The 48098-nt window shown below is 63.1% G+C and carries 39 protein-coding genes; 21 read left to right on the top strand and 18 right to left on the bottom strand.

Annotation, left to right across the window (positions count from 1 at the left end):
- Window positions 1-1182: MATE family efflux transporter (locus JHD73_RS07265; RefSeq protein ID WP_199029249.1), on the top strand; the 1182-nt coding region annotated here is incomplete at its 5' end.
- 13 nt (window positions 1183-1195) lie between these two features.
- Here JHD73_RS07265 and JHD73_RS07260 read toward each other — a convergent pair.
- Window positions 1196-1810, bottom strand: a complete 615-nt coding sequence (locus JHD73_RS07260) for a helix-turn-helix domain-containing protein (RefSeq protein ID WP_199029247.1) — start codon at window positions 1808-1810, stop codon at window positions 1196-1198.
- 87 nt (window positions 1811-1897) lie between these two features.
- Here JHD73_RS07260 and kbl point away from each other — a divergent pair, with 87 nt between their 5' ends.
- The 8 genes from kbl to JHD73_RS07220 all read left to right on the top strand — a co-directional run bounded on the left by kbl (window position 1898) and on the right by JHD73_RS07220 (window position 12988).
- Entirely contained in the window at window positions 1898-3127 is a 1230-nt protein-coding gene (kbl, locus tag JHD73_RS07255) for a glycine C-acetyltransferase (RefSeq protein ID WP_199029245.1), read from the top strand.
- Window positions 3127-4086 carry an NAD-dependent epimerase/dehydratase family protein gene (locus tag JHD73_RS07250; RefSeq protein ID WP_199029242.1) on the top strand — a complete coding sequence of 320 codons (960 nt, stop codon included), beginning with the start codon at window positions 3127-3129 and terminating at the stop codon, window positions 4084-4086. The genes kbl and JHD73_RS07250 overlap by 1 nt, the downstream gene beginning before the upstream one ends.
- 87 nt (window positions 4087-4173) lie before the next feature.
- A complete protein-coding gene (locus JHD73_RS07245; RefSeq protein ID WP_199029251.1) occupies window positions 4174-4434 on the top strand; it encodes a hypothetical protein in 261 nt (86 codons plus the stop codon).
- Between the two features lie 592 nt (window positions 4435-5026).
- The gene (locus JHD73_RS07240; protein WP_199029240.1) at window positions 5027-5953 is read left to right on the top strand and encodes a response regulator transcription factor; all 927 of its coding nucleotides are present in this window, start codon (window positions 5027-5029) and stop codon (window positions 5951-5953) included.
- An 88-nt stretch (window positions 5954-6041) separates the two neighbouring features.
- Window positions 6042-8456, top strand: a complete 2415-nt coding sequence (pgaA, locus tag JHD73_RS07235) for a poly-beta-1,6 N-acetyl-D-glucosamine export porin PgaA (RefSeq protein ID WP_199029238.1) — start codon at window positions 6042-6044, stop codon at window positions 8454-8456.
- 5 nt (window positions 8457-8461) lie between these two features.
- Window positions 8462-10684 (top strand): poly-beta-1,6-N-acetyl-D-glucosamine N-deacetylase PgaB, encoded by a 2223-nt coding sequence (gene pgaB / locus JHD73_RS07230; protein ID WP_199029236.1) that lies wholly within the window; start codon window positions 8462-8464, stop codon window positions 10682-10684.
- Window position 10685: 1 nt separating this feature from the next.
- A complete protein-coding gene (pgaC, locus tag JHD73_RS07225) occupies window positions 10686-11966 on the top strand; it encodes a poly-beta-1,6-N-acetyl-D-glucosamine synthase (RefSeq protein WP_199029234.1) in 1281 nt (426 codons plus the stop codon).
- Complete coding sequence (locus JHD73_RS07220) at window positions 11963-12988, top strand: poly-beta-1,6-N-acetyl-D-glucosamine biosynthesis protein PgaD (protein WP_199029232.1); 1026 nt, start codon at window positions 11963-11965, stop codon at window positions 12986-12988. The genes pgaC and JHD73_RS07220 overlap by 4 nt, the downstream gene beginning before the upstream one ends.
- 77 nt (window positions 12989-13065) lie before the next feature.
- Here the strand turns inward: JHD73_RS07220 and JHD73_RS07215 are convergent, their stop codons facing one another.
- The gene (locus JHD73_RS07215) at window positions 13066-13542 is read right to left on the bottom strand and encodes an SRPBCC family protein (protein WP_199029230.1); all 477 of its coding nucleotides are present in this window, start codon (window positions 13540-13542) and stop codon (window positions 13066-13068) included.
- Between the two features lie 150 nt (window positions 13543-13692).
- Between JHD73_RS07215 and JHD73_RS07210 the strand changes: the two genes are divergently transcribed.
- Entirely contained in the window at window positions 13693-14241 is a 549-nt protein-coding gene (locus JHD73_RS07210) for a GNAT family N-acetyltransferase (RefSeq protein WP_199029228.1), read from the top strand.
- A gap of 349 nt (window positions 14242-14590) precedes the next feature.
- Window positions 14591-14824 (top strand): hypothetical protein, encoded by a 234-nt coding sequence (locus JHD73_RS07205; RefSeq protein WP_199029226.1) that lies wholly within the window; start codon window positions 14591-14593, stop codon window positions 14822-14824.
- 349 nt (window positions 14825-15173) lie between these two features.
- On the opposite strand, the gene JHD73_RS07200 is transcribed toward JHD73_RS07205, so the two are convergent.
- Together JHD73_RS07200 and JHD73_RS07195 are read right to left on the bottom strand one after the other, a co-directional pair.
- Window positions 15174-20126, bottom strand: coding sequence for an NAD-glutamate dehydrogenase (locus JHD73_RS07200; protein WP_199029224.1), 4953 nt, complete (start codon window positions 20124-20126; stop codon window positions 15174-15176).
- Between the two features lie 105 nt (window positions 20127-20231).
- Window positions 20232-20690, bottom strand: a complete 459-nt coding sequence (locus JHD73_RS07195) for a MerR family transcriptional regulator (RefSeq protein ID WP_199029222.1) — start codon at window positions 20688-20690, stop codon at window positions 20232-20234.
- Window positions 20691-20766: 76 nt separating this feature from the next.
- On the opposite strand from JHD73_RS07195, the gene JHD73_RS07190 reads away from it, so the two are divergent.
- The gene (locus JHD73_RS07190; RefSeq protein ID WP_199029220.1) at window positions 20767-22002 is read left to right on the top strand and encodes an NADH:flavin oxidoreductase/NADH oxidase family protein; all 1236 of its coding nucleotides are present in this window, start codon (window positions 20767-20769) and stop codon (window positions 22000-22002) included.
- A 15-nt stretch (window positions 22003-22017) separates the two neighbouring features.
- Here JHD73_RS07190 and chrA read toward each other — a convergent pair whose 3' ends face one another.
- The 9 genes from chrA to JHD73_RS07145 form a co-directional block, all read right to left on the bottom strand.
- Window positions 22018-23256, bottom strand: coding sequence for a chromate efflux transporter (chrA, locus tag JHD73_RS07185; protein ID WP_199029218.1), 1239 nt, complete (start codon window positions 23254-23256; stop codon window positions 22018-22020).
- 17 nt (window positions 23257-23273) lie between these two features.
- Window positions 23274-23855, bottom strand: coding sequence for a hypothetical protein (locus JHD73_RS07180; protein WP_199029216.1), 582 nt, complete (start codon window positions 23853-23855; stop codon window positions 23274-23276).
- Between the two features lie 75 nt (window positions 23856-23930).
- Complete coding sequence (locus JHD73_RS07175; protein ID WP_199029214.1) at window positions 23931-24947, bottom strand: fimbrial protein; 1017 nt, start codon at window positions 24945-24947, stop codon at window positions 23931-23933.
- Window positions 24944-25684: a molecular chaperone gene (locus tag JHD73_RS07170; protein ID WP_199029212.1), complete on the bottom strand. Its 741-nt coding sequence runs from the start codon at window positions 25682-25684 to the stop codon at window positions 24944-24946. Before JHD73_RS07170 ends, JHD73_RS07175 begins: the two co-directional genes overlap by 4 nt.
- On the bottom strand, window positions 25681-28170 hold the full coding sequence (locus JHD73_RS07165) for a fimbria/pilus outer membrane usher protein (protein ID WP_199029210.1): 2490 nt from the start codon (window positions 28168-28170) through the stop codon (window positions 25681-25683). Before JHD73_RS07165 ends, JHD73_RS07170 begins: the two co-directional genes overlap by 4 nt.
- 115 nt (window positions 28171-28285) lie before the next feature.
- Window positions 28286-28804 carry a fimbrial protein gene (locus tag JHD73_RS07160; protein WP_199029208.1) on the bottom strand — a complete coding sequence of 173 codons (519 nt, stop codon included), beginning with the start codon at window positions 28802-28804 and terminating at the stop codon, window positions 28286-28288.
- A 149-nt stretch (window positions 28805-28953) separates the two neighbouring features.
- Window positions 28954-29634 (bottom strand): response regulator transcription factor, encoded by a 681-nt coding sequence (locus JHD73_RS07155; protein WP_199029206.1) that lies wholly within the window; start codon window positions 29632-29634, stop codon window positions 28954-28956.
- A gap of 98 nt (window positions 29635-29732) precedes the next feature.
- Window positions 29733-33992 carry a YadA-like family protein gene (locus JHD73_RS07150; RefSeq protein WP_199029204.1) on the bottom strand — a complete coding sequence of 1420 codons (4260 nt, stop codon included), beginning with the start codon at window positions 33990-33992 and terminating at the stop codon, window positions 29733-29735.
- Window positions 33993-34531: 539 nt separating this feature from the next.
- Complete coding sequence (locus tag JHD73_RS07145; RefSeq protein ID WP_199029202.1) at window positions 34532-35209, bottom strand: response regulator transcription factor; 678 nt, start codon at window positions 35207-35209, stop codon at window positions 34532-34534.
- A 443-nt stretch (window positions 35210-35652) separates the two neighbouring features.
- Here JHD73_RS07145 and JHD73_RS07140 point away from each other — a divergent pair, with 443 nt between their 5' ends.
- Together JHD73_RS07140 and JHD73_RS07135 are read left to right on the top strand one after the other, a co-directional pair.
- Complete coding sequence (locus JHD73_RS07140) at window positions 35653-39036, top strand: hybrid sensor histidine kinase/response regulator (RefSeq protein ID WP_199029200.1); 3384 nt, start codon at window positions 35653-35655, stop codon at window positions 39034-39036.
- 118 nt (window positions 39037-39154) lie between these two features.
- Entirely contained in the window at window positions 39155-39895 is a 741-nt protein-coding gene (locus tag JHD73_RS07135; RefSeq protein ID WP_199029198.1) for a response regulator transcription factor, read from the top strand.
- A gap of 22 nt (window positions 39896-39917) precedes the next feature.
- Here JHD73_RS07135 and JHD73_RS07130 read toward each other — a convergent pair whose 3' ends face one another.
- From JHD73_RS07130 to JHD73_RS07120, 3 genes are all read right to left on the bottom strand, one after another.
- The gene (locus JHD73_RS07130; protein ID WP_199029196.1) at window positions 39918-40250 is read right to left on the bottom strand and encodes a DUF2322 family protein; all 333 of its coding nucleotides are present in this window, start codon (window positions 40248-40250) and stop codon (window positions 39918-39920) included.
- 87 nt (window positions 40251-40337) lie between these two features.
- On the bottom strand, window positions 40338-40733 hold the full coding sequence (locus JHD73_RS07125; RefSeq protein ID WP_199029194.1) for a DUF1801 domain-containing protein: 396 nt from the start codon (window positions 40731-40733) through the stop codon (window positions 40338-40340).
- 29 nt (window positions 40734-40762) lie between these two features.
- Window positions 40763-40921 (bottom strand): hypothetical protein, encoded by a 159-nt coding sequence (locus JHD73_RS07120; RefSeq protein WP_199029192.1) that lies wholly within the window; start codon window positions 40919-40921, stop codon window positions 40763-40765.
- A 273-nt stretch (window positions 40922-41194) separates the two neighbouring features.
- On the opposite strand from JHD73_RS07120, the gene JHD73_RS07115 reads away from it, so the two are divergent.
- The 5 genes from JHD73_RS07115 (at window position 41195) to JHD73_RS07095 (ending at window position 45696) form a co-directional block, all read left to right on the top strand.
- Window positions 41195-43579 carry a HAMP domain-containing protein gene (locus tag JHD73_RS07115; protein ID WP_199029190.1) on the top strand — a complete coding sequence of 795 codons (2385 nt, stop codon included), beginning with the start codon at window positions 41195-41197 and terminating at the stop codon, window positions 43577-43579.
- Entirely contained in the window at window positions 43579-44295 is a 717-nt protein-coding gene (locus tag JHD73_RS07110; protein WP_199029188.1) for a methyl-accepting chemotaxis protein, read from the top strand. The genes JHD73_RS07115 and JHD73_RS07110 overlap by 1 nt, the downstream gene beginning before the upstream one ends.
- A gap of 11 nt (window positions 44296-44306) precedes the next feature.
- On the top strand, window positions 44307-44840 hold the full coding sequence (locus JHD73_RS07105; RefSeq protein WP_199029186.1) for a hypothetical protein: 534 nt from the start codon (window positions 44307-44309) through the stop codon (window positions 44838-44840).
- A gap of 26 nt (window positions 44841-44866) precedes the next feature.
- Window positions 44867-45232, top strand: coding sequence for a response regulator (locus JHD73_RS07100; RefSeq protein ID WP_199029184.1), 366 nt, complete (start codon window positions 44867-44869; stop codon window positions 45230-45232).
- A 74-nt stretch (window positions 45233-45306) separates the two neighbouring features.
- Window positions 45307-45696, top strand: coding sequence for a DUF2784 domain-containing protein (locus tag JHD73_RS07095; protein ID WP_199029182.1), 390 nt, complete (start codon window positions 45307-45309; stop codon window positions 45694-45696).
- Window positions 45697-45701: 5 nt separating this feature from the next.
- Here JHD73_RS07095 and JHD73_RS07090 read toward each other — a convergent pair whose 3' ends face one another.
- Both JHD73_RS07090 and JHD73_RS07085 read right to left on the bottom strand, forming a co-directional pair.
- Window positions 45702-46268 carry a thioredoxin family protein gene (locus JHD73_RS07090; RefSeq protein WP_199029180.1) on the bottom strand — a complete coding sequence of 189 codons (567 nt, stop codon included), beginning with the start codon at window positions 46266-46268 and terminating at the stop codon, window positions 45702-45704.
- A gap of 68 nt (window positions 46269-46336) precedes the next feature.
- Complete coding sequence (locus JHD73_RS07085; protein WP_199029179.1) at window positions 46337-46753, bottom strand: organic hydroperoxide resistance protein; 417 nt, start codon at window positions 46751-46753, stop codon at window positions 46337-46339.
- A gap of 341 nt (window positions 46754-47094) precedes the next feature.
- Between JHD73_RS07085 and JHD73_RS07080 the strand changes: the two genes are divergently transcribed.
- Complete coding sequence (locus tag JHD73_RS07080) at window positions 47095-47751, top strand: GDSL-type esterase/lipase family protein (protein WP_199029177.1); 657 nt, start codon at window positions 47095-47097, stop codon at window positions 47749-47751.
- 95 nt (window positions 47752-47846) lie between these two features.
- The coding region (locus tag JHD73_RS07075) for a hypothetical protein (protein ID WP_199029175.1) at window positions 47847-48098 on the top strand (252 nt) is incomplete at its 3' end.

Genomic DNA, 48098 nt, shown 5'->3' with positions numbered 1-48098 from the left:
GCGCTGGGCGGGGTGTTCTTCAACTTTGTGTTCTGGGGCTTCGGCTTTTTGCGCATGGGCACCACGGGGCTGGTGTCGCAGGCGCATGGCGCGGGGGATGCACAGGCGTTGCGGGCGAGCGTGGTGCGTGCGTTGCTGCTGGCGTTGGCCATCGGGGCGGCGTTGCTGATGCTGCAAGGGCCGGCCATCCGCATCACGCTGGCGCTGCTGGGGGCAAGTGACACCGTCACCCGCATGGCCGAGGTGTATTGCCATGCGCGCATCTGGTCGGCGCCGTTTGCGCTGGCCAACTATGTGGTGCTCGGCACCTTGCTCGGGCGCCAGCAAGTGCGGCGCGCGTTGCTGCTGCAGGTGTTCATCAACGCGGTCAACATGGTGGCGGTGCTGGGCCTAGTGCTGGGGGCGGGCATGGGCGTCGGTGGCATTGGTGCGGCGACAGCGCTGGCGGACATTGCCGGGTTTGCGCTGGGCATGCTGCTGCTGTGGCTGCAGCGGCCGCTGGGTTTGCCGCCGCTCACGCGTGCTGAACTGCTCGCGCGCGATGCCTGGCGCCGGCTGATGGGTTTGAACACCGACATCTTCCTGCGCACGCTGTGTCTGTTGGCCGCTTTCGGCTGGTTTGCCCACGCGGGCGCCAAGCAGGGCGATGTGGTGCTGGCCGCCAACGCGCTGCTGCTCAACTTCCTGACCTTCATGGCCTACGGGCTGGACGGCTTTGCACATGCAGCCGAAGCACTGGTGGGTGCTGCACTGGGCGGGCGTGATCGCCACGCACTGCGTATGGCGATTCGCGTGTCGACACTCTGGTCAGTGCTGGGGGCGGGGTTGTTTGCGGCCGTCTATGCGCTGACGGGCTCAGCCATCATCGGCGTGCTGACCGATCAGCCGGCCGTGCGCGAAGCTGCGCGCCACTATCTGGTGTGGGCGGCGCTGCTGCCCATCGTGTCGGTGTGGGGCTTTCAGTTTGACGGCGTGTTCATCGGCGCCACGCGCACGCGTGAACTGCTGGTGACGATGGCCGTGGCGGCGGCGGCGTTCTGGGGGCTGTCGGTCACGCTGCAGCCGCTGTGGGGCAACCACGGGCTATGGGTGTCAATGCTGGGCTTTATGGCGCTGCGCGGGTTGATGCTGGGTGCGTTGCTGCCGCGCGTGTGGCGGGCGCCGCAGGTGCCGGCGGCCTAGGCAACCTGGCGCGCTACAGTGACTGCGCGCACTCCACCACCAGTAACGCTGTCGCCACGGTCTTCCCCGCATTGGAAATCGCGTGCTGCACGTCCGCCGGGTAGCGCGCGGATTCTCCGTGCCGTACCTTTTTCTCGCTTGAACCGGACTGCACCGTCAGCGTGCCGCTGAGCACCGATAGGTGCTCCTTCGTCCCCACCTCATGCGGTTCTGACGCCAGCACACCGCCCGGCTGGATCGCCAGTTCATACCACTCGAAGCGCGCCGCCAAGTCCACCGGCCCAAGAATCTTCAATTCGCACTTGCCATCCGGGCTTTTGATGACTGGGATGGAGTGAGCCGGAATGACGGTCACGGCTGGCGCCGCATCCGCAGCACCTTCGGGTGAGAGGAAATCCGCCAGCCCCACGCCCAGTGCGGTGGCCAGGCGCCACAGCACGGCCACGGTCGGGTTGGCGAGGTTGCGCTCGACCTGCGAGAGCATCGATTTGGACACGCCGGCACGGCGCGAGAGTTCGTCCAGCGACAGCTTGCGTGCCTGACGCAGCACTTGCAGCTTGGCGCCAACGGCCGGCGGGCCTTCGGCGAGCCCTTCATCAAACGGACGGGTGGCAGGGGCTTGTGCCATCGGATGGTATCTTGTAAATTGAACAAATTATTCGATATATCGAACTTGTTCGATTTATCGATCAACGCAGTCTACAGGAGGAGCACCATGGGGACAACGGCAGGCAATGCTTCGACGGGGGCTTCGATCGATGCCTTCTACGCCAATATCCGCCACGAGCTGGAAGCCATTGAAGCGGCCGGTCTGTACAAGACCGAGCGCATCATCACCTCGCCGCAGGGCAGCGTGATCCACACGGCGGATGGCAAGGAGGTCATCAACCTCTGCGCCAACAACTACCTGGGTTTGTCGTCGCACCCCGAGGTGCTGAAGGCCGCGCACGAGGCACTGGATTCGCACGGCTTTGGCCTCAGCTCCGTGCGCTTCATCTGCGGCACGCAGGATCTGCACAAGACGCTGGAAGCGCGGCTGGCGAAGTTTCTCGGCACGGAAGACACCATCCTCTACGGCTCGGCATTCGATGCCAACGGCGGCTTGTTCGAAACGCTGCTTGGGCCGGAGGATGCCGTGATCAGCGACGAGCTGAACCACGCGTCCATCATCGACGGCATCCGCCTGTGCAAGGCCCGTCGCTATCGCTACAAGCACAACGATCTGGATGACCTGCGCGAACAACTGAAAGCCGCGGATGCAGCCGGCGCGCGCTTCAAGCTGGTCTTTACCGATGGCGTGTTCTCGATGGACGGCACCATTGCGCGGCTCGATGAGATTCGCGCCATCTGCGATGCGTTTGGTGCGCTGCTGGGCATTGATGAATGCCATGCCACGGGTTTCCTGGGCAAGCGCGGGCGCGGCTCGCACGAGCATCGCGGCGTGTTCGGCAAGGTCGACATCATTACCGGCACGCTGGGCAAGGGCCTGGGCGGTGCATCGGGTGGTTTCACCAGCGCGCGCAAGGAAGTGGTGGCGCTGCTGCGCCAGCGCTCGCGGCCGTATCTGTTCTCGAACACCGTGGCACCGGCCATTGTCGGGGCCAGCATCAAGGTGCTCGACTTGCTGGAAGCCGACACCGCGCTGCGCGACAAGCTGGAAGACAGCGCGCTGTATTTCCGCCGCAAAATCGTCGAGCTGGGTTTTGACATCAAACCGGGCGACCACCCCATCGTGCCGATCATGGTGTACGACGCGCCCAAGGCACAGGCGTTGTCCAAGCGCTTGCTGGAGCTGGGCGTGTATGTGATCGGCTTCTTCTACCCGGTGGTGCCCAAGGGGCAGGCGCGCATTCGCGTGCAGATCAGCGCGGTGCATGAGCGCGCACAGCTGGATGCGGCACTCAAGGCGTTCGAGACCGCCGGCAAGGAACTGGGGATCATCTGATGAGCAACACCAGTACTGTGCCGCGCATTCTCATCATCGGCGCCAATGGGCAATTGGGTACGGAGCTGGCGGCGGCGCTGGCCGAGCGTTACGGCACCGGCAACGTGGTGACCAGCGATATGGTGCCCAAGGGCCGCCATCCGCAGATCCGCCACGAAATGCTCGACGTGACCGATCGCGGCCAGTTGCGCGAGATCATCGAGCGCCACGGCATCACACAGATCTATCACCTGGCGGCGGCGCTTTCGGCTGCCGCCGAGCAATCGCCCACGTGGGGCTGGCAGCTCAACATGAACGGCCTGCTGAACGTACTGGAGGCCGCGCGCCAGCACAACATCGAGCGCATCTTTTGGCCGAGTTCGATTGCGGCATTCGGGCCCACCACGCCGCCCGACAACACGCCGCAGAGCACGATCATGGAGCCCAAGACCGTCTACGGCATCTCCAAGCTTGCCGGGGAGGGCTGGTGCCGTTGGTATTTCGAGCACCACGGTATCGACGTGCGCAGCCTGCGCTACCCGGGGCTGATCTCGTACAAGACCGCGCCGGGCGGCGGTACGACCGATTACGCCATCGACATCTTCCACTCCGCCGTGAAGGGCGAGCGCTACACGTGCTTTCTGGAGCGCGACGAGGCGCTGCCCATGATGTACATGCCCGATGCCGTGCGCGCCACCATCGAGCTGATGGAGGCACCGGCCGAGCACATTACCGAGCGCGGCAGCTACAACCTGGCGGGTGTGAGCTTTACGCCGGCAGAACTGGCGGCGGAAATTCGCCGGCATCACCCCTCGTTTGACGTGGCGTACGCGCCGGATTTTCGTCAGGCGATTGCCGCAAGCTGGCCCAATTCGATTGACGATTCTGTGGCCCGGCGCGACTGGGGCTGGAAACCCGAGTTTGGCGTGGCGGAGATGACGGCCGACATGCTGAAGAATCTCGCGCACCTGGCGCATTGAGCACATGCCTGGCAGTCGGCGGAAATAGGGCCGATGTGCAAGGCTGCTCCCGGTATCGGTCGGACAAGTTGTGTCCAACAATGCAGCATGCCCGCCACTTCCTGCCCCCGCCGCATGCCCTGTCCGACGCCGCGCCATCATGACGACCCGCCGCGCGAGCAGCGCACATGGTGGGTGCCGGTGGCGCGCATGTCCGTGGCGGCGGCAGTGGTGGGTGCGATTCCACACACGTCGATTTCATTGCCGTTTGCAGATGGCGCCTGGATGCTGCACGCGGCTGCAGGCCTCATCTTCATGGTGGGCGCCATCGATAGCCTCTTCCTCTTTGCCATGCGCCGCAAACCCTAAGCGGTTACGCATCGGTCATCTCCGCGCTGCCGGCAACGCATGCCCCATGACCCTGTGGCAAGCGGCGCGCACCTCTCACGCTTGGTAAGTTTTAAAACAGGTTGTAAAAACGTTCAGGTGCCGGCCAACGGCACGCGCGTGCATTTGCCACGTGTCCTGCAGTCGTAACCAGTTGGTTACAGAAACAGTGTGCGTACGCGGCGGTGCAGCAAACCATGCTGTGGGCTCACGAGCCTTTGCCACAGCGGGTCTCGATCGTTCTCCAACCGGTCGGTCCTGTGCCAAGAGTGTAAGCAGATGTTGCGTTGCACTGCTCTGGCCCGATGCTTGCTCAATGTCGTGCGGTCACTCTGCGTGAGCAGGCGCTTGGCGCTTGACGCACACAACGCTCTTCCCATAAGCGAATCCGGATCAGTAGCAACGGCATTCGCACTTCGCTTCTCCACTGCAGGCTCTCTTGCATTTGCTGGTGGCAGGGCGCTTCTCGGACGATCCCGGGGTTTCAACGGTCGATGACGCGCGCGTGCATACCTGCCGCGGCAGGCTCGGTACGCGCTCGACCGGAATCGCTTCATCAGAAAACGAGGAAACCATGAAAGCAGTCCTGCTGGAGAACCATCCGTTGCTGCGAGCCGGACTTGCGCAATTGCTCGCGCATCCCCCCCTGGGCCTGGAAGTCGTTGCTCCCGCCCTGCCTGTTGGCGAGCCGCGTGTCGTGCATGCCGTTGATATGAATGCCGACCTGCTTGTCGTTGGCCTGGATGAAGCTGAAGCACCTGTCGACGCCGCTCAACTGCGCGAGGCCATCGCCCGCAGTGAGGCCAGCCGCGTCGTGCTGCTCGCCGCGTGCCTGTCGGCTGAAGAAGCACACGTTGCCATGACATGTGGGGTCGATGCCTATGTTGCCAAATCACAGCCGCCCGAAGTGCTGCTGGCCACGTTGCAGTTGGTGCTGGCGGGTGGGCAGTCGTATCCGGCACTGATGCCGCGCCCGGCTGCCACGGCCGTGACCATGCTTGCGCTCGACGCGTCGGAAGCCGCGCAGCGGTTGAACGTATCGCTGCGCCAGTACGAAGTGCTGGTGCTCCTGTCGCGCGGGCACTCGGTCAAGGGGGTTGGCCGGCTGCTCGGCATTTCGGAAGCCACGGTCAAAACGCACGCATGCACGCTGTATCGCCGCCTGAACGTGCGCAACAAGAGCGAGGCCGTGTACGCCGCGATGCGCCTGGGCATTCCGCTGGAACTGCAAGGTGGTGCCGTAGCGCTGGGTGAAGCCACTGCCGCCGTGCAGGACGCCGCCGCCGTGTTTGTCCAGACTGCCGCCAGCCCGTCGCGCGCGTCTGCGTCCACCTCGATCTCTGCCACGGATGCCGTGATGACGTCGCCCCGCGTTGCGGCGGCCGACCACGGTGCGGAATCGCGGTGGGCTGCCATGACACGCGCCTTTGGTGGCGTGACGCCCGCCAACCCACCACGCACGCCCATGCGTACCGCCAACGGCACAGCCCGCCTGGGTTGAGGCGCTCTGGTCTGCCGGGTCCGATCCCCACATCACGCGGCCGACGCATGCACGCACGTGCGCGGCGCTTAACGGACACCAAAACAACATGAACACCTTCGAGCCAACGCTCTCCGGCCAGCCGTGCGCCAGTACGGCCCCGGCCTGGCACCCGCGCCGGTGTGCGATTGCCGCAGCCACGGTCGTGCTGGTCGGCAGTGCGCCGATGGTTGCGCAGGCTGCAGCCACAACAAGCGAGGCATCGAGCATCGCGACGCGCAATCTGATCAATGCGGAACTCGCTGAGTTGAATGGCAGCACCACGGCAGCTACGGCGCCGACCGGATCGAGCGGCCTGCCGGCTTCGCCCGCCAACGCAAGGCTGGTGGCGCAGGCGCAGCAGCCTGCTCCGGCTGATGCCACCTCCGCGATGCCGGCGGTGCCTGCGCAGGCACCGTCGTTTGCGCCACCGCCGTCGCCCACGGTCATCCTGCCGCCGGGTACACCGTCGCCCGACGCTGCACCGCCCACGCCGGCCATGCCTGCAGGCCCCAGCGCCCAGGGCCCGGGTGCGCTGGAGCCGCTGCAGGTGTCTCCTGAAGCGGCCAACGCTGCGGCCACCCACGCCACCGCCAACCAGCCTGAGAATGCTCCCGCAGGCCCGATGCCGACCGACCGCGAGGCATTCCGCAACGAAGTCCAGCGCGAGTCGCGCGAAGGTGCGGCCACGCTGGCGCAGGAACACTTGCGTGAGCACCCGGACTGGTTCACGGAAGCCGAGTCCTGGCATGTCGATCATGCGGCCGCCGCGCAGCGCATCCGGTGGGGCCGGCAGCAGTTGAAGTCCATCCAGGGGCCTGAGCGCTTCGTCATCATCGACCAGGCGGTGGCCGAGATCGAGGCGCTGATCAAGAAGGTGCCCGATACGAAGGAGAACGCCGAGTTCCGCCAGGAGATCGTCGCTGACGAAGTGGTTGCGCTGGCTTCGCGCGGGCGCATGAAGGATGCCGTCAAGCGCTACGAAGCGATGTCGCCGGCTGGCAAGGTGCCCGCCTACACGCGCGTGGCCGCGGGCGATGCCTACGCCTATCTCGATACGCCGGACAAGGCTGCTGCTGCCTACGCGCAGGCGTTGAGAGACGCCGGCCCGGGTGAGATCGAGACCGGTGACGTGCAGGAAGGCCTGTTCTACGCGCTGCTGGATACGGGGCGCTTTGAAGAGGCTCGTGCACTGCTCGACAAGATGAAGGCCGACAACCCCGAGTACGTGCGCCTGGCACCGGAAGCCGGCACGCCCAACCCGGACTACTCGCGCGTCAAGCGCCTGGAAGCGCAATACCTGGTGCTGACTGGCCGCACGCACCAGGGCATTGCCGAGATGGACAAGTGGCGGCACGAGGCGCCGTTCTCCGCTTCGCTGGTGAGTGCACGTGCCGATGGTGCGATGGTGCAGGCCGAGCCCTACCGCTCGCGCGAGATGTACAAGACTGCGCTGGCGGAGCACCCGGACGATCTGAGCGTGGTCTCGGGTTATGGGCGCGCATCGCTTGCGGTGGATGACCTCAAGACCGCCAAGGATGTCGCCAACGGGCTGGGCGAGCGCTTTCCGGAGAACGGCTCGATCAATGCGCTGAACAAGGACCTGGATGTCTACCAGAGCCCGCAACTCATCATCCAGTCCACGGCCGACAAGGGTAATTCCGTCTTTGCCAACAACGAGTACGGGGTCGATACCAAGATTTACAGTAGCCCGTTTGCCGACCACTACCGCCTGTTCTTCGACAGCTTTGTGGGCAAGGCGCAGTTTGATGGTGCATCGCAAAGCCGCGTGCGCAATGGCGCGGGCGTGCAGTGGTTCGACACCGGCGTCGAGGTGAACGGCGAGGTGCACCAATCGGTGGGTGCGGCCGGCAAGACGGGCGGCACTCTCGACGCCACCTGGATGCCGAGCGACCACTGGAAGGTATCGGGCCTGGTCACCACCGATGACCTGGAGGTGCCGTACAAGGCGTACCAGGTGGGCGTGACCGGCAAGACCGTGAGCGGCAATGTGCGCTACACCTGGGATGAAACGCGCTACGCATCGTTGACGTACGGCGTGTCGCGCTATTCCGACGACAACCTGCGCCAGCGCTGGGCTGCCAACCTCTATCAGCAGGTGTTCACCTCGCCGCGCCATACCGTGGGCGTGCTGTTTGGTGCCGACACGAGCAGCAGCACGATGACAAACCTGAACTACTTCAGCCCATCGCGCGACTACAGCGGCACGGCTACCGCCATCTGGTCATGGACGCCATGGCGTTATGCCGACAAGTCCTTTACGCAGCGTGTGTACCTGACCGGCGGCATGTACAACGAGCAGTCGTTCGGCACCAGCCCCATGTATGAAGCGCGGCTGGAGCACGTCTGGCAGATCAACCGCAAGACGCAGATCTCGTACGGCATCGGTTACGGGCGCCATCGCTATGACGGCCAGCCCGAGAACCGCAAGTTCCTGTACCTGAACCTCAACATTCCTCTTTGATGCCCATGCAAGCTCTCCGACAAACGTCATTGCGACGATTCTTCGGCTGGATGGTCTTGGTTGCGGCGATGACGCTGGTCGCTGCCGCCCGTCCGGCCGCCGCCCTGCAGGTGGACTTCCTGCCCAAGCCCGACCCGGACGACGGCAAGACGTTCCGCGTGCTGTGCTTCCACGACATTCGCGACAACCTGCGCGCCAGCTTCGAGACGCTGCCCGATGCGTTTGCCATCGACACCAAGGCGCTCACCAACATGTTCAGCTGGCTGCAGGCCAACGGCTATCACCCGGTGACGCTGGCGCAGATTGACGAGGCACGCAAGGGCGGCAAGCCGTTGCCCAAGCGGCCGGTGCTGCTGACCTTTGATGATGGCTACGAAAGCCACTACGCGAAGGTCTTCCCGCTGCTCAAGCAGTTCCGCTTTCCAGCCGTGTTCGGGCTGGTGACGGAGTGGACCAACGCGCCCCCGGGCGCCAAGATCAAGCTGTCGGACAAGCAGATCGTCGACCGCGATTTCTTCATGAACTGGAACCAGATCCGAGAGATGCAGGCCTCGGGCCTGGCGGAATTCGCTACCCACACGCACGACATGCACCACGGCATTCTGGGCAACCCGCAGGGCAACGAATTGCCGGCCGCCAGTACGCACGAATATCTGCCGAAGATGGGCCGGTATGAGACTGACGACGAGTATCGCAAGCGCGTGCGCGATGATCTGCAGCGCAGCATCGACATCATCCAGAAAAACGTCGGCGCCAAGGTGCAGACCGTGGTGTGGCCGTACGGCGCGCACAACGTGATCCTTGACCAGGAGGCAGCCAACGCGGGCCTGAAGTACATGCTCACGCTGGAGCCCGGCCCCAACACGCCGGACGTGCCGCTCACCGCTATCCGCCGCAGCCTGATGGGCTACGACACCGAGACCGGCAGCCTGGAGCGATCGCTGCGTGAGCCGGCGACCCACCACGGCGAGATCAACCCCGTGCAGCGCGTCGTGCAGGTCGACATGGACTACATCTACGACCCCGACCCGAAGCAGCAGGAAGCCAACCTCGGCAAGCTGATCGACCGCATCAAGGACCTGGCGCCGCGGGTGGTCTATCTGCAGGCCTATGCAGATCCAAAGGGCAACGGCGCCGTGGAGTCCGTGTACTTCCCGAACCGCCATATGCCGATGCGTGCCGACCTCTTCTCGCGCGTGTCGTGGCAATTGAAGACGCGTGCCAAGGTGGAGGTGTACGCCTGGCTGCCAATGCTGTCGTTCAAGCTGCCGGCCAATAACCCGGCCGCCACGCACCTCGTGCAGACCTTGCCCGGCGCACCGCAGAAGCCGGGAGCGGTCAAGCCCCCGCGCCTGTCGCCGTTTGATCCGGAAGCACGCAAGATGATCAGTGACATCTACGAGGACTTGGCCAAGAACGCCATCATCGACGGCATCCTCTTCCACGATGACGGTGTGCTCGACGACTACGAAGACGCCAGCCCGGCCGCACTCAAGGCCTACCAGGCCATGGGTCTGCCAGGGGACATCAACCAGATCCGCCAGTCGCCGGAACTGATGCAGAAGTGGACACGCGGCAAGACCGCTGCGCTCATTGCCTTCTCGCACGAGCTGATCTCCACGGTGCAGGGCTATCAGAACGGCCGCGACATGCTGACCGCGCGCAATATCTTCGCCGGCCCCGTGCTTGACCCGAAGGCCGAGGCCTGGACGGCACAGAACTATGACGACTTCCTGCGGGCCTACGACTACGTTGCGCTGGAAGCCATGCCCTACATGGAAGAGGCGCGCGACCCGAAGGACTGGATGAAGAGGCTGACGGCGGCTGTGGCTAAGCACAAGGATGGCTTGCGCAAGACCATCTTTGAGCTGCAAGCCGTGGACTGGCGCAACAAGGACAAGCCGATTCCGACTGCCGAGCTGCGTGACCAGATGAGCCGTTTGCGCGCCGCCGGCGCCCTCAACTACGGTTACTACCCGGACGACTTCATTGCCGGGCGGCCCGACACCGAGGTGCTGCGTGATGTGATGTCGCTCAAGAGCTATATCGAAACGCGCAGCGCGCCGCCCAGCGCCGAGAAGATCAATGGTGCGTTGCCGAAGACGCAGCCACCGCGTGCCCAGGCCACACCGGCAGCGCCGGCGCCCAAGAGCCCGGTCGCGACCGAAGCGGTGGCAGAAGGCACGGCATCGGTCAATCGCGCAGCCAACAACAAGGCCGGAGGCTGACATGGTGGACTTGCTGATCGCCAAGCGCTGGGTATCCGGCTTCGTCTTCTACTACCCGTTCTTCATGTCGTACTTCTGGATGATCGGGGGGCTGCTGCATTACTTCCTGTTGGAGCGCGGCACCGCGCGCGTGCAGCATCCACTGGCGCTGCTGGGCGTGAAGCGCTACCCGAAGGTGTCGATCATCGTGCCCTGCTACAACGAGGAGGCCAACGTGCGCGAGGTGATCAGCCACCTCGCCCGCATGCGGTATCCGAACTTCGACATCATCGCCGTCAACGACGGCAGCTCCGACCGCACCGGCGAGCGCCTGAACGAACTCGCCGCGCAGTACCCGCAACTGTTGGTGATTCATCAGTCGTCGAACCAAGGCAAGGCGATTGGGCTGACCACCGCCGCGCAGGTGACGGACGCCGAGTACCTGATGTGCATCGACGGCGACTCCATCCTCGACGTGGACGCCATTGCCTGGATGATCCGCCACCTGATGGAGAACCCGACCATCGGGGCGGTGACGGGCAACCCGCGCATCCGCACGCGTTCCACGCTGCTGGGGCGCATGCAGGTGGGCGAATTCTCGTCGATCGTGGGGCTCATCAAGCGTACGCAGCAGATCTATGGGCGCTTGCTGACGGTGTCGGGCGTGGTCGTGATGTTCCGCAAGCACGCGCTGGAAGAGGTGGGCTACTGGAGCAACGACATGCTCACGGAAGACATCGACATCAGCTGGAAGCTGCAGGTGGGCGGATGGATCATCCGTTACGAGCCGCGCGCGCTGTCGTGGATTCTGATGCCCGAGACCTTCCGCGGCCTGTACAAGCAGCGGCTGCGCTGGGCCAAGGGCGGCATCCAGGCGCTCATCAAGTACGCGCCGGCCATGTTGAGCCTGCGGCAATCGATGATGTGGCCGATCTTCTTTGAATACGCGCTGTCGGTCGTGTGGGCGTACAGCATGCTGATCGTTATTTCGTGGTCGGTGCTTGGCTTCTTTATCGACATGCCACCCGAATGGCGCATGGAGGCCTTCCCGCGCTGGCACGGCACGCTGCTGTTCATCACGTGCGTGCTGCAGTTGCTGATCGGCTGCTTTATCGACCGCCGCTACGACGACGGCATCCTGGGCTACTTCGTCGATGCCGTCTGGTACCCGGTGGCGTTCTGGATTCTCAACCTCATCACCACGGTGGTCGGCTTTCCGGCCGTCGCCTTCCAGCGTACACGTGCTCGCGCACGCTGGACCAGCCCCGACCGGGGCGTACAACAACAGGGGAATTCGCCATGACCGCACTCGTCATTGACGTCTCTCGCAATTCGATCCGGCAGTCGTTTTCGGACAAGGGGATCGTCGGCACGTTGCACCACGTGCTGTGGTTCCGCATCTTCCGGCCGATTCTTGTGATCTCGATCTGGGCTCTGCTGGGGCTGTATGTGGGCTACTCCATCAGCAGCGTGGGGCCAAGCGGTCTACCGTTCGAGCAACTGCGCATGTATAGCCACATCATTGCCGGCATGGGCGCCGTGCTGGTGGTGTGGATGGTCCTCTCGCGGCTGGACCGCGCCATCCGCCGCAAGATGGCGCGTACGCAAGCTGCAACGCCAGCGTCCGCCGCGGCTGTCAGCGCCTCTCGCGCGGCTGCATCGCGCGCCAAGCAGACCGCCTGGCAGCGCCCGAGCAACACGCGCCTGCTGGTGGTTGACCATGACGACGACGGCGACATCACCCACGTGCGCTCATGGCAGGAGTGGACTGGCCACCCGGCACCTGCAGGTACTGCCACGCCAGCCGTGCTGTTCACGCGCAGCCCCGAATACGACCCGGACGAGCCGATGCTCCCGGCGGGCCCGGTGATCGTCACCGACCGCACCGATCGTGCCGAACCCTCCCTGGCCCGCGTTGCCGAAGTCGCATCGCATGCGCCTGCACCTGCACCGCAGCAGCGCGACGTGATGACGGCCGCCGACATCGTCACCGCGGAAGCCGCCGGTTTTCATCGCTTCGGTTATCGCGGAAAACTGGGTCGCAACGATTGGGTGGAGCCGCCCGAGCCGGCATCGTTTGCGATGCGTCCGGGCTTGGCACGCTACTACGGCGGCGTGACGGCGGTGGTGCACGGCCGTGCTCGCCCGGCGGTGCATGCGTCAGGCCGTATCTCTGAGCGCACATTGGAGCGCTACCCGAGCATGCACGCCTTCGGCGCACATGCGCAACTGGAAGACCCGTATGCGACGCTGGACCGTGTTGAGCGTGTCGACCGACTGCATGGCTTCGGGCGACGCGGCAACGTCATTGCAGACGAAGACTGATCGCCTGAACCGGGAACGGAGCCATCCGCCATGAGCGCGCCCTTCCTTGGAAGGCGCGTTTTTTTATCACGTGTCAGTCACGCCTGTTGGGGCTGGGCGCTCTGAGACGGATACGCCTCCTCCAGCGCAATGGCGCCCGTCTCCAGCAATGACTTCAGGTTGGAGAGAATCTTTGGCCAGCCGCCCGACACGGCGTCGATCAGCTTCGACGGCGCACGCTCAATGGTGTGCGTGAGTGTCAGCTTGATCGCCGTGCTGCTGGGTTCCAGTTCCATCGTGCAGAGCGACGGGCCCTCGGCCTTGAGCTCAGGTTTGGTCTGGTGCTGCCAGCGGATCACCAGACGACGGGGCGGCACGGCCTCGACGATCTCACCGTCGTCGAAGACCACACCATCGCCGGATACCAGCGCCCATGAAGCGCCCGCCGTCCATTGGCTTTCGCAGCGCATGCCGAACCAGTACTGCTCCATGGCGTCGGCATCGGTCAGGGCATGCCACAGCTTCTCAGGTGTGGTGCGGATATAGGTGACGTAGGCAAAGGTCGACTGTGGCATGGGCGTTCTCCCGTTGTCGTTTCAGCATAGAACGCGTGATCGGCGACGAAAACAGGGGGTGGCCTATTGCGTCGCCCAGTTCTGGAATTCCAGTTTAATGGAATGAAAATCCAGTAAGATGGAAATATCAAACGCTGCACCGGAGCTTGAATGATTTCCCCCGCACTCCATGACGATATCCGCCTGATCGACTGCACCGAGGCCGAGCATGCGTCCGCCATTCTTGAAATCCTGAACGAAGCCATCGTCAATTCCACAGCGCTGTACGACTACGTGCCGCGCCCGCCGCAGGCCATGGAGACCTGGTTTGCCGCCAAGCGCGCCGGCGGCTTTCCGGTGGTGGGTGCGGTCGATGCCTCGGGCAAGCTGCTGGGCTTTGCGAGTTGGGGCACGTTCCGCGCATTTCCTGCCTATAAGTACACGGTGGAGCACAGCGTGTACGTGCACCACGCATGCCGTGGCCGCAAGCTTGGCGAGCGGTTGCTGCGTGAGTTGATTCGCCGCGCAAAAGAGAAGCAGGTGCACGTGCTGGTGGGCTGCATTGATGCGGTCAACGGGGCGAGTATCGGTCTGCACACCCGCCTGGGGTTCGTGCACGCGGGCACCGTCAAAGAGGCCGGCTTCAAGTTCGGCCGCTGGCTGGATGCCGCGTTCTATCAACTGAATCTGCAAATGCCAGAGCAACCAGTCGACGGTTGATTGCTGCAGCAGCAACAAGACGCAGATCCACCTTCAGATGCCCTAGCGCAAAAAGACTAGGGCGCGCACATCAAGCCAGCGCAATCGTTGTCACCCGTTCGCGCATTTTGAGGGCAAACGTATGTCGCCCGGCAAGGCGCGTAAACGTGTGAACGATCGTGCAGCGCATCACGCAGACGTGGCGAGCAGGCGCCTTGCTTGGTCAATCGCGCACGCCTATGCTTGGTTCTCCTGCAGGCCGGCCAGCACACTCTCTCATTGTCATCGGCGCTTGCAGTGCTCATGGTGTCCGTAGATCAATATCGTCACGGCGGCCCGTCCGTGACCGACAACCACGATGGAGTCGACTGTGCTGAGTCCCCATGAATTTGCCGTTCTGCTTCTCGTCAACGATGGCGCCGAGTCCAATCAACTGGATCGCGCCGATGTCGAAGCGCTGATCGAGCGGCAACTCGTCACGCTGGAGCATCGTGGCCCCGACCGTTGCTACGCTCGGGTGACCCTCCAGGGCTATGTCTTTCTCAAGGCCTCAGGCCATGTCCGCGCCAGCGGACGCAGGTTGGCCACGGCAACTGCGCATTGAGGGTACCGCTCCGCGTACGAACGTTTCCTCATTCCTGGTGTGCAGCCATCGCCGCGTCCGCTCTTGACGGTTGTCGTTTGCCGCTTCACTCATGCGCGGTGTGCGGATCACCATCGTTCATAGGCCACGCACGCGAACTGCGCGAGCGCCGCGAACGTGAGGCCGGTGAACGAGAAATGCGCGAGCACATGGAGTATTTGATCCACTAACGCGATGACAACCCCAAGCGGCCCATGCGGTGCATCTGCATGGGCCTTTTTGCTGTGCTGAGGCGGGCGAATGTGGGTTGGGATGGCGACAATATCGGTGCAGCAATGCAGCAATCGGTGTCCATCGCGCGGAGGCGGTCTTAAGCCTCCACTTCCGCCAGCGCCTTGAGCCCCACCGACAACATGGCCAGATCGGCCTGCCCCGCGGCCACCTGATCGGCAATCACGCGGTTGTAGCGTGCCAGTGCTTCCTGCCGGGCGGCTTTCCATGCATCGACCAGCGCTTCTGCTCCCGCACCGGCGGGCGCATCACGCAGCACCGAGCCGGTCAGCCTGCGGCGCAGTTGCCCCAGCTCTTCGAGCAGCGTTGCACGTGCCAACATCTGCCAGTGGGTTTGCGTGGGCAGGTTGAGGATGCCGCTTTGCAGCCAGCCATAACCAAGCGGCTGGTCGAGTGCAAAGTACACCCGCGCGGCGAGCTTGGCGTCGCAACCGCTGGCGGTGGCCACTTCGGCAATATCGAGCAGCGACACCCGTGCCGGCACACCTGCCGCAATGCGTGCCAGCGCTTCGGGTACGCCCTCGTCAGCCAACGCCTGCTGCTGTTGTGCCGACGCGCGCGCGGAGTCTTCCGTCTGCAAGCCATCCACTTGTGGCGCCAGCGCATCCACCGCATCACGAAAGCGCTCCACCGTGGCAGGCACATCCGACATGCGCCGCCGCAGGAACCACAGCGCGGCGCGCTCGTGCAGCTGTGCAAATGCGGTGAACAGCGCCGTCTGCGTTTCGTGCGGCACCTGCGCATCGAGCCCGTCGACTTGCGCCCAGAGCGGGTCCATCCGATAGACCGCGCGCGCCACCAGGCTGGCCCACACGACGGCCCGCGGTTCTGCGCCAGTTTCTTCGGCAAGGCGGTGCACGAACGTCACACCCGCGCGGTTGATGAGTGCATTGGCGTGCATGGTCGCCGGGATCTCGCGCCGCAGCGGGTGCCGCGGCATGGTCGGGCCGCAACGTGCCTGCAGCGGGTGCGGAAAGTAGCCGGGCAGGCCATCGGCCACGAAGGGCTGGTCGGGCAAGTCACTGGCCAGCAGCGCGTCGTACAGCCACATCTTGCTGTAGGCCATCAGCACCGCGCGTTCCGGTGTCGTGAGGCCACCGCCGGCAGCCCGCCGGGCATCGATTTCCTCATCCGGCGGCAGAAATTCAATGACCCGGTTCAGGCGCCCGGTGCGTTCCAGATAACGCATCAGCCGTGCTTCGGCATCCAGCCACTGTGTCGTGCGCGTGCGTGCGAGTGAAAGCGCCTGCGTCTGGAAGTAGTTGTCGCGCAGCACCAGCTCGCCCACCTCGTCGGTCATCTCGGCGAGCAGCGTGTTGCGCTGCTTGAGCGTCATCTCGCCATCGGCCACCACCAGGCCGAGCAGGATCTTGATGTTGACCTCGTGGTCGGAGCAATCGACACCGGCTGAATTGTCGATGGCATCGGTATTGATGCGCCCGCCGTGCAATGCATATTCGATGCGGCCGAGTTGCGTGCAGCCCAGGTTGCCGCCCTCGGCCACGACCTTGCAGCGTAGCTCTGCCCCATCCACGCGCAGCCCGTCGTTGGCGCGGTCGCCCACCTGGGCATGCGTTTCGCTGCTGGCCTTGACGTAGGTGCCGATGCCCCCGTTGTAGAGCAGGTCCACTGGCGCCTTGAGGATGGCGTGCAGCAGATCATTTGGCGCCATCTCGGTTGCAGTGACATCCAGCATGGCGCGCACTTCGGGCGATAGCGGAATTGCCTTGGCCGTGCGCGGGAAGATGCCGCCCCCCGGGCTGATCAGCGCCTTGTCATAGTCAGCCCAGCTTGAGCGCGGCAGGTTGAACATGCGTTCGCGCTCGGCAAAGCTGGCGGCCGCATCGGGTGACGGATCGAGAAAGACATGGCGATGATCGAACGCCGCCAGCAAACGGATATGGCGCGAGAGCAGCATGCCATTGCCAAACACGTCGCCTGACATGTCGCCCACACCCACCACGGTGAAGTCCTGCGATTGCGTATCGACACCCATCTCGCTGAAGTGCCGCTTGACCGATTCCCACGCGCCGCGTGCGGTGATGGCCATCTTTTTGTGGTCATAACCCACCGAGCCGCCTGAGGCAAACGCGTCGCCCAGCCAGAAGCCGTATTCGGCAGAGATGGCGTTGGCGTAGTCCGAGAAGGTGGCCGTGCCCTTGTCGGCGGCCACCACCAGGTAGGGGTCGTCCTCGTCGTAGCGCACCACGTCACGCGGTGGCACGAGGTGGCCGTCGACGTAGTTGTCAGTCAGGTCGAGCAGGCCGCGCAGGAAGGTCTGGTAGCACGCCACGCCTTCGGCCAGATACGCGTCACGATCACTGGCCGGCGGCGGTTGCTTGACGATGAAGCCGCCCTTGGAGCCCACCGGCACGATGACGGTGTTCTTGACCATCTGCGCCTTGACCAGCCCCAGCACCTCGGTGCGGAAATCTTCGCGCCGGTCAGACCAGCGCAGCCCGCCGCGCGCAACCTTGCCGCCACGCAGGTGCACGCCCTCGACACGCGGCGAATACACCCAGATCTCGAACATCGGTTTGGGCTCGGGCAGGCCCGGCACGCGTGCAGGGTCGAACTTGAACGACAGGTAGGGTTTGGATTGCGCAGCCTGCCCATCGTCTGCCGCACGCTGGAAGTAATTGGTGCGCAGCGTGGCCTCCAGCACGCCCAGGAATTGACGCAGGATGCGGTCTTCGTCCAGGTTCGGCACCTCTTCCAGCGCTTCGGCAATCTGTGCGCGCAGCTTGTCGGCATCGCGGGTGCGTTCGGCCTCGTTGAGTGACGGGTCAAAGCGCACCAGGAACAGGCGGACCAATGCCCGGGCAATGGACGGATTGCCCGTCAGCGCGCTTTCCATGTAGGCGTTGCTGAAGGTCGAGCCGATCTGACGGATGTAGCGCGCATACGCTCGCAGGATGCGTACCTCGCGCCAGGTCAGGCCAGCCTGCAGCACGAGACGGTTCAGATCGTCGTTCTCGACCTCGCCCGTCCAGATGCGTGCGAAAGTGTCTTCAAAGCGCCCACGTGCTTCGTCCAGGTCGACCTCGCTGCCGTCGATGGTCTCCATGCCGAAGTCGTGCATCCAGATGGGGGCAGTATCGGCGGGTTCGACACAGTAGGGGCGCTCTTCGTTGACGCGCACGCCAAGGTGCTCAAGCATCGGCAGGCTGCGCGACAGCGAGGTCGGCTCGCCTGCACGGTAGATCTTGAAGCGCAGTGCGCCGGTGGGGGCTTCCAGTGGCCGGTAGAGCTGCATCGTGAGCGTGCCGGCGGCAGCGGCTTGCGGTGCCGATGGTGCGCCCGCCAGCAATGGCTCCATCAGCTCGATGTCGCGCACGGCAAGCCGGGCGGGGTAGTCCTCCCGAAAGCCGGCGGGGAAGGCATCCCCATAGCGGCGCAGCAGGCGGTTGCCGCGCTCCTCACCACCGCGTTCGAGCAAGGCATCGGCCAGGTCGTCTTGCCAGCGCCGTGCGGCCTGTACGATGCGCTCTTCCAGTTCAGCCACATCCACCTCGGGCACGTTGCCCGGCTGTGTGCGCACAGTGATGTGGATGCGCGCGAGCATCGACTCCGACAGCAGCGGTGTGAACTCAACCCCCGTACCGTGATAGGCGTCTTGCAGCAGCTTTTGAATGCGCACGCGCAAGTCTGTGTTGAACTTCTCGCGCGGCACGAATACAAGGCACGACACGAAGCGATCAAAGCGGTCACGCCGTACGAACAGCCGTGTGCGTTGCCGCTCTTGCAGTCGCAGGATGCCGAGCGCGATGTCGTGCAGCTCTTCCCCCTCGATCTGAAAGAGCTCATCGCGCGGATACTGCTCAAGAATCGTGATGAGGGTCTTGGCAAGATGCCCGTTCGGCAGGAAACCGGTGCGCGCAATGACGCTGGCAACCTTGCGCCGCGCCAGCGGAATGCTCTCCGCCGGCACCATGTAGACGGTGGAGGTGTAGAGCCCCAGGAAACGTCGCTCGCCGCATGCGTGCCCGTTGGCATCGAAGCGCTTGACGCCCACGTAGTCGAGATAGCCAGGCCGGTGCACGGTGGCGCGCGAGTTGGCTTTCGTGATGAAAATGGGCGCGGGCGCATTGATGATCTTCACCGCGCCGGGAGCGAGCCGCGACAGATCCGAGCGGCCGGCATCGCGCAACGCCTCGCGCAGCACGCCAAGGCCCGTTCCTGGCAAACCTTGCAGGTAATGGCCGTCTTCCTTGACGACGAGTTCGTAGTCTCGATACCCAAGGAAGGTGAAGTGCCGCGCCAGCATCCAGTCGAGGAAGGCCTGTGCCTCGGCAATTTCCGCGCGCTCTGTCTCATCGGCAGAGGGTTGCGCGGCGCGGGCGCCCAACGCGTCGATGGCGGATTGGGCTGCGGCCTGCATCGGCTTCCAGTCTTCCACGGCTGCGCGCACGTCACGCAGCACGCGCACCAGGCCGTCATGCAGTGCCTGTATCCGCTGTGGCTCTGAGAAACGATCGACCTCGATGTGGATGTAGGACTCGTAGCGGGCGCTTTCGCCGTTCTTGTCGCTTTCGCCGGTGGTCTCGTCATCGGCATCGGCGGGGGTGTCGCCCGCGAGTGTCGCCGGCCGCAGCACGCCGCCGGCTTCCACTGCCAGACGGGTGCCGGCCGCATCGCGCCGCATGCGATAGACCGGGTGGCAAGCAGAATGCAGCGCGAGACCCTGCCGGTTGATCTCCATCGTCACGGAGTCGAACAGGAACGGCATGTCGTCGTTGACGATCTCGACCACCGTATGGCCGCTGTACCAGCCGTGCTGCTCAAGGCTTGGGTTGTAGACCCGTACGCGTGGCTGCCCTGACACGAACTTCTGGCCAAGCTGCCAATGGGCCATTGCCGCTCCGTAGAGATCGGCCACGCTGCGCAAGACGACGTCTTCGGGGTCGGCCAGTCCGTAGTAGTGCCGCATGAATGGCTCGAACAGTGCGGCGATCTCTGGCGCACGTCCGCGTGCAAGGGCCACTGCATCCGCCATGTGCTGACGGACTTTTTCTTCGTGCTGGGCAGACATGGGCGATCTCCCGAAAAGCGCGGAAAAACAGCTTTTCCATGCTACGCCGCGTGCCCTTGGGCCGCAACGTGCAACCCGTGTCAACCAAAAAGGGGGGGGCGTGGGTCAGGCGCGCCTTTTTGTGCGGCGCGTCTGTAGATCGGCCGACGGTGCCTTTGCGGCGCCTTGCGTGATCTTGTCCAGCACGCGCTTGGTCCGCCCTGCGCAGCTCTCGTTTTCAGTGCGGCTGTTGATGTCGCTCACGAGCGCGAGCAGGTGGTGCTTGCTCTGTGCCAGGCGCTGCTCCAGCAATTCGATCTCGCTGATTTTGCGGTGCAGCGCCTCAAGCAGTTCCTGATGCGGCCACTTGTCGAGGTCGGGCGGCAGGATGGCGCGGATTTCTTCCAGCGAGAACCCAGCACCCTGCGCCAGCAGGATGATCTCCAGCCGGGTCAGCGTGTCGGGCGTGTACTCGCGGTAGCCGTTGGCCTGTCGCTGCGCAGGCTGCAGCAGGCCGCTGGCTTCGTAAAAGCGGATGCGCGAGGCGGCTACGCCACTCAGCTCCGCCAGTTCGCCGATTTTCATACGCATGCTCCGGGTCTTGACATTAAAGTCGACTTTAAGCTTAAGGTTAGGGCGTCGTCAAACCGGGATGCCCCTCATGAATCTGTTCACGCCCCTTACGCTACCCAATGGCGCGGTGATTACCAACCGCCTTGCCAAGGCCGCCATGGAAGAGAACATGGCCGATGCGGACCACGCGCCATCCGATGCATTGGTACGCCTGTATAAAGCCTGGGCCGAAGGCAACGTTGGCCTGATGCTCACGGGCAACGTCATGGTGGACCACCGCGCCATGACCGGGCCCAACGGCGTGGTGCTGGAAGACGATGCCCACCTCGACCGCTTCCGGCGCTGGGCGCAAACCGCACGCGCCCACGGCGCGCATGTCTGGATGCAGATCAACCACCCGGGCCGCCAGATGCCTGCTGCACTTGGCCAGACCACGCTGGCGCCGTCTGCCGTGGCGATGGACCTGGGTGCGCTGTCCAAGCAGTTTCCGGTGCCTCGGGAGATGAACGCCGCCGACATTGCGGACGTGCAGCAACGCTTCACGCACGCAGCGGTGCTGGCCGAGCAGAGTGGCTTTACAGGCGTGCAGATTCACGCGGCGCATGGCTATCTGCTGAGCCAGTTTCTTTCCCCGATCACGAACAAACGGCAGGACCAATGGGGCGGCCCGATCGAGAACCGCGCGCGCCTGCTCCTCGACATCGTGCGTTCGGTGCGCGGCGCGGTGTCGCCGCAGTTTGTGGTGGCGGTCAAGCTGAACTCGGCGGACTTCCAGCGCGGCGGCTTCAGCCCGGACGATGCCAAGCGTGTGGTCGAACTGCTCAACCCGCTGGGCGTTGATCTGGTGGAGCTGTCCGGCGGCAGCTACGAAGCACCGGCCATGCAAGGGCAAGCCCGCGACGGCCGCACGCTTGCCCGCGAGGCCTACTTTCTGGAATTCGCGCGTGACATCGTTGGCATTGCGCAGATGCCGCTGATGGTCACGGGCGGTATCCGCCGCCGTGCGGTGGCAGAACAGGTGGTCAACAGCGGTATCGCCATGGTTGGCATTGCGACCGCGCTGTCGATTGATCCGAACCTGCCGCGCGATTGGCGGGCGGGCAAGAACACTGCACCGGTGCTGCGCCCGATTACCTGGAAGAACAAGGTGCTGGGCTCGCTGGCCAATATGGCGGTGGTCAAGTTTCAGCTGCAACGGCTAAGCCAGGGGCGTGGGACGAACCCGCGTGTTTCGCCGTTCAGGGCACTGGTGGTGCAGCAGCTGGCTAATGCCTGCCAGACACGGCGGTACAAGCGCTGGACGGCGCAGCGCGCCTTACATTGACCGTTGACGTGGGCGCTAGTGCAGGAGGGTGGCTTGGGCAATGCCCGCAACTGCGCAGAGGGCCACCACGGCAAGCGGCGGCAGCTTCCACCGCGTCAGCAGGCAGAACCCGACGGCGGCAATCGCAAAATCCAGCGGGGCATGCACCGCGCTGGTCCAAACCGGCGAGTACAGCGCGGCGGCCAGCACGCCAACCACGGCGGCATTCACCCCTGCCAACAGCGCCGCCATGGACTTGCGCGCACGCAATGCCTGCCAGTACGGCAACGCGGCAACAACCAGCAGCAGCCCTGGCAGGAAGATGCCCACCGTGGCGAGCACGGCACCGCCCAGGTGATTGGGCACGCCGCGCATCATCCAGCCGAGAAACGCGGCGAATGTAAACAGTGGCCCCGGTACGGCCTGTGCAGCACCGTATCCGGCAAGAAAATCGCTGGAGGTCACCCACCCCGTGGCGACCGTCTGCTCTTGCAGCAACGGAAGCACGACGTGGCCGCCGCCAAACACCAGCGCGCCCGAGCGGTAGAACGCGTCGAACACACGCACAGCATCGCCTGCGCCGGCTTGCGATAGCGCCGGCAACCCGAGCAACAACACACCAAAGAGCACCAGCGCAATGGCGCCAGCGCTGCGGGAAATGCGGAACCCCGTGTGTTGCCCGGGCGCAGCGATGACGCCGGTCGCGGATGTGCCTCTGCACAGCGCAAGGCCAAGTACTGCGCCGAGCGCAATGGCGATGAGCTGCGCATAGACGGAAGCCGTCAGGCTTAGTAGCACGATGGCTGCCAGCGCGATGCCGGCCCGACGAAAATCGGGGCACAAGCGCCGCGCCATGTCCCACACGGCTTGCGCAACCACGGCAACGGCCACCAGCTTCAACCCGTGGATCAATCCGTCGCCAAAGGGGCCGCCGAGCGTTGGCGCCAGCATGGCAAAGGCAATCAGCAGCAAGACGGACGGCAGCGTGAACCCGCACCACGCTGCCAGGCCGCCAAGCCACCCGGCGCGCAGCAAGCCGATCGAAAAGCCTACCTGACTGCTGGCCGGCCCCGGCAGGAACTGACACAAACCAACCAGATCGGTGAACGTTGCGTCGTCAAGCCAGCGCCGCCGCTCGACAAACTCGCGGCGGAAGTACCCGATGTGTGCCACCGGGCCGCCAAACGACGTCAGCCCCAGCTTGAGGAAGACGGCGAGCACGCCCAGCGCATTGGTTGCCTGTGCGGGTCGTGATGCATCCATGTTGGTATCCATGGCGCGCTGCGTGAGGGTTAACGGATGTCTTTTGCCGCGTCCCACAGGTCGCGTGTGCCGAGGGTTGCATGCCAGGCTTCAAAGCGGGATCGCCATTGCTCAAAGGGCTCGCCCAGCGGGTGCCTGGGGTCGTCGCTCAACGCATAGGCCATGCCCTCGATCAGCCATCCGGGGCGGGTGGCCACCGCATAGTTGCCCAGCACTTCTGCTTGCCGGAAATGGATCAACTCGTGTGTCACGTAATAGGTTTTCCACCCGCGTGGCGCAATGACCAGGCCCAGGTTGCCCACGGCTTCTGCCGCACGGCGCCCAATGCCGAACGTATCGGCGCAAGTCGATGTCGTGCAGAACACCATGCGCGGCGCCCGCTGAAACGGCCCGACAGCGTTCGCGGCGTGGGTGTAGCCATCCTGGTACAGCTGTTGTGCTTCGCTCAGGCTGGCAACGTTGTCGGTGCAGATGTTGGGCAACGGGCAGGACACCCCCGGCATGAGCGATGGAGCAACAACCCGCAGCGGCTTGACGAAGGCAAGCGCCACAGCGGGCAGTGCGACCAACAGGGCGGCACTGGCGGCCAGCAGGATCCGGGTGGGCTTCATGAGTTGGTGGTCGAGAGGTGGGCGGTGGCGAACATTATCAGGTATCCGCGCTGCCTGAGCGGTGCCGCCGCCCTGTCAGTCGTACAGGATCTGCACTGTCACCACGGCTGTGAATGGCCCGATCTTCGGCGCGCCGAGCGGTTTGAGCGTGGCGCTCATGGGCACGTCGATGTGGGTGTCGGTGGCACCAAAATTCGCCAGCGGAAACGGCTCGCCGATCGGCAACTGCTGTCCGTGCTGATCCTGGATGCTGATGCCGAAGTTGCTGTCGGCCGTGGGCAGGATCAGGTTGTTCTGCACCGGATTGGCGGTTTCAAAGTAGCCGTTGATGTTGACCCCTGTTGTGCACTGCGTCTTGTTCAGCGCCAGACTGAACGGCTTGGCGGGGGCGGTCGGTGAGAACCCCGTGGGTGTGGCCTGCACTTGCCCGAAGTCGACAATGCCGGGCTCAGGTGTGACGGTTACATCAACGATGCACGGCGTGGGTTTCAGGTTGTCCAGCCCGCTCAGGATGTACCGGAAACTCGTGTTGCAGCAGTTGATGCCATTCAGACCATCGAACTGGAATGCTGGATAGGTGTCTTGCGGCACACCCACCCAGGTACCACGCTTGCGTACCACCACCTGATAGCTGATGCTGACCGGAACCTTCGGGCAGAGGCCCGCAGAATAGTCGCTGCTTGAGCAGGGCGGCACCACATAGCCTGTTGGCACGCCCGTGCCGGGCAGATTGCCCGCACCAAAGTAGTCGACGCCGTTGTAACGGATACCGATTTCCAGCCCCCATGCAGCTGGGTCCATCTTGGCCGGGTTGGCATAGAAGGAGATCGGATCGTCGTAGGTCAAGGACCCGCCGCCCAGATCCTTGTAGCAGACACCCGTGGTAGTGCGGGTGGGCGAGATCCAGATGACGTAACCATCGGGAGCGTTGACCGGATAGGTTTGGACCGAGCCGATGGGTTCGATGAATTGATCAGCACCGCCCGAGGTGAGGCAGCGCACTGCCAGTGCCGAATGCGAGCCCAAGAGAAAAGCCAGGCCAAGCAGTGCTTGCAGTACCGCCCGCCGCAAGAAGCCGCAATGCGTTGTCATGGCTGCACGCTCCGGCAAAGGGTGGCGTCACACGCATACTTGACAGCGTTCTGCCCGCCCCAATCGTTCATGTGCGACACATAGAGCGTGCTGGGCAACGTGCCGGTGAAGTCCACTTCGGCATTGGCCTTGGGCTCGATCATCACAGCGTCGAACTTGAGCGTCTTCTTCTCTTCACCGGCGGCCAACTCAACCACGGTGACGTGATAAGGCGTCGGGTTATCGAACACCAGCTTGTGATGTGCAGCATCCAGCCGCAGCGTCATCGCCAGAGACACATCTTCATCCTGCTTGGGCTGTACACCCTTGGGCCGATAGAACAGCTTGATCTTGGAGTGCAGGGCGATCTGGATCGCGTTCTGCGCGTCGGTCTTGGGTGGGATCTCGCGTACGTTCAGGTAGAACACCGATTCGCGGTCGGTGGGCAGCGCATCGCCCGGCAGTTTCACGATACGCAGGACGTTGCGCTCGTTTGGCTCGATGCGCTGCAGTGGCGGCAGCACCATGAATGGCGATGTGATGCGTTTGCCAGCGCTGTCTTCAATCCATGACTGCACGACGTAGGGGTAGGTCGTGCTCTTGTTGGCGATGGTCAGGCTTTCCGATTGCGCATCGGCGTTATAGATGACTCGGGTGCGATCCGGCACCACGGCAGCCTGAGCGGCTGCGGCACACAGTTGCAGGGTGAGGGCAATACTGGCTAGCCGGTAGAAATGGGTAGGAAAGCGTCGCTTCATGATGAGGGTGTCGGAGTGGGGGTGGCCGACGCCACGCAGGACATCGGGATGGGGTCTGGCGTCAGGTGGAGCGTTTGCTTGACGGGGCCGACTTCACAGACGGCATGGTCCGCTTGCCGGACGGACAGCACGGTGTCCGATCGAACGCCTGCGAGATACACGACGCCATGTTCGCCAACGATGCCCAACTCCTTGCCGCTGGTCAGGTCGATGACGGAAGCCCCAAACGGCACTTCTTTGCCCGATGGCAGTGTCAGTGCCACCAAGGCGTTGCTTCCGTGCGTGGCGTCAAAGCGCAGGAAGCCGATGGCGCCATCCGTCAGGACGACGCGCTGTACAGGATTGGCCACCGTGGTCTCCAGTGACATGGCGTTGGTATTGACGCGGGCGTCATACGGGTTGAACGGCGCCACCGAGCCGATCACGGCATAGCCGCGGGCGTCCGTCCTGGCCTGCGAGCCGGAGAAGGCCACATCCGGCACGCCGTCAGACGAAACAAGGAGACGCGTATCACCATTGGTGCCGACCGCGTGCGGCTCGATCCCGTATTGCGTTGCCACCAAGGAGCCATCCAACTCAAGCGAGGCTGCGCTGTAGGCATTGCCGGTGGCCGAGGCCTGCGCATTGACTTGCACTGCGCTGGTCTGCTTGCGCACGTTGGCGCTGAACGATGCACGACCGTCGTTGGTGCCGGCGTAGGCGGCATAGCTCAGTCCATGGTCGTCACCGCCGGAGTAGCCCGTGCTGATGTTGGTGCCGCCCGTGCTGGAGGATGTGACGCTGGTCGACACCACTTGACGGTTGCCCAGCGGAATCGTCATCGCCAGGAAGACCTGATTGCCGTTGCCCGTCACGCCGCGCGTGCGGTACGCCGACACGTTGAGCGAGATGTTGCGTACCGAGCCGATCGACACCGTGCGCGTCAGCGTCAACCCAAGGCGATCATCCGGCGAGCGGTTCCAATAGCTGGTGTGGTCCAACGACAAGAAGGCTGAGACATCGCCCAGTCGTTTGGCCAATGACAAGGAAACCCGTTGGCGGCTGCCAGCCAGGCCGGCAGCGGTCGGGTCGCCAAAGAATTGCGGGAAGCTGGTGTAGGTGCGATCAGAAAAGCGGTAACCGAAAAAGCGCAGGTCCGAATCGAGCGTGTCGAAATGCTTGGCGTAGTTGAAGCGATACGAGCGGCCCGTTTGCGTATCGCCGTTCCACCATAGGCGGGCACGGGCGAAGGTCACGTCTGCAGAGATAGCGCCCAGTTTGCCCAGGTTCTTACCCATGCCAGACGCTACCGATGCATAGCCGTCTGCCCCGATGGTACCGCCGTAGACCGTCAGCTCGTGAGGAAGGCCATAAGCGGCTTCAACAAAACCGAAGGTGGGCGAGATGCCATTCCCACCAAACAAGCGCGGCTGGCCCGCGGCGGCCTTGTAGCGCAATTCTCCCTCGCGTGCGAGGAAAGGCACCGCAGAGGTGGTGACGGTGAAGTGCTGCTCCGACCCATCTTCTTCCTGCACGGTGACGTCCAGCGTGCCTTGCACGTTGGCGGAAAAATCCTGCAACGCAAACGCACCGGGGGGCACGCGCGTGGCATACAGCACGCGCCCCTGCTGCGATACCGTCACCATGGCGTATGTGCGTGCCACGCCGGTGATGGGCGCGGCGTATCCGCGCATGCCGGGCGGCAACATGCGGTCGTCGCTCTGGATGGCTGCGCCGTCCAGTGCGAACGTGTCAAAGATGTCGGAGCTCAGGTACGTCTGCCCGAGCGAGATCGTCGACTGAATGCTGGGCAGCGCGCGATAGGCGTACAGGCGATTGAACTGGAACGCGCTGCTTGAGCCGCCAAAGTTGGCCGCCGAGCCAGAGGATGTCTGCGCTTGATAGTCGCCCCGCAGGCGCCAGCCGCCCGCATTTGCGCCGACTGTGCCGTAGGCTTGCAGCGTATTGGTGGTTCCGCCGGGTGCATTCTGTGTGGTGCCGATGACGCGATAGTCGAGCATCGCGCCCGGAATGCCATCACTCCAACGCTGCGGCGGAATGTAGTTCGGGTCTGCATATTCCAGTGCCACCTGCGGCACTGTGATCTGGAGCTGCCCCTTGCCCTTGTTGTGCCGGACAGAGGCGCCTTCAATGGTGCCGAGGTCGACACAGTTGCTCTCCTGCGTAGTGGGCAATGCGTTTCGAATGGCTGCTTTCAAGCCAAACTGATCCACCAGGGCTGCCGGCAGGCAGGCTTGGCTGATGCCGGGATCTGACGATGACGGCACGAACACGATGCTCTCGCGTTGCAGCAGCTGACCGTTGAGTACCACGTCCAGCAGGTAGGTGCCCGGTGGTGTGTAGTCTGCGCGCGCGAACTGCGAGAGGTCCACGTCGTTTGCCCCATCGATGCTGAGGAACGATGAATTGAATTCGGTCGCCCGAGCATGTGCTGTTAGACCGAGGGCGGCAAGGCTGGCGCAGAGCACGCGTAGCTTGAGGTTCACGTCGATGAGGCCGGGGGGGGCACTTCCGGCAGGCGAGGCGGAGAAAAGGAAGAAAAAAGGGGGCTCGCGCCCCCCAAAAGTGCACCCGATGTGTCGGGCGCACGTAGCACTGTCTTTACTGGTAACGCACGGTGAAGTTGGCCACCGAGTTGGCCAGGCCCGGCGTGACCGTTGCGGCGGTCGCTTCGTACATGGCAGCGAACTGAACGGTGTTGTTGCCGTTGGACAGCACGACCGGGGCCTTCTGTTCGGTACCGTTGTCCAGGTATTCGCCGGCGGCACTTTGCAGGCGCACACCCACGTTGCTGGCGCTGCCGGTGGTGGCGAACAGGCCCGGGGTGACCGTGTCGGCCGTGCCGGTGAACGTGAAGAACGCGTTCTTGGCGGTGGTCGTGTCGCAGTCGGTCAGCTGGATGTTGAACGGCGTGGCTTGCGAACGGTCCCCCAGCTTGGCGAACGTGTTGGCCGGAACCTGGCCCAGCGAGACGGTCTGGTCCAGCGTGTCGCCGCTGATGCCGCAGGCGCCTGCAACGATTTCACCGTTGAACGTGATGGTGCCCGGGTTGCCGGTGCCGGCAGCAAGGGCGGATGCGGACAGGGCTGCAAGTGCAGCGGCTGCGAGAGCTTTTTTCATGGGGTTTCAGTTCAAAGAAGTTGTTAGATGCGATGCGGTGTTTGTGCACGCGATGCGATTATTGGCAGTACGCCGTCAGTCCGAAATCGGACGCGTTCGAAATGCACTGCGAGGTGCACGCTGACAACGAAACCGGGAGGACGTGCGTGTCAGGACCGCGGATGGGCATCCGGCAGTGCTGCCGATGAAGAGACCAATCCCACCTCGATGGCATAGCGGAACAGGTCTGCTTCGCGCTCAATGCCGAGCTTTCGCATGGCCATCATCTTCTGCGTGCTGACGGTCTGCTTGCCTCTTTGCAGGCGCTGCGCGATCTCACCAATCGACAAGCCCGACACGAACAGGCGGACAACCTCGGTCTCTCGGCGGCTCAGGGGGCGCATGCCGGGGCCTTGCAACTCGCGCGTTGTGTTGAAGATCGCTTGCATGGTTGGCGAGAAGTACGTCTTCCCCCCCATCGCGGAGCGCACCCCAAGCACGATGTGTTCGACATCGTCGGATTTGCTCAGCACGCCCTGTACACCTGTGGCGATGATTCCCGACAGGATTGCCGGGTTGTCCAGCATCGTCAGCACGACAATGCGCAAGGCCGGGTAGCGACGCATGAGGAACGAGAGCAACGGAACACCGTCTCCGTAATCCCCGCCGGGCATGGCGTAGTCGGTCAGCAGCACGTCGCACGGCTGGCGATCCAGGAGTGCGACCACCTCGGTGGAGCTACAGGCCGTATCGATGATGCTGATGTCGCTGATTGGCTCGATCGCCGCGCGCACGCCGGCGATGACGGCGGGGTGATCGTCAGCGAGCAACAGTCGAATGGGAGTTTTCATTGGATTCAACACACGTCCGGATCGGTGGCGAGAAAACGGCCCCCAAAGACGGGGGCCGTTCTGTGCCGATCGATCGATCGATTGATTGATTGACTGCGTTACCACTGATACGACGCGCCTGCGCCGTAGGTGGTGCCTGCACCGCTCACACTCGCGCCCATCTTGACCTTGATGCGATCGTTCAGGCGCGCGCTCACCCCGATGGCAGATGCTGCATAGCCCTGATACGAGCCCACGCCTACGCCCACCGCAATCGTCTTGCCCTGATCCACATCCGGGATCATGGTGAGCGCCGTGGCACCGGCAATGCCGGAGTAGGCCTTGCGCGAGACATCTCCCAGTGCTTGCTGCACCATGCCGATCTGCTGGTCGGTGTAGCTCTTGGCGCCTGCCACTGCTGTATCCATCGTGCGCTTGTTGACGGCATCGGTGCTCATCACGGCATCTGCCACGTTGGTGATGGCGCGCTCGCTGCCGGCCGAGCCGACCGAGACCGTGTTGTCACGATCTGTGGTCGAGCCCGCGCCCAGCGCCACGCTGTTCGTGTTCGATGCCGAGGCGCCGGCACCAATTGCCACCGCGTCGCCGCCGGTTGCCGAGGCCGCGTTGGCTTGATCGCCGCTGGTGGCAACGTGTGCGTTGGACTCACCCGTGGAGATCACTTTCTCAACCGTGGTGATGCGGTCGCCGGTCTGGCCAATCTGCGTTGCCAACCCGCTCAAGGCGTCACCCACGTTGTTGTAGGTCACGTCGTTGAAGGTATAGCTCGGCGCGATGTATGCACCGTCTGCACCGATCCCGGCTCCGCCGCCCAGCCCGCTGGCCAGGCCACGCAACTGGCCGACATTGGCCGCGTCCGTATCCGCCATGCCGGCTTGCACGTTCGACAGCAGCACCGGTGCCCCCGCATTGCCGAAGGTGACCTGCGTGCGGTTTGAACCTGCGTCGTAGGTCACGGCGTCCAGCGTGTTGCCGTTGTTGTCGACCAGGCCGGCTTGCTTGAGTTGGCGCAGGTTCACGGCGTCGGTTTCTGCCGTGCCATCTGCGACGTTATGGAGCTGCACCGGGCCTGCTGCATTCTGGCCGCCAAGCGTCACGCTGCTGTAGTTGACCGAACCGTCTGTGTTCACGTCATACGTCACGGCTGCCAGCGCATTGCCGTTGTTGTCGATCAAACCGCTCTGCTTGAGCTGGCTCACATTCACTGCATCGTGGTCGCTCGTGCCGTTCGCCACCCCCGTCAGCTTGCGTGCGCCCGCCGTGCCGGTCAAATCCACCACGCCTCCGTCGGTGCCAGCGGCTACGGTGATGTTGCGGGTGGTCGTGTCTTGTTGCACCAGGCCCACCGAACCATCGCCAATCTGCTTCTGCAGGTTGGTGATGTTGGTTTCGTTGGTCGTCACGCGGCCATCAAGGGCGGTTACGTTGGAGTTGATCGTGGTGATGTCTCCCGTGTTCTTGGCCACTTGCTGGTTGGTTGCATACAGCTGCGAGCCATTCACCGCGTCGGTGCTGCCGTCCGTCACCGTGCCGTCGGCCACGCCGGTCAGTTGGCGTGCACCTGCTTTGCCGGTGAAGTCCACCACGCCCCCATCGGTGCCAGCCGCCACCGTGATGTTGCGGGTGGTCGCGTCTTGTTGCACCAGGCCCACCGAACCGTCGCCAATCTGCTTCTGCAGGTCGGTGATATTGGTTTCGTTGTTCGTGACACGGCCATCCAGATTGGCGATGTCCCCTTGCGCAGTCGTCAGTCCGGTGTCGAGTGCGTCAAGTGCCGTGCCAACGTCGTTCTGCGTGCCACCCTGCACGTTGTACGTCGGGCCGGTGACGACGCCCGTGTTCGCGTCAATCTTGGCGCCGCCGCCAAGGCCCGCAATGACCGGCTTGAGTTGCTGCACATTCACTGCGTCGGTGTTCTCGTTGCCATTGGCCACGTTGATGATCTGGCGCGTGCCGTTGCCGCCCATGCCCCAGCCCACCGAGACCACGTTGTCACGATCGGCAACGGAGTCCGCACCCAGGGCAACGGAGTTCTCGCCGGTTGCATTGGCATTGGCGCCAATCGCCACGCCCCGGGAGCCAGCGGCAACCTTGGCAACGTCTGCCTTGTTGCTCCAGCCGTCTGCCTGGAAGTAGGCCATGTCGCTTGCGCTGGCGTTGGCCAGTTCAGTACGCAGTTGCTGAACGTTCACCGCATCGGTGGCGGCAGTGCCCGCGCTGACGTTCGCCAGCGTTCGGGTTGCGCCGCTCCTGTCGGCAAAGTTCACGCGTGCGCCGTCGGTGCCGGCGCCGACGGTCAGGTCAGCGCCGGCTGCAGCTTGCTGTACCAGGCCTACTTGACCGGACGAGATCTGGTCGCCCAGCTTGGTCACATTGTTGTTCACGGTCGTGATCTGGTCGCCAAGCTGCGTGGCCGTCGTGTTGAGTTGGCCAACGTTCACGGCGTCGGTGTCGGCAATACCATCGCTGACGTTGGCCAGTGTGCGGGTGTTGCCATCCTTGTCGGCGAAGTTCACGCGTGTGCCGTCCGTGCCGGCACCTACCGTGAGGTCCGCACCGGCAGCTGCCTGCTGCACCAGCCCGATTTGGCCGGCGGTGATCTGATCCCCGAGCGTGGTCAGGTTGTTGTTCACCGTCGTGATTTGATCGCCAAGCTGGGTGGTTGCCGCGCTGAGCTGGTTGACGTTGACTGCGTCGGTATCAGCCGTGCCTGCAGCGACGTTGGTGACTTGGCGCTCGTTTCCGGTCGAGCCCATTGAAACGGTGTTGCTGCGCGTATTGGTGCTGCTCGCGCCCAGCGCAACAGCAGATGTCACGTTTGCTGCCACGGTGGCACCGTAGCCCAGCGCGGTTGAACTGCTTGCGCTCGCGTTTACTTTGGCATTGGCACCCATTGCAACGCTACCCTGCGCTGCCGCGGCGGAGCTCGTACCGATGGCAAAGGCGTTTCCGCCGGATGCGTTGGAGCCGTAGCCGATTGCTGTTGCGTTGTTTCCGCCTGCTGATGCGCTATTGCCAACAGCGGTGGCACCGTTGTTGGTTGCTCTGGCGCTGGAACCGAACGCGTTAGCGGCGTTTCCACTGGCCACTGCGCTTTGTCCCACGGCGAGCGAGTTCGGTCCTACAGGCGCAGATGCCGCCGTACCCGTGTTCTGGAACGCGGCAATGAATCGGCTGCCGTTCGCCATGTTCTCGATGGCCGTGGTGTTTTGTGCGACCTGCGCGTTGGTCGCGTTGAGCTGCGACATGTTCACCGCATCCAGATCAGCGACACCTGGCGCCACGTTGTGTAGTGCCACCGGGCCAGACGCAAGGCCATTGCCCAGCGTCACACTGTTGTAGTTGGTACTGCCGTCGCCATTCTTGTCGTAAGCAACGCGGTCGTTGACACCGTCATTCAACGCGTCGAGCGCTGCCCCAACGTTGTCTTGCGTACCGCCCTGCACCTTGTAGGTTGGGCCCGTCACCACGCCGGTGGCCGGGTCAATGGATGCGCCGCCGCCCAGTCCGGTAAGCACCGGCTTGAGCTGGGAGACGTTCACCGCGTCGGTATCGGCAACACCGGCGGCCATGTTCACCACTTGGCGTTCGCTGCCTTGCGCGCCGACCGAGATGGTATTGGCACGGTCGGCCACGCTGGCGGAGCCCAAGGCGACGGAGTCATTGGCAGTTGTTTTTGCTCCCATCCCCAGCGCCACGGCGTTGACGCCAGCGGACGTTACGCTTGTGCCAAAAGCCATGGAACCCTGCGCGGTGGCATTGGCATTCCAACCCATCGCAAAGCTATCTTGCTGCGTGGCGTGCGCGCCGCTGCCAAGCGCCGTCGCGCCGTTGCCGAGCGCCGTGGAGTTGGTGCCGATTGCGGTTGTGTTGGTGGCGGTCGCCTGAGCGCTTTGGCCAATGGCCGTGGCCCAGCCACCCGTGGCTGCCGCGCCAGCACCAATGGCTTGGGACCATTGTGCAGCACTGGCGTACGCGCCGATCGCGGTGGAGTTGGAACCCGTTGCGGAGGCGTGGTCACCGATGACCGTGGTCGCTCCAGCCGTTGAAGAGGCGCTGTTACCGATGATCGTGCTGCATGCAGAGCCGGGCAGGTAGGTGCTGTTGCAGCCTGCTGCGCTACCGTTGGCGTTATCGCCAATGACGGTGTTGTTGGCATTGCCCTGTTGCGCGCCCGTACCGGCAACGTAAGCGAAGGACTGCGTAGCGCCAAGGCTCAGCGTTACGGCGGCGAGTACAACCGAAACGCGTGCCAGCGTGCGCTGACCACCGGACTTCCTGCGGCTCTTGGCGGTTTCCGAGGCGGCCACCCAGGTGCCGGTGGCCGTGTTGAAGATGCTGCGATAGGTCTTGTTCATGGTGACTCCTGAGATGGATTGATCTGACGGGAGTCACTGTATTTTTCAGACGATTCTTAAACTATCTGACGAGTACTAAAACGACTGCACCTCGTACTGAGTCGTCTTGATTTCGTACTCGTACGAAGCGGGGGGAGGGGTTGGGCGCAGCCGAGGAGGATCGTGCCTCAGTACAGGCGCTGCAGCGGCGAGCGGTATTCACCAGGGCCGAACTCTGTGTGTAGAGATGCGCAATGCATTTCGTTGTCGTCCGATTACGGGCGGGCGGGGTTCATCCGACAATCGATCCCATCAGGCAACGATGTTTGATCGGCCCTCAAGATGCTTAGACGATGCCCCTGACTTCCCTGCCTCTCGCACACCTTCTTCTTGGCTTTGCCCGGCTTTCTGCTGCGGAGCAGAGGGCATTTCTTACTCAACTGAATCAGTTCATGCTTGCGTCGCCGCATCAACGGCGATCGCAAATGCACGAATGGGAGCATGCAGAATGCGCCAGCCTGGAGCCGCTTGTTGCGGGCGCCGGCAAAACCACGTGAACTTCAAATCTTGGCGTCGGGCTGCGCGGTTGTTGCGGCAGAAACCAGGCCGGTCTCAATCGCATAGCGGAACAGGTCGGCTTCACGTTCCAGGCCCAGCTTGCGCATGGCGGAGTTCTTCTGTGTGCTGACGGTCTGCTTGCTGCGGTGCAGCCGCTCGGCAATCTCCCCAACCGACAGCCCCGACACGAACAGTCGCACCACCTCGCTTTCGCGGCGCGTCAGGGTTTGTGTGCCCGGGCCTTGTGTCTCTTTGGACGTATCCAGAATGGTCCGTGCCGTTGGCGAGAAGTACGACTGCCCCAGCATGGCGGCATGCACGGCCGGCACGATGTGCGTGAGGTCGTCGGATTTGCTCAGAACACCCTGCACACCCGTCGCGGCAATCGCCGAGAGCACGGCGGGGTTGTCCATCATGGTTAGCACGAGCACGCGCACCCCGGGGTAGCGGCGCAGGATGAAGGAAAGCAGCGGGATACCGTCGCCATAGTTGCCGCCAGGCATGGCGTAGTCGGTCACCAGCACGTCGCACGGGTTTCGATCCAGGAACGCGACCATCTCGGTCGAGCTTGGTGACGTCCCGATGATCTCGATGCCTTCTGCATTGCCGACAGCAAATTTCACCCCTGCAATGATGGCTGGATGATCGTCCGCCAGCAGCAGCCGAACAGGATCCTTCATGGTGATGTGATTCCCCGGTTTGACGCGATGGTGCGATTGTTGTTGTCGCGCAGCGATGTACTTATTGGTGCTCTGCCAGCCCGTTTCGTCCTTACAGGATGGATTCCCGTCGATCCTGGAGGGGGACACGTAAGACCATATTCAAATGCAGTATAGAGCGCTTTTCTTTGCCGCTGAAAGGCGCCCCGGCTCCAGAAGGGTCTGTGTTGACAGGGGTGTGATCGCCCAATCAACGACGTAGGCGTAACCGATCTGACTGGCATATTCGGACAGTGAACGCACAATATTGCGCAGTGCATTGTCGGTCTCCCGGCCCGTTCGCATAATAGGACAAGATCGAAAGGCTCAAGATGCGTCGTACAAGTACGAAAAAGCACGGCGCAGACGCACAGGGCCGCAACGGCGCAATACAGTAGCGCTTTGTCAAATTCACCAAGAACACCATGTTGACCCAACCCCCGCATTGGCTGCGCCGTGTGCCCGGATTCAAGGAGCTGGGCGCCTTCGGCAAGATGCAACGCGGCATGCTGTTTGGCGGTGCGGCCGTGCTGTCGCTGGTGGTTCTCGTTGTGGCTGGAATCGGGGCCTACGTAAAGATCTCGAACTACATTGCCGACGGGCGAGAAACCTTCATTACCCACAAGGCGTTGCTGCTGATTGATGTAGAGACCAAGCAGGCCGCGCTTCAGCGCGGAGTCATCAATGCGGAATTCCTCTGGGGTGAACATCGCCCCGCCCGCGCTGCCCTGCTGCGTGATTTCAAGATGCAGGGGGGGCGTGCTTACCTTCGGGCCAACCCCAGCCTTGAACCCCAGCTTGCATTGGGAGACCTGGGAGCCAAAGCGCCGGAGGCCTATTCCAATTACCTTGCATTCAGCGAGGAACAGGCCTTTACCGCCAGTGCCAGTGCCCGCCAACGGGGTCAACTGCTGACCGGCTATTACTACTCGCCCGACGAGAAGTTCGTATCGATCATGCCGCCGCCAAGAACGGGCGATCCGCTGCAGGCCGTGAAAGCGCATTCACTGGCCGAGCTCATCCATGCGTTGGCCAAGGATATTGGAGATCTGAATGACCCTGAGGTTGACCGCAAGCTGCTGGAGAGCCGCAAGGTCATGTGGATACCGCCGCATACCGATCCGTTTACGGGCGACAACGTGTTCAAGCTCGTGCAGCCGGCGTTTGACGGTGACAAGCCGTTCATCGTGTTTGTGAGCGATCTGCCGGTCCGGGTGCTTTCCAATCGGCTCGATCAGGCGCCGTATGACGGCAACATGCTGCTGCTGTCCAAGAGCGGTGATGTGCTGCTCGAAGGTTTCGGCAGTCAGGAGACGTCGCCAGAGCGTGCTCACGCGCTGACGATGAAGGTGGTGCAGGACGGCATGTGGAAGCGCGGGCTCACGCAAACCGACAGCAGCTATCACGACGGCGTGTTCACGATCAGCGAGCCCCTTTCCGAAACCGGTTGGGTGCTGGTCTACACCTATTCGTGGCGAACGATCCTGAGCGCACTGCAGGATTCTCTGTGGGCGTATGTGGCCGCAGTACTGGTCATGTTGGTCCTGATCTGGACCTTTGTACTGCTGTTCCACTATCGCGTGTTCCGGCCTGCATACCTTCAGTCGCTGCGAGTGTACGAAAGCGAGAACCTGAGCCGCACCATTATCGGGACGGCGCCTGTGGGTCTGAGCCTGATTGCGTTTGGGTCGGGCGAACTACTGCTGCAGAACGAGGTGGCTGGCCACTACCACACCCAGGGCCACCCACTGCACCGGAGGCTGCTGGGCGCGTATCGTGAAGACCACCACGCACCAGGCGCCGCAGTCAGCCGCGAGATCGAAGTCGATGGGCCGGGCGGGCGAATCGCCGAACTGCATGTCGATCTTGTCCCCACCAAGTATCAGGGCGAAGACGCGCTGCTCTGCAGCTTTATCGACATCACATCACGCAAGCAGACCGAGCGCGCGCTCAACGACGCCCGCACTGCTGCGGAAGAGGCCAACCGCGCCAAGTCCTCGTTTCTCGCCACGATGAGTCATGAGATTCGCACGCCGTTGAATGCCATTCTCGGTAATCTCGAGCTCATCCAGCACGCGCAAACGCTGCACGGTGTGGAGCGCGATCGGCTGGAAGTGGTCTCTACCTCGTCGCATACGCTGGTTGCACTGATCGACGATATTCTCGATTTCTCCAAGATCGAAGCCGGCCAGATGCACCTGGAGTCGATCCCGTTTGATGTGGTGGAGGTGGTGGAGTCGGTCATCGCCGTCTTCCTGCCAGTGGCTGAGGCCAAGGACCTGACGCTGCATTACCGAATTGCGCCCACCCTCGCGCAACGCTACCTGGGCGATCCGACACGCTTGCGGCAGATTCTCAACAACCTGCTGAGCAATGCCATCAAGTTCACACAGGCGGGTAGCGTATGCATTGCGGTAGAGCCGCTCAGCGGGCACGGCGAGCAGGCGCGGCTGGCGTTCAAGGTGGCGGACACGGGCATCGGTATTGCCGAAGACAAGCAGAGCGCGTTGTTCCAAGCCTTCACGCAGGCCGACACTTCCATCACGCGCAAGTTTGGTGGTACCGGACTGGGCCTCGCGCTGTGCCGTCGGTTGGCCGAATTGATGCATGGGGCTGTGCGGGTGCAAAGCACACCGGGGCGTGGTTCGACGTTTACTGTTGAGCTGGTGCTGGGCGTGGCGAGCGGGTCGGATGCTGTGTCCCAGCCATCCCAGCCGTTGCAGAGCGTCGCCATCGCGTTCCTGTGCGGCGACGAGGTCTGGGCGCAGGCGCTGGTGCCACATCTGCAGTCGCGCGGTGCACGTGTGCAGGTGAGTGCATCCCCGGCGGCGTTGCCCACCGGGTGCGATGTGCTGCTGGTGCATGGCAGCTCACGCAACTGGCCGCTGGCGGAGGAGGACGCATTGGTGGCACGTGCCCGACGTGTCATCGACGTGATCGACGACGGGCCGCGCAAGCCAACCCGCCATGCCGGACGCATGGTCATCTCCAGCTACAGCTTGCGCAGCTTGATGCAGTTGCTGGGCGGCGCCCGCGAGTTTGCTGTACCCACACAGAACGATGTGCCGGGTCCAGCGCAGGCGCACGGGGCTGTGCTGCGTGTGCTGGTGGCAGAAGACAACCCGGTGAACCGCTTGCTGCTGCGTGATCAGCTGACGCTGCTTGGCCACGATGTCACGCTCGCCGCGGGCGGCAGCGAAGCACTGGAGCACTTCAATGCAAGCCAGTACGACGTGGTGCTGACTGATCTGAGCATGCCTGGCATGGATGGTTTTGCGCTGTGCCGTGCCCTGCGCAACCAGGGGGCGACGTTACCTGTTCTGGCCGTGACCGCGCATGCCAGCGTGGAAGAGCGTGCCGCGTGTGAGGCCGCCGGCATGACGGACATGTTGGTCAAGCCGCTTTCGATTGACGCCCTGGTGCAGGCGCTGCAGCCCATTGCCGAGCGCAAGAGCCAAGTCGCGCAGCATCTGAACAAGGCGCAGGCCAATGTGAGCAGCCTCGAGAACGGCGGCCCGCTGTCGCACGAGATCTGGTCAGCGCTGACCACATCGTTCCGCACATCAATGCACGAGGCGCGTACCGCCGTGGTGGAATCCGACTTCCACAAGGCGGCCAAGTCCATGCACTTCATCAAGGGCGGTTTTGCTGTGGTGCGTGAGGTGGCACTGGTGGAGGCATCACAACAGCTGGAAGGCCTGCTGCTGCGAGGCGGGGCCGGCATCGAAATCCTGCGGCAGTTGGATGCGTTGGCCGAGCATGCTGAGCATATGTTCGAGCAGCGTGCACCGGTTGACCTCACGAACTGAGGCGGCGGCAGACTCAATTTCGTACGCGTCCAATATCCGGCTGGGTTTCGGGTCTTTAAAGTCTGTAACGATGACGCCCCCCGAGGGCGCCTTAAGTTCAGACGATAGAGGGATCGCCATGCATGTCGCACTTGTTCATTCCGGCACGATCGAAGGGGACTGGGTGGAATGCGCGTTGGGGCAGCTCAGGCACGACGTGGTTCGTTTTTTCAGCCTGGATGCGCTGCTGCGCACCGTTCACCAGACCTCATACGATCTGGTCGTGCTGCACAACGGTTTGAGCCGCGCACATAGCCTGGACGCGCTTGCAGTGTTGCGCGCCCGGCAGCAGCACAGCGTGCCTTTGCTGGTGTATGGCAGCACGCTCGACTCCGGCGAGATTGCCAAGCTGCTCAACGGCGGCGCGGATGACTACGTGGATATTCCCACCGGGGCGGCGGTGTTTGCAGCGCGCGTGACTGCGCTTCTGCGGCGCGTGTATCCGGCGAGCTTTCAGCAGACCAGCTTCACCATCGGCAACTTTGAGATCAGCCCGTTCCGGCGCGTCGTCGAGGTTTGTGGCGAGCAGGCTGACCTGACGGATACGGAAACCCGCCTGGTGCTGCTGCTGTTCACCAACATGGACCGCACGCTGTCGCGCAACCACATCTTCGCGCTGGTTTGGGGGCGCACGACGCTGCAGATGACGCGCACGATCGATACGCATATCTCACGCTTGCGGCTCAAGCTCGGGTTGCATGAAGAGAATGGTGTGCGGCTGCGCGCGGTCTACAACGTGGGCTATCGCCTTGAGCGCGTCGCACACCAGGGGATCGATCAGTTGACCGATCCTATGCTGTCGCTCGCGCTGCAAGCCTGAGCACGCAGCGCGAGAGAAGCCGTCAGGCGCGGGCGATGATGTTGATCTGCAGCGCCTCACCGCCGGCGGCGATGGCGAGCAGGCGATCAACATTCGGGTGGGCACCCGGGCGGTTGCGTGCATCCACCGTGTGCTCGGCAAACACGGCCAGGCCATGCTCGGCAGCCTTGGCGTCGAGCTGGCCGAAGGCCTGCTGCAGATAGTGATACACCGCCAGCGAGCCTTGCTTGCCGGGCTTGTTCTCGATGTCGGCCACCACGGCGCCCTTGCCATCGATTAGGTCGATGCGCTCGATGCCGTCAATGGCGGGCAGTTGGGTGAGGTTGTCCTTGAATACGTTGCTCGGCTGAATCACTGGGAATGCTCCGTTGGTTGGCCAGGGTTCGGCCCTGGATGGGCCGTATGTTAGCTGCTCTGGCACAGCCAACGTGAACCTCGAACCTCAGCGCCGTGCGGTGGACGTGTTCAGCGCAGCAGCGGCCTGGATGAGTGCCTTCAGCGCTTTCTCGTTTACTTTGTCGCCTTCGCGAAAATCAATCGCGCGCCGGGTGTTGCCATCCAGGCTTGAGTTGAAGAGGCCTGCAGGGTCCGGTACGGCAGCGCCCCTGGCAAACGTCATCTTTACCGTCTGCTTGTAGGTCTCGCCAGTGCAGAGGATGCCGTCGTGCGACCAGACAGGCACGCTCCACTTCCATTCTTCAACCACCTCAGGGTCGGCGGCCAGGATCAGCGCGCGCAGCTTGGCGAGCATCTCGCCGCGCCAATCATCCAGCTCAGCGATCTTCGCGTCGATCAGTTCAGATGCAGGTGCCGCGTTCTCCGGTGCGCTTTTCTTCATGGGGTCTGCCTCCTGGTGGGATCAGCAGATCATTCTGGCAGGAACGCGGGGCGGTCGCCAATCGGCAACGCTGTGCGGGTATGGCCGCAGATATTCAGTGGAAAGCTTAGAAACGCCTTTTTTCCGAAATCCGGGTTGATTTTGGAAAAATGAATCTGAAAATAAAAAGATAATAAAGCGGCGTTCATTTAACGGCGAGATTACTCAGAACTTGAGCCTTTTCCGTTAATTCCCCACTTGAGTAGGGTGCGCGGCCATTTCAGCCAGAACCCAAGCGGGATACGGGTGTGCAGTCCGATGCTCGCACGCAGCGGCGCGATGTTGCAATGCCCTGATTTCTGCTGTGGCAGTCATCGATTGGTCATCTTTCGACTCCAATAATTGCGCCTCCGAAGTTCGGTAACGCATAAGGATGCCCCCCACTTTTGAAGGGGGTGGCGATTGGACCGAGAGAATTTCAAATGACTATTCGTCATCGTATTACTTTGCTGATCGTGCTGATGTTTGTCGCCTTGGCGGCCATTGGCGGTTATGCGGTCTACCAGACTCGCAGCAGTGCGTCCGAGGTCAAGCAGGTGACAGAGGGCGTAGTGCCGAGCGCGCTGGCGTCGGCCGACCTGGTGTCGCTCGTCAAGGATGTGCAACTGGCGACAATGGTGTTGGTGTATGCGCCCGACGACAACATCGTCAGCCAGGCCAAGGAAGACCTGAAGACCAAGGAAGCCGCGCTGCGTGCCGCGCTGGACGTGCAGGCCAAGCGCGCCAACAGTCACGCGCAGGAGGGGCTGGTTACGCAGGCCAAGGAAACCGTCGACAGCTATTTTGAGGCCATCCAGCAGACCACCGACATGAAGGTGCAAGGCAAGAACGAGCTTGCGCAGGCCTTCCTGTTTGCCAATGTGGCCAGCTATCGCGATGTGCTGGAGAAGATTGTTGAGACGCTGCGCATTGAGAAGAACCGCGAGAAGGACGACGCCATCGCCGGCCTCAACGGCAAGCTCGCCAGCACGGCCACCACCATTGGTGTGGTGAGCGGTGTGGCCATCGTGCTGCTGACCGCCATCGGCATGCTGTTGTATCGCCAGATCACCCGGCCGCTGACGCGCATGCAGGGCGAAATGAGCGAAATCGCCACCAGCCAGGATTTCACGCGCCGCGTGCCGGTCGGCCGCATGGACGAGATCGGTCATTCGGTAGTGGCGTTCAACCAGATGATCGAGAAAATCCAGGAGAACCAGGCGCTACTCAAACAGAAGACGGCCGACATTCAGGCGATGCTGCAGAATATGCAGCAGGGCATTCTGACGGTGGTCGATGGCGGGGTGGTGCACGAGGAGTACTCGATCTACCTGGAGTCGATTTTCGAGACGCAGGAGATTGCAGGCCGCAAGCTGATGGACCTGATCTTTGCCGATACCAGCCTGGGCGCCGATGCGCTGTCGCAGGTGGACGCAGCGGTGGATGCATGCCTGGGGCAGGACGTCATCAATTTCGCCTTCAACCAGCACTTGCTGGCGAGCGAAGTGGAAAAGCGCATGCCGGATGGCCGCGTGAAGACGCTGGACCTGTCGTGGTCGGCCATTACGGATGAGAGCGACACCATCCTGCGCCTGATGCTGTGTGTGCGTGATGTGACCGAGCTGCGCAAGCTGGCGGCTGAAGCCAGCGAGCAGCGTCGCAACCTGGAGATGATTGGCGAGATCCTGGCAGTGAGCCAGGAGAAATTCCAGCACTTCATCGACAGCTCCACCAGCTTCGTGCACGAGAACGAACGCATCATCCGCCAGTACTCGCAGGCCGACAGTGCGGCCATTGCGGCATTGTTCCGCAACATGCACACCATCAAAGGCAATGCGCGTACATACAACCTGCAGCACTTGACCAACGTGGTGCATGAGACCGAGCAGACCTACCATGCCCTGCGCGAGCCCGGCAGCGAGCACACGTGGGACCAGGACTGGCTGATGCAAGAGCTGACCCGCGTGCGCGAGGCCATCGAGAACTACGCGCGCATCAACGAAAACAAGCTGGGCCGCAAGGGTGGTGCAGCCCAGGGCAGTGCGGTGCAGGTGGTGCCGGACGCCATGGCGCGTATTCAGGAAAGCCTGCGCCTGCTGGAGTCGGCCAACCCCGGCAGCCTGTACGAGCTGGTCTCGATGCGCGATTCCGTTTATCACCTGCTGCGCCTGCTGGGCAGCGAAACGGTGGATGAGATGTTGTCGGGCGTGCTGCAATCGCTGCCGTCGCTGGCGCGCGAGCTGGGCAAGGAGCCGGCCGCAGTGCGCATCGACGACAACGGCTACCGCGTGCGCACGGAGGCCGGCGGCATCCTGCAGAACGTATTCACGCATCTGCTGCGCAACTCCATCGACCACGGCATCGAAACAGCTGATGTGCGCACGGCGCAGGGCAAATCGGCTGCCGGCACGATCGACCTTGAGGTTGGTGTCGACCAAGGCATGTTGCAGATCACGCTGTGCGATGACGGACGCGGCCTGGCGCTCGACCGTATCCGCAACATCGCTGTGGAGCGCGGCTGGATTGGCGCGCAAGAGCGCCCGAGCGATGAGGACATCGCGCAGTTCATCTTCCGACCGGGTTTTTCAACCGCCGAGACCGTGACGGAAGTGTCTGGCCGGGGCGTTGGCATGGATGCCGTGCTGGAGTTCCTCAAGCGCGAGCAGGGGCGCATCGAGCTGCGTTTTACCGATGACCACAAGGGCGCCGCGTTTCGCCAGTTCCAGACCGTGGTCTGCCTGCCCGAGCGCTTTGCGGTGGACAGCGTGAATGCGGCACTCGGTGGCCAGCCGGATATGCATCTGGATATGGACAAGGAAGCGTCGTGATGGGATCGATTGTTCTGGCCGCGCTGGCCGGCGGCTTGGTGCTGGGTGTGATGGTATGGCTGGCGCAGCAGCGCCGCGTGAACGCGGTTGCCCGCATGCTGGGGGACGCCGAACACCGCATCGCCGCACTGTCGAGTGACTTGGCGAAACAAGCCGGGCAAGTGGAGGCCGGCACGCGTGATGTGCAGAGGCTGGAAGCCACCGTCGCGCAGATGCAGAGCGCTGCATCCGACCAGGCAGAACTTGTCGAGCAGTTGCGCACCGAGCTGCAGTCGGCTGCGGAGGCCAAGGAACAATGGGCCAGCCGCGCCCGGCAGATTACTGACGAGGCTGCACGCCTGCGTGGCCTGGCACTGACTTTTGAGCGCTGGCACGAGCAGATGATCTCGCTCATGGAACAGAACCACGACATGCACGCCAAGAACCAGGAGTTGCAGTCGATCGTGCGCCATGTGGTGATCGTTTCGCTCAATGCATCCATTGAGGCAGCGCGTGCAGGTACCGCGGGGCGTGGCTTTGCCGTGGTCGCCAGCGAGGTGCGTTCGCTTGCAGCGCGGTCGGAAGAGTTGTCCAAGAGCTATCGCAACAGCCTGCACCTCAATGATCTGACCACCACCGCCACGTTCCAGGACATTCAGGCAGGCGGGAAGATGATCACGGCGTCGTTGTCGAGCGTTGAGGCGCTGGCCAACCAGTTTCAAACCCAGCTTCACTAGGCAGATACGACGTGATCAGCAGTAACGCGCAAGACAGCTTCGACCGCATCTTCCGCAAGGCCGCGCGCTCCAGGCTCGCACTGCATGCGGAAGATACCTGCGATGTGGCCACCGCAGCGCAGGGCGATGCCGTTGGCGGTGAGCAGGCCATGATCCTGACCATCTCGTCCATCGCATTCCGTCTGTTGCTGGTGCTGCGCTTTGATGAAGACGAGGCGACGCGTGCGTACTTCACCGGAGAAGGCGCGGGCCGTTCGTTTGAGGAAGCGCTGCTGGAGATCGGCAACCTGTGCTGCGGGGCGGTGAATCAGGAACTGCTGCAAGTGTTTCCGGACCTGGGCATGTCGACGCCCTATATGGTGAGCGCGCGCTGCCTGCCGTACCTGGATGCGCTCAAGCCGGGGTACATGGCCGCCTATACGGTCACGATCAATGACGCCGTGCGGGCGGCCGCCACGGTGTGTGTGTGCACCCATGCACCGCTGAACTTCGTGGCCGACGTGCGTGACGAAGTCGAGTCCAGCGGTGAACTGGAATTGTTTTGATTCAGATTGAGAAAGAGGAAAAACCCATGAGCAAGATTCTGGTGGTCGACGATTCGAGCACGGTACGCGACGAGGTGGCCGGCTTCCTGAAGAAGAACGGCCTGGCGGTGGATACCGCCGTGGATGGCAAGGACGGCCTGGCAAAGATCAAGGCCAACCCGGGCCTCAAACTGGTCATCAGCGACGTGAACATGCCCAACATGGACGGCCTGACGATGGTTGAGAAGGTGCGCAGCGAGCTGGGCAACAAGACAGTCAACGTCATCATGCTCACCACGGAAAGCAGCCCGGCCATGAAGGACCGCGGCAAGGCGGCTGGTGTGAAGGGCTGGATCGTCAAACCCTTCAAGGGGGAGGCTGTGCTGGAGACGTTCAAGAAGCTGGCGAGTTGAGCCCCGCACCTTAGCGCCATACTGGTTTTGGGGCGAAACTAGGCATCTTCGAATATCGAGCGTACCCAGACGCCATGGCTGCTTTGGCCGATGCCGTGCTCGTGCTGCATGCGGTGCTCGTCCTGTTCATCGTGGGCGGGCTGGTCGCAGTTTGGGTAGGCGCCGCGCTCAGGCGCAGTTGGGCGCGCCATCGCGTTTTCCGCTTTGTCCATCTCGCGGCCATCAGCATCGTTGCCGGGCTGGCGGTGCTTGATGTGCCGTGTCCGCTCACGGTGCTGGAGGATTGGCTGCGCACCGGTTCGGCCGGTTCAAGCGGCTTCATCCAGCGCTGGGTGAGCGCGCTGCTCTACTACGACTTGCCGCTGTGGGTGTTTGCCGTGAGCTATGCCGTGTTTCTGCTGGCAGTGGTGCTCACGTGGTGGCGCGTTCCGCCACACCCCAAGGCGTCATCCCCCTTGGGGTGATGGCGTCAACGCGTGGGTTGTGCCGGCTTGCGTTCTGCCAGCAGCTTCTGGATGGCGGCTTCCGTTTCTGCATAGTGCCCTTCGCCAAAGTGCTGATAGACGATGCGGCCATCGGCGTCGATCAGGTACTGGGCGGGCCAGTACTGGTTGTGGAAGGCCGTCCACATGGCATAGCTGTTGTCCTGCGCCACCGGATAGCGGATGTCGAAGCGCTTGAGCGCGGCCTGCACATTCGCAGTCGACTTCTCGAACGGGTACTCGGGTGTATGTACGCCCACCACAACGAGCCCTTGATCCTTGTACTTCTCGTGCAACTGCTTCACGTACGGCAGCGTGTTGATGCAGTTGATGCACGAGTACGTCCAGAAATCGACCAGCACCACCTTGCCGCGCAGGCTGCTCATGGTGAGCGGTGGGGAATTCAGCCATTGGTCGATGCCGGTGAACTCTGGGGCAGCACTGCCGCTGGCCGCCGGTGCGCTGAATGGGCTGTAGGCGCGTGCGCCGGTGGTGGCAAAGTAGGCCGCACCAATGGCAATCGCCACCAGGGCGGCGCGTAAGTCGATGCGCATGATCTCTAGCCTGTAGAAAGTTGAGGGTGGTCGCCAGCCCAATCACACCAGGCTGGCTGTGAATGGCGTCAGACCAGATTCAGTTCGACATGGATGTTGCCGCGCGTGGCCTTCGAGTACGGGCAGAGCTGGTGGGCAGCTTCCACCACGGCTTGCGCGACCTCGCGGTCCAGACCCGGCAGGCTGACGTTCAGGCGGGCCTGCAAGAAGTACGCATCGTCGGTGGTGCCCAGGTCCACTTCGGTATCCAGGGCCAGGTCTGCCGGCAGCCTGATCTTCATCTGGCTGGCAGCACGGCCCATCGCGCCGATGAAGCAGGCTGACCACCCTGCGGCAAACAACTGCTCGGGGTTTGTGCCGCGGCCGCTGCTGCCCGGGGGCGAGAGCTTCAGGTTCAGGCGGTCGTCATTGCTCTGGGCTTGGCCGTCGCGGCCACCCGTGACGTGGACGTTGGCGGTGTACAGCACGTTCTCGATGCGGGTCATGATCGTGTTCCTTGGAGAGAGGGTTTGCGTTGGGATTGCGCGGCCGGAGATCGCTTTGCTTGCGTTCGGCGCCGGGCCACGAGACGCATTTAAGACGGCGGACGTATCACGCACGTAGCGCCCGGGCCCCCTTTCTGTCAGGGCGCGTATCGAGGTGGGTGACAGATACAAACGCATACAAAAACCGTGCGAAGTGGCGGGGAAGCGGCATGGAGAGCGTTCGCACCGCCGTGTTGCGAGCCGGCACTTCGTCATTTCGAAGCAGGCAATCTGGTCGACGCCGGGTATACGATCCGTATGCTCCGCAGATCGTGGTGGCATACGTAGAGGCTGGAGGCGTGATGAACCTGATGCGTGGCTGGATGCTGGTGGTGGCCCTGCTGTGTGCGAGCGAGGGTTGGGCGCAGACAACGCCTTCTCCTTGTCAGGCTGGGGTGGATGCGAAACCGTGTGACGCCCAGGTGGGGCGTGTCATCCATATCGTGGCCTTTGGCGGCAGCAACACGTATGGCAAGAACCTGCCGCGCGGCGACGCGTATCCGGCGCAGCTGGAAAGATTGCTCCGCAGCGATGGCTTTGATGTGGAAGTCAGGAACGCGGGCACCAACGGCCAGACCACGGCCGAAGCGCTGTCACGCGTGGATGCTGCCGTGCCGGAGGGCACCGACATCGTGATCTTTCAACCGGGCGGCAATGACACGCGCTACAACGCGCGGCGTCCGCTGGCCAGCCGCGGCAATACGGAAGACAACATCGTTGCCGTTGTTCAACGGCTGCATGCACGCAAGATCGGTGTGATCGTGAGCGGCAATGCTGCCAAGCAGCAGGCGGTCGCGCCGCTAGGTGTACCGACCGTGGATGAACTCAACCACCTTGCCCCGCTAGAGGAATACCAGGTCGACGGCCAGCACCTGACGCCCAAGGGGTATGGCGTTGTGGCGCAAGCGCTGCGCCCGATAGTCGAGCAGTTGATACGGCAGCGCCTTGCTGCACCGTAATGGAGCAGGATGTTGAATCGGCTTCAAATACGCTGATTCCTTGATACGCTGGATTGAATCGGTTCCGTGCAGTTGGAGGAGGTGAAGGAGTCATCATGCAAGAGCTGGCTTTTTGCACCCTGCTGTATCGCTACTTCTTCTTCGGCTGGCTGTTCAAGGATGCCAGCCACGGCAACCTGTTCGAACGCTCCGCAGCGTGGCGTTTCAACAAGGCGCACGCGCACTGGTTGCTCGCCTACATGCGACGATGGATCTGGTGCGGGCTGCTCTGCTATGCCATGGGCGGGCTGATTGAACTGGGGCTCAAGACGCCCGGCTTGTCTGCGCTGTTCTATGTGCCAAGCGTG

This window comes from Ralstonia sp. ASV6, assembly GCF_016429285.1.
Lineage (GTDB): Bacteria > Pseudomonadota > Gammaproteobacteria > Burkholderiales > Burkholderiaceae > Ralstonia > Ralstonia flaminis.
The sequence above is the reverse complement of the archived record's forward strand: the minus strand, read 5'-3'. Positions and strand labels throughout refer to the sequence as shown.

Coding starts and splice junctions, on each gene's coding strand:
- chrA (WP_199029218.1), bottom strand. CDS start 23,256: ATGGATACCAACATGGATGCATCACGACCCGCACAGGCAACCAATGCG.
- JHD73_RS07160 (WP_199029208.1), bottom strand. CDS start 28,804: ATGAAAAAAGCTCTCGCAGCCGCTGCACTTGCAGCCCTGTCCGCATCC.
- JHD73_RS07140 (WP_199029200.1), top strand. CDS start 35,653: ATGTTGACCCAACCCCCGCATTGGCTGCGCCGTGTGCCCGGATTCAAG.
- JHD73_RS07210 (WP_199029228.1), top strand. CDS start 13,693: ATGATTTCCCCCGCACTCCATGACGATATCCGCCTGATCGACTGCACC.
- pgaC (WP_199029234.1), top strand. CDS start 10,686: ATGGTGGACTTGCTGATCGCCAAGCGCTGGGTATCCGGCTTCGTCTTC.
- pgaA (WP_199029238.1), top strand. CDS start 6,042: ATGAACACCTTCGAGCCAACGCTCTCCGGCCAGCCGTGCGCCAGTACG.
- JHD73_RS07190 (WP_199029220.1), top strand. CDS start 20,767: ATGAATCTGTTCACGCCCCTTACGCTACCCAATGGCGCGGTGATTACC.
- JHD73_RS07180 (WP_199029216.1), bottom strand. CDS start 23,855: ATGAAGCCCACCCGGATCCTGCTGGCCGCCAGTGCCGCCCTGTTGGTC.
- JHD73_RS07215 (WP_199029230.1), bottom strand. CDS start 13,542: ATGCCACAGTCGACCTTTGCCTACGTCACCTATATCCGCACCACACCT.
- pgaB (WP_199029236.1), top strand. CDS start 8,462: ATGCAAGCTCTCCGACAAACGTCATTGCGACGATTCTTCGGCTGGATG.
- JHD73_RS07135 (WP_199029198.1), top strand. CDS start 39,155: ATGCATGTCGCACTTGTTCATTCCGGCACGATCGAAGGGGACTGGGTG.
- JHD73_RS07260 (WP_199029247.1), bottom strand. CDS start 1,810: ATGGCACAAGCCCCTGCCACCCGTCCGTTTGATGAAGGGCTCGCCGAA.
- JHD73_RS07150 (WP_199029204.1), bottom strand. CDS start 33,992: ATGAACAAGACCTATCGCAGCATCTTCAACACGGCCACCGGCACCTGG.
- JHD73_RS07095 (WP_199029182.1), top strand. CDS start 45,307: ATGGCTGCTTTGGCCGATGCCGTGCTCGTGCTGCATGCGGTGCTCGTC.
- JHD73_RS07250 (WP_199029242.1), top strand. CDS start 3,127: ATGAGCAACACCAGTACTGTGCCGCGCATTCTCATCATCGGCGCCAAT.
- JHD73_RS07115 (WP_199029190.1), top strand. CDS start 41,195: ATGACTATTCGTCATCGTATTACTTTGCTGATCGTGCTGATGTTTGTC.
- JHD73_RS07120 (WP_199029192.1), bottom strand. CDS start 40,921: ATGAACGCCGCTTTATTATCTTTTTATTTTCAGATTCATTTTTCCAAA.
- JHD73_RS07125 (WP_199029194.1), bottom strand. CDS start 40,733: ATGAAGAAAAGCGCACCGGAGAACGCGGCACCTGCATCTGAACTGATC.
- JHD73_RS07175 (WP_199029214.1), bottom strand. CDS start 24,947: ATGACAACGCATTGCGGCTTCTTGCGGCGGGCGGTACTGCAAGCACTG.
- JHD73_RS07240 (WP_199029240.1), top strand. CDS start 5,027: ATGAAAGCAGTCCTGCTGGAGAACCATCCGTTGCTGCGAGCCGGACTT.
- JHD73_RS07200 (WP_199029224.1), bottom strand. CDS start 20,126: ATGTCTGCCCAGCACGAAGAAAAAGTCCGTCAGCACATGGCGGATGCA.
- JHD73_RS07155 (WP_199029206.1), bottom strand. CDS start 29,634: ATGAAAACTCCCATTCGACTGTTGCTCGCTGACGATCACCCCGCCGTC.
- JHD73_RS07170 (WP_199029212.1), bottom strand. CDS start 25,684: ATGAAGCGACGCTTTCCTACCCATTTCTACCGGCTAGCCAGTATTGCC.
- JHD73_RS07100 (WP_199029184.1), top strand. CDS start 44,867: ATGAGCAAGATTCTGGTGGTCGACGATTCGAGCACGGTACGCGACGAG.
- JHD73_RS07080 (WP_199029177.1), top strand. CDS start 47,095: ATGAACCTGATGCGTGGCTGGATGCTGGTGGTGGCCCTGCTGTGTGCG.
- JHD73_RS07195 (WP_199029222.1), bottom strand. CDS start 20,690: ATGAAAATCGGCGAACTGGCGGAGCTGAGTGGCGTAGCCGCCTCGCGC.
- JHD73_RS07085 (WP_199029179.1), bottom strand. CDS start 46,753: ATGACCCGCATCGAGAACGTGCTGTACACCGCCAACGTCCACGTCACG.
- JHD73_RS07110 (WP_199029188.1), top strand. CDS start 43,579: ATGGGATCGATTGTTCTGGCCGCGCTGGCCGGCGGCTTGGTGCTGGGT.
- JHD73_RS07220 (WP_199029232.1), top strand. CDS start 11,963: ATGACCGCACTCGTCATTGACGTCTCTCGCAATTCGATCCGGCAGTCG.
- JHD73_RS07145 (WP_199029202.1), bottom strand. CDS start 35,209: ATGAAGGATCCTGTTCGGCTGCTGCTGGCGGACGATCATCCAGCCATC.
- JHD73_RS07245 (WP_199029251.1), top strand. CDS start 4,174: ATGCCCGCCACTTCCTGCCCCCGCCGCATGCCCTGTCCGACGCCGCGC.
- kbl (WP_199029245.1), top strand. CDS start 1,898: ATGGGGACAACGGCAGGCAATGCTTCGACGGGGGCTTCGATCGATGCC.
- JHD73_RS07090 (WP_199029180.1), bottom strand. CDS start 46,268: ATGCGCATCGACTTACGCGCCGCCCTGGTGGCGATTGCCATTGGTGCG.